General features: G+C 57.8%; 55 protein-coding genes (2 of these 55 running past the window's edge). 31 read left to right on the forward strand and 24 right to left on the reverse strand.

Translation table 11 applies throughout. The annotated features are described in order from the left end of the window. From EPE01S_RS13395 to mdcH, 7 genes are all read left to right on the forward strand, one after another. Positions 1–527 carry the 3' portion of a triphosphoribosyl-dephospho-CoA synthase gene (locus EPE01S_RS13395; RefSeq protein ID WP_062745909.1) on the forward strand. It extends 328 nt beyond the left edge of the window, so the window shows 527 of its 855 coding nt (coding positions 329–855); its start codon lies off the left edge, out of view; the stop codon is at positions 525–527. A gap of 69 nt (positions 528–596) precedes the next feature. Continuing rightward, positions 597–896 (forward strand): malonate decarboxylase acyl carrier protein, encoded by a 300-nt coding sequence (gene mdcC, locus EPE01S_RS13400; RefSeq protein WP_062745911.1) that lies wholly within the window; start codon positions 597–599, stop codon positions 894–896. Continuing rightward, a complete protein-coding gene (locus tag EPE01S_RS13405) occupies positions 889–1,725 on the forward strand; it encodes a biotin-independent malonate decarboxylase subunit beta (RefSeq protein ID WP_062745914.1) in 837 nt (278 codons plus the stop codon). The genes mdcC and EPE01S_RS13405 overlap by 8 nt, the downstream gene beginning before the upstream one ends. Further along, a complete protein-coding gene (gene mdcE / locus EPE01S_RS13410; protein WP_062745916.1) occupies positions 1,722–2,522 on the forward strand; it encodes a biotin-independent malonate decarboxylase subunit gamma in 801 nt (266 codons plus the stop codon). Before EPE01S_RS13405 ends, mdcE begins: the two co-directional genes overlap by 4 nt. A gap of 133 nt (positions 2,523–2,655) precedes the next feature. Continuing rightward, entirely contained in the window at positions 2,656–3,615 is a 960-nt protein-coding gene (locus tag EPE01S_RS13415) for an AEC family transporter (protein ID WP_062745918.1), read from the forward strand. A 1-nt stretch (position 3,616) separates the two neighbouring features. Continuing rightward, positions 3,617–4,228, forward strand: coding sequence for a malonate decarboxylase holo-ACP synthase (locus tag EPE01S_RS13420; protein ID WP_062745921.1), 612 nt, complete (start codon positions 3,617–3,619; stop codon positions 4,226–4,228). Then, positions 4,225–5,136 carry a malonate decarboxylase subunit epsilon gene (gene mdcH, locus EPE01S_RS13425; protein WP_062745924.1) on the forward strand — a complete coding sequence of 304 codons (912 nt, stop codon included), beginning with the start codon at positions 4,225–4,227 and terminating at the stop codon, positions 5,134–5,136. Before EPE01S_RS13420 ends, mdcH begins: the two co-directional genes overlap by 4 nt. Here the strand turns inward: mdcH and EPE01S_RS13430 are convergent. Then, on the reverse strand, positions 5,120–6,055 hold the full coding sequence (locus EPE01S_RS13430) for a LysR family transcriptional regulator (protein ID WP_062745926.1): 936 nt from the start codon (positions 6,053–6,055) through the stop codon (positions 5,120–5,122). The two genes, mdcH and EPE01S_RS13430, sit on opposite strands and share 17 nt — an antisense overlap. A gap of 411 nt (positions 6,056–6,466) precedes the next feature. On the opposite strand from EPE01S_RS13430, the gene EPE01S_RS13435 reads away from it, so the two are divergent. The 5 genes from EPE01S_RS13435 (at position 6,467) to EPE01S_RS13455 (ending at position 13,035) form a co-directional block, all read left to right on the forward strand. Beyond that, a complete protein-coding gene (locus tag EPE01S_RS13435; protein ID WP_062745928.1) occupies positions 6,467–7,687 on the forward strand; it encodes an oxalate decarboxylase family bicupin in 1,221 nt (406 codons plus the stop codon). A gap of 206 nt (positions 7,688–7,893) precedes the next feature. Continuing rightward, positions 7,894–8,961, forward strand: coding sequence for an ABC transporter ATP-binding protein (locus EPE01S_RS13440; protein ID WP_062745930.1), 1,068 nt, complete (start codon positions 7,894–7,896; stop codon positions 8,959–8,961). Between the two features lie 33 nt (positions 8,962–8,994). After that, entirely contained in the window at positions 8,995–9,969 is a 975-nt protein-coding gene (locus EPE01S_RS13445) for an ABC transporter substrate-binding protein (protein WP_062745932.1), read from the forward strand. A gap of 3 nt (positions 9,970–9,972) precedes the next feature. Beyond that, positions 9,973–11,712, forward strand: coding sequence for an ABC transporter permease (locus EPE01S_RS13450; RefSeq protein ID WP_062745935.1), 1,740 nt, complete (start codon positions 9,973–9,975; stop codon positions 11,710–11,712). Between the two features lie 180 nt (positions 11,713–11,892). Then, entirely contained in the window at positions 11,893–13,035 is a 1,143-nt protein-coding gene (locus EPE01S_RS13455; RefSeq protein WP_062745937.1) for a porin, read from the forward strand. A 43-nt stretch (positions 13,036–13,078) separates the two neighbouring features. On the opposite strand, the gene abgT is transcribed toward EPE01S_RS13455, so the two are convergent. The 3 genes from abgT to EPE01S_RS13470 all read right to left on the reverse strand — a co-directional run bounded on the left by abgT (position 13,079) and on the right by EPE01S_RS13470 (position 17,468). Further along, complete coding sequence (gene abgT / locus EPE01S_RS13460; RefSeq protein ID WP_062745939.1) at positions 13,079–14,602, reverse strand: p-aminobenzoyl-glutamate transporter; 1,524 nt, start codon at positions 14,600–14,602, stop codon at positions 13,079–13,081. Positions 14,603–14,703: 101 nt separating this feature from the next. Next, complete coding sequence (locus tag EPE01S_RS13465) at positions 14,704–16,152, reverse strand: M20 family metallopeptidase (RefSeq protein ID WP_062745942.1); 1,449 nt, start codon at positions 16,150–16,152, stop codon at positions 14,704–14,706. Beyond that, complete coding sequence (locus EPE01S_RS13470) at positions 16,152–17,468, reverse strand: amidohydrolase (RefSeq protein ID WP_062746103.1); 1,317 nt, start codon at positions 17,466–17,468, stop codon at positions 16,152–16,154. Before EPE01S_RS13470 ends, EPE01S_RS13465 begins: the two co-directional genes overlap by 1 nt. Before the next feature lie 131 nt (positions 17,469–17,599). Here EPE01S_RS13470 and EPE01S_RS13475 point away from each other — a divergent pair, with 131 nt between their 5' ends. The 7 genes from EPE01S_RS13475 (at position 17,600) to EPE01S_RS13505 (ending at position 25,636) form a co-directional block, all read left to right on the forward strand. Beyond that, the gene (locus EPE01S_RS13475) at positions 17,600–18,517 is read left to right on the forward strand and encodes a LysR family transcriptional regulator (protein ID WP_062745945.1); all 918 of its coding nucleotides are present in this window, start codon (positions 17,600–17,602) and stop codon (positions 18,515–18,517) included. A 102-nt stretch (positions 18,518–18,619) separates the two neighbouring features. After that, entirely contained in the window at positions 18,620–19,753 is a 1,134-nt protein-coding gene (locus EPE01S_RS13480; protein ID WP_062745947.1) for a porin, read from the forward strand. A 141-nt stretch (positions 19,754–19,894) separates the two neighbouring features. After that, positions 19,895–20,392 carry a GNAT family N-acetyltransferase gene (locus EPE01S_RS13485; RefSeq protein WP_084344204.1) on the forward strand — a complete coding sequence of 166 codons (498 nt, stop codon included), beginning with the start codon at positions 19,895–19,897 and terminating at the stop codon, positions 20,390–20,392. A gap of 135 nt (positions 20,393–20,527) precedes the next feature. Next, positions 20,528–21,655, forward strand: coding sequence for an ABC transporter substrate-binding protein (locus tag EPE01S_RS13490; protein ID WP_062745948.1), 1,128 nt, complete (start codon positions 20,528–20,530; stop codon positions 21,653–21,655). 237 nt (positions 21,656–21,892) lie between these two features. Then, positions 21,893–22,618, forward strand: coding sequence for a gluconate 2-dehydrogenase subunit 3 family protein (locus tag EPE01S_RS13495; RefSeq protein WP_062745950.1), 726 nt, complete (start codon positions 21,893–21,895; stop codon positions 22,616–22,618). Positions 22,619–22,620: 2 nt separating this feature from the next. Beyond that, positions 22,621–24,399 (forward strand): GMC family oxidoreductase, encoded by a 1,779-nt coding sequence (locus EPE01S_RS13500; RefSeq protein ID WP_062745952.1) that lies wholly within the window; start codon positions 22,621–22,623, stop codon positions 24,397–24,399. Between the two features lie 13 nt (positions 24,400–24,412). After that, positions 24,413–25,636, forward strand: coding sequence for a c-type cytochrome (locus tag EPE01S_RS13505; protein WP_062745954.1), 1,224 nt, complete (start codon positions 24,413–24,415; stop codon positions 25,634–25,636). 80 nt (positions 25,637–25,716) lie between these two features. Here the strand turns inward: EPE01S_RS13505 and ftnA are convergent, their stop codons facing one another. Beyond that, a complete protein-coding gene (gene ftnA / locus EPE01S_RS13510) occupies positions 25,717–26,226 on the reverse strand; it encodes a non-heme ferritin (RefSeq protein ID WP_062745956.1) in 510 nt (169 codons plus the stop codon). 395 nt (positions 26,227–26,621) lie between these two features. Beyond that, the gene (locus EPE01S_RS13515) at positions 26,622–27,599 is read right to left on the reverse strand and encodes a sugar-binding transcriptional regulator (RefSeq protein WP_240043811.1); all 978 of its coding nucleotides are present in this window, start codon (positions 27,597–27,599) and stop codon (positions 26,622–26,624) included. Between the two features lie 197 nt (positions 27,600–27,796). Here EPE01S_RS13515 and EPE01S_RS13520 point away from each other — a divergent pair, with 197 nt between their 5' ends. From EPE01S_RS13520 to EPE01S_RS13545, 6 genes are all read left to right on the forward strand, one after another. After that, a complete protein-coding gene (locus tag EPE01S_RS13520; RefSeq protein WP_062745958.1) occupies positions 27,797–28,726 on the forward strand; it encodes a tagatose-bisphosphate aldolase in 930 nt (309 codons plus the stop codon). Then, positions 28,719–29,321, forward strand: coding sequence for a P-loop nucleotide/nucleoside kinase family protein (locus tag EPE01S_RS13525; RefSeq protein WP_062745961.1), 603 nt, complete (start codon positions 28,719–28,721; stop codon positions 29,319–29,321). Before EPE01S_RS13520 ends, EPE01S_RS13525 begins: the two co-directional genes overlap by 8 nt. Before the next feature lie 209 nt (positions 29,322–29,530). After that, entirely contained in the window at positions 29,531–29,974 is a 444-nt protein-coding gene (locus EPE01S_RS13530) for a PTS sugar transporter subunit IIA (RefSeq protein WP_062745963.1), read from the forward strand. Positions 29,975–30,055: 81 nt separating this feature from the next. Next, complete coding sequence (locus tag EPE01S_RS13535) at positions 30,056–30,355, forward strand: PTS sugar transporter subunit IIB (protein WP_062745966.1); 300 nt, start codon at positions 30,056–30,058, stop codon at positions 30,353–30,355. A 97-nt stretch (positions 30,356–30,452) separates the two neighbouring features. Further along, positions 30,453–31,718, forward strand: a complete 1,266-nt coding sequence (locus EPE01S_RS13540) for a PTS sugar transporter subunit IIC (protein WP_062745969.1) — start codon at positions 30,453–30,455, stop codon at positions 31,716–31,718. A 17-nt stretch (positions 31,719–31,735) separates the two neighbouring features. Further along, the gene (locus tag EPE01S_RS13545) at positions 31,736–32,038 is read left to right on the forward strand and encodes a hypothetical protein (RefSeq protein WP_062745971.1); all 303 of its coding nucleotides are present in this window, start codon (positions 31,736–31,738) and stop codon (positions 32,036–32,038) included. Between the two features lie 171 nt (positions 32,039–32,209). On the opposite strand, the gene EPE01S_RS13550 is transcribed toward EPE01S_RS13545, so the two are convergent. The 5 genes from EPE01S_RS13550 to EPE01S_RS13570 form a co-directional block, all read right to left on the reverse strand. After that, entirely contained in the window at positions 32,210–33,652 is a 1,443-nt protein-coding gene (locus tag EPE01S_RS13550; protein WP_062745975.1) for a 6-phospho-beta-glucosidase, read from the reverse strand. A gap of 67 nt (positions 33,653–33,719) precedes the next feature. Then, complete coding sequence (locus EPE01S_RS13555; protein WP_062745977.1) at positions 33,720–35,147, reverse strand: glycoside hydrolase family 1 protein; 1,428 nt, start codon at positions 35,145–35,147, stop codon at positions 33,720–33,722. An 86-nt stretch (positions 35,148–35,233) separates the two neighbouring features. Next, complete coding sequence (locus EPE01S_RS13560; RefSeq protein ID WP_062745981.1) at positions 35,234–35,557, reverse strand: PTS lactose/cellobiose transporter subunit IIA; 324 nt, start codon at positions 35,555–35,557, stop codon at positions 35,234–35,236. Beyond that, entirely contained in the window at positions 35,557–36,879 is a 1,323-nt protein-coding gene (locus EPE01S_RS13565) for a PTS sugar transporter subunit IIC (protein ID WP_062745984.1), read from the reverse strand. Before EPE01S_RS13565 ends, EPE01S_RS13560 begins: the two co-directional genes overlap by 1 nt. Beyond that, positions 36,876–37,199: a PTS sugar transporter subunit IIB gene (locus tag EPE01S_RS13570; RefSeq protein WP_062745986.1), complete on the reverse strand. Its 324-nt coding sequence runs from the start codon at positions 37,197–37,199 to the stop codon at positions 36,876–36,878. Before EPE01S_RS13570 ends, EPE01S_RS13565 begins: the two co-directional genes overlap by 4 nt. A 165-nt stretch (positions 37,200–37,364) precedes the next feature. Here EPE01S_RS13570 and EPE01S_RS13575 point away from each other — a divergent pair, with 165 nt between their 5' ends. Next, positions 37,365–38,387: a LacI family DNA-binding transcriptional regulator gene (locus EPE01S_RS13575; protein WP_062745988.1), complete on the forward strand. Its 1,023-nt coding sequence runs from the start codon at positions 37,365–37,367 to the stop codon at positions 38,385–38,387. 290 nt (positions 38,388–38,677) lie between these two features. Next, complete coding sequence (wzz(fepE), locus tag EPE01S_RS13580; RefSeq protein WP_062745990.1) at positions 38,678–39,820, forward strand: LPS O-antigen length regulator Wzz(fepE); 1,143 nt, start codon at positions 38,678–38,680, stop codon at positions 39,818–39,820. Between the two features lie 45 nt (positions 39,821–39,865). Here the strand turns inward: wzz(fepE) and EPE01S_RS13585 are convergent, their stop codons facing one another. Genes EPE01S_RS13585 through EPE01S_RS13595 form a run of 3 tightly spaced genes read right to left on the reverse strand, consistent with a single transcriptional unit; the run spans position 39,866 to position 42,308 of the window. Continuing rightward, positions 39,866–41,161: a cytosine permease gene (locus tag EPE01S_RS13585; RefSeq protein WP_062745991.1), complete on the reverse strand. Its 1,296-nt coding sequence runs from the start codon at positions 41,159–41,161 to the stop codon at positions 39,866–39,868. 22 nt (positions 41,162–41,183) lie between these two features. Then, positions 41,184–41,873 (reverse strand): helix-turn-helix transcriptional regulator, encoded by a 690-nt coding sequence (locus EPE01S_RS13590; RefSeq protein ID WP_062745992.1) that lies wholly within the window; start codon positions 41,871–41,873, stop codon positions 41,184–41,186. A 24-nt stretch (positions 41,874–41,897) separates the two neighbouring features. Next, entirely contained in the window at positions 41,898–42,308 is a 411-nt protein-coding gene (locus EPE01S_RS13595; protein ID WP_062745994.1) for a GNAT family N-acetyltransferase, read from the reverse strand. Between the two features lie 517 nt (positions 42,309–42,825). Between EPE01S_RS13595 and EPE01S_RS13600 the strand changes: the two genes are divergently transcribed. Next, positions 42,826–44,277: a methyl-accepting chemotaxis protein gene (locus tag EPE01S_RS13600; protein ID WP_062745996.1), complete on the forward strand. Its 1,452-nt coding sequence runs from the start codon at positions 42,826–42,828 to the stop codon at positions 44,275–44,277. A gap of 6 nt (positions 44,278–44,283) precedes the next feature. Here the strand turns inward: EPE01S_RS13600 and EPE01S_RS13605 are convergent, their stop codons facing one another. The 3 genes from EPE01S_RS13605 to EPE01S_RS13615 form a co-directional block, all read right to left on the reverse strand. Then, entirely contained in the window at positions 44,284–44,622 is a 339-nt protein-coding gene (locus tag EPE01S_RS13605) for a hypothetical protein (RefSeq protein WP_062745999.1), read from the reverse strand. 85 nt (positions 44,623–44,707) lie between these two features. After that, positions 44,708–46,855, reverse strand: a complete 2,148-nt coding sequence (locus EPE01S_RS13610; RefSeq protein WP_062746001.1) for a putative bifunctional diguanylate cyclase/phosphodiesterase — start codon at positions 46,853–46,855, stop codon at positions 44,708–44,710. 184 nt (positions 46,856–47,039) lie between these two features. Continuing rightward, positions 47,040–47,510: an Lrp/AsnC family transcriptional regulator gene (locus EPE01S_RS13615; protein WP_062746002.1), complete on the reverse strand. Its 471-nt coding sequence runs from the start codon at positions 47,508–47,510 to the stop codon at positions 47,040–47,042. A 141-nt stretch (positions 47,511–47,651) separates the two neighbouring features. On the opposite strand from EPE01S_RS13615, the gene EPE01S_RS13620 reads away from it, so the two are divergent. Beyond that, positions 47,652–48,074, forward strand: coding sequence for a DUF2000 domain-containing protein (locus EPE01S_RS13620; protein ID WP_062746004.1), 423 nt, complete (start codon positions 47,652–47,654; stop codon positions 48,072–48,074). 9 nt (positions 48,075–48,083) lie between these two features. Continuing rightward, positions 48,084–48,536 carry an acyltransferase gene (locus EPE01S_RS13625; RefSeq protein WP_062746006.1) on the forward strand — a complete coding sequence of 151 codons (453 nt, stop codon included), beginning with the start codon at positions 48,084–48,086 and terminating at the stop codon, positions 48,534–48,536. 54 nt (positions 48,537–48,590) lie between these two features. Here EPE01S_RS13625 and fecE read toward each other — a convergent pair whose 3' ends face one another. The 7 genes from fecE to fecI form a co-directional block, all read right to left on the reverse strand. Further along, on the reverse strand, positions 48,591–49,361 hold the full coding sequence (gene fecE, locus EPE01S_RS13630; RefSeq protein WP_062746008.1) for a Fe(3+) dicitrate ABC transporter ATP-binding protein FecE: 771 nt from the start codon (positions 49,359–49,361) through the stop codon (positions 48,591–48,593). Further along, positions 49,361–50,323: a Fe(3+) dicitrate ABC transporter permease subunit FecD gene (fecD, locus tag EPE01S_RS13635; RefSeq protein ID WP_062746010.1), complete on the reverse strand. Its 963-nt coding sequence runs from the start codon at positions 50,321–50,323 to the stop codon at positions 49,361–49,363. The genes fecE and fecD overlap by 1 nt, the downstream gene beginning before the upstream one ends. Next, positions 50,320–51,312, reverse strand: coding sequence for an iron-dicitrate ABC transporter permease FecC (gene fecC, locus EPE01S_RS13640; protein WP_062746110.1), 993 nt, complete (start codon positions 51,310–51,312; stop codon positions 50,320–50,322). Before fecC ends, fecD begins: the two co-directional genes overlap by 4 nt. Beyond that, positions 51,312–52,217 (reverse strand): Fe(3+) dicitrate ABC transporter substrate-binding protein FecB, encoded by a 906-nt coding sequence (locus EPE01S_RS13645; protein WP_062746012.1) that lies wholly within the window; start codon positions 52,215–52,217, stop codon positions 51,312–51,314. The genes fecC and EPE01S_RS13645 overlap by 1 nt, the downstream gene beginning before the upstream one ends. Before the next feature lie 65 nt (positions 52,218–52,282). Further along, positions 52,283–54,640, reverse strand: a complete 2,358-nt coding sequence (gene fecA, locus EPE01S_RS13650) for a TonB-dependent Fe(3+) dicitrate receptor FecA (protein WP_062746014.1) — start codon at positions 54,638–54,640, stop codon at positions 52,283–52,285. Positions 54,641–54,753: 113 nt separating this feature from the next. Next, positions 54,754–55,725: a ferric citrate uptake sigma factor regulator FecR gene (gene fecR / locus EPE01S_RS13655; protein WP_062746016.1), complete on the reverse strand. Its 972-nt coding sequence runs from the start codon at positions 55,723–55,725 to the stop codon at positions 54,754–54,756. Position 55,726: 1 nt separating this feature from the next. Beyond that, positions 55,727–56,245, reverse strand: coding sequence for a ferric citrate uptake sigma factor FecI (gene fecI, locus EPE01S_RS13660; protein WP_062746018.1), 519 nt, complete (start codon positions 56,243–56,245; stop codon positions 55,727–55,729). Between the two features lie 50 nt (positions 56,246–56,295). Here fecI and EPE01S_RS23480 point away from each other — a divergent pair, with 50 nt between their 5' ends. Continuing rightward, positions 56,296–56,384: the beginning of a hypothetical protein gene (locus EPE01S_RS23480; protein WP_157076020.1), read on the forward strand. 130 nt of this gene lie beyond the right edge of the window; only the first 89 of its 219 coding nucleotides appear in the window; its start codon is at positions 56,296–56,298; its stop codon lies off the right edge, out of view.

The following is a 56,384-nucleotide window of genomic DNA, read 5'->3' on the forward strand; positions in this document are numbered from 1 at the left end:
GAGCGATCTGGGCGCTGGGGCTGCTGGTTTCTGCCGCGTCGATGTGTGGCGGCATGGGTAGCCTGACGCAGGTGGTCAGTACGGCAGCCCGCCTGGCACAGCTGCCGGATGAGGCTGCCCCGAAGCTGTTCAGCAATGGCCAGCGTGCCAGCTCACGCTACCGTCTGCCCGGTGCCCGTGAAGAGGCCCGGCAGGGTTTCCCTCATGTGATCACTCTGGCGTTGCCGCAGCTGTGGCAAAGCCGCCAGCAGGGCGCCGGTGTGGACGCCGCCCGGCTGGATGCGCTGATGGCCATCATGACGTCACTGAGTGATACCTGCGTACTGTCGCGGGCCGGAATGGCGGGCCTGGTGACGATGCAGCAGGGCGCACGCGCGGTGCTGGCGGCGGGCGGCGTGCAGCAGCCTGCTGGCTATCAGGCCCTTATGCAGCTTGATGCACAGATGCTGGCACTGAACGCCTCACCGGGCGGTGCGGCTGACCTGCTGTCTGCGGCGCTGTTTCTGGATCGTGTCTGTGTGGGGTAACCCGGTGCTTTGTCGGGCGAGGCCTGTCTCCGGTCTGCCCGCAGATGAAACAAATTTTACGAGGATCTTATGCAACAGATAACCTTTTCTTTTCCGGCTACACGCCACCTCAGCGGTAAAGCGCTGGCGGGCGTGGTGGGATCCGGCGATATGGAAGTGCTCTACGTCGCTGATGACAAAGACGAACTGCGCGTGGCGATCACCACCTCCGTGGATAACAGCAGCCCACGCTGGCAGGCGTTATTTGAGCGCCTGAGCAGCTTCGGGGCATTACCGTCCGGCCAGATGACCATTCACGATTTTGGTGCCACCCCGGGCGTGGCACGCATCCGCATTGAACAGGTGTTTGAGGAGGCAGCCGATGCGTAATGACAGCAGCTTTATTGAACTGAAAGCGCGTGAGCGCGCCCGCCTGCTGCTGGATGACGGCAGCTTCCGTGAACTGCTTGATCCGTTTGACGGCATGATGTCGCCGTGGCTGGGTGCGCAGGGTATTGTGCCGCAGTCTGACGACGGCATGGTGGTGGCAAAAGGCACCATCGACGGCCAGCCTGCCGTGGTGATCGCCATTGAAGGCGGTTTCCAGGGCGGCAGCATGGGCGAAGTCTCCGGCGCGAAGATGGCCGCTGCGCTGGAACTGGCGGCAGAAGATAACCGCAACGGTATCCCAACCCGCGCGGTGTTGTGCCTGGAAACGGGCGGCGTGCGCCTGCAGGAGGCCAATCTCGGGCTGGCGGCGATTGCCGATATTCACGCGGCCATCGTTGACCTGCGTCGTTACACCCCGGTGGTGGGCATTATTGCCGGTACGGTAGGGTGCTTCGGCGGGATGTCGATTGCCGCCGGGCTGTGCAGCTACCTGATTGTCACCCGGGAAGCCCGGCTGGGCCTGAATGGCCCACAGGTCATTGAACAGGAAGCGGGCATTGATGAGTATGATTCCCGCGACCGGCCGTTTATCTGGAGCATGACCGGGGGCGAAGTGCGCGCCCGCAGCGGCCTGGTGGATGCTCTCGTTGCCGATGGTCAGCAGGCGATTAAACAGGCAATGCGCGATGCGCTGGCAAAAGGCGTCCCGGCGATGCCGCGTTCGCGTCGCTATCAGCACTACCTGCCGCGCCTGGCGCAGTTTGATACCCGTCAGCAGGCCGATGCACAACAAATCACAGCGTTATTCAGTGGGGAGGATCGCAAATGAAACAGCCAACAGGACGTGGTGAAATCTGGCTTCAGCAGCTGACTGCCGGGGCGACCCGCCTGGCGGGATTATGCCCGTCAGTGCAGGTGGCTGACGGTGAGCTGAACGGCGAGGATGCCCGTTTTATTGCCGTGGTGCCTGATGCCGCTAACCATTACCCCCGCGCCGCACGGGGCGAAGTCGGGCTGCTGGAAGGCTGGACGCTGGCAAAAGTCATTAACGAAACGGTGGAGCAGGATGCGGCCAGCGCGCATAAGCGGCCAATTGTCGCGGTGATTGATGTACCGAGCCAGGCGTACGGACGCCGTGAAGAGGCTTTTGGCATTCATCAGGCGCTGGCAGCAGCAGCAGGCGCTTACGCCGAGGCGCGTCTGGCCGGGCACATCGTGATTGGGCTGATCGTCGGTAAAGCGATGTCCGGGGCTTTCCTCGCCCACGGCTACCAGGCCAACCGGCTGATCGCCTTCAACGACAGTGGCGTGCTGATCCACGCCATGGGCAAAGAGGCGGCGGCGCGCATTACCTTGCGCAGCGTTGAGGCCCTGGAAAAACTGGCACAGACCATTCCGCCGATGGCCTATGACATCAGGAACTACCACACCCTTGGGCTGCTGGAGTCGCTGCTGGATATCCGCCAGCCGGATGCCCCGGAGGCTGACGACGTGGCGCAGGTTCAGCAGGCGCTGACGGACGCTCTCGCAGCCGCCCGGCGCGATCCCGGCCTGACGTGCCGCCTGCAGGCGGAAAACCGCCGCAGTTCAAAAGCCGTCAGGGAGCGTATGCGCAGCCTCTGGTAGTGTGCACGCCAGCAATAAAGAGCCATAAGACAACCTGCCAGGTGTCGTCGGGTATGGCAGACATACCCGACGATAAACACCTGAAAAATAATAATCATCGCGCCTGTGCTCTCTTCAACTACCAGGTGATGTTATGACTTATGTAATTATTAATGCTCTTGCCCCTATCTTTGTGATTATGTTGCTGGGTTTTTACGCCGGTAAAGCCGGGATGGTGGACAATAAAAACGTCTCTTTATTGAATATTTTTGTGATGGATTTCGCCCTGCCGGCGGCGCTGTTCAGCGCCACGGTGCAGACGCCGTGGGCCGGTATTGTCCAGCAGTCGCCCTTGATTCTGGTGCTGGTGCTGGCGATGTGGATTGTCTATGCGGCGATCTATTTTATCAGCACGCGGCTGTTCCATAAGTCTCCGCAGGATGCGGCAGTGCTGACGCTCACCGTCGCCCTGCCAAACTATGCGGCGCTGGGCCTGCCGATCCTCGGCAGCGTGCTGGGTGAAGGTGCCTCGACCTCACTGTCGGTTGCCGTCTCGATTGCCTGTGGTTCAGTGCTGATGACGCCTTTCTGTCTGCTGACGCTGGAAAGGGAAAAAGCACGGGCGGCAGGGGATGGCGCGAGCGCCGGGATCGGCATGCTGCCGGTACTGATGTGGCGTTCGGTGACCAAACCGATTGTCTGGGGGCCGCTGCTGGGGGTGGTGCTGTCTGGCCTGGGGGTTTCTATGCCGGGCATGGTGCTGTCAGCCATCAAACCCTTAGGGTTAGCCGCCACCGCCGGTGCGCTGTTCCTGACCGGGGTGATCCTGTCGGCCCGCCAGCTGAAAATTAACGGCGTGGTGGTGTTGTCCAGCATCACCACCATGTTGATCCAGCCGTTTATCGCCTGGGGGCTGGTGATCGCCTTCGGCATTAGCGGTCAGGTGGCGATCACCGCGATCCTGATGGTGGCGCTGTCCGCCGGGTTCTTTGGCGTGGTATTTGGCAACCGCTTTGGCGTACAGTCACCGGATGCCGAGGCGACGCTGCTGATCAGTTCGCTGTTGTGTATCATCACGTTACCGCTGTTTATCACCCTTACCGCCGGGATGTAATATGACCATTGCGCCACATGATTTGATCTGGATCCAGACAACGGATGCCCTTGAGGGCGATCTGCCTGAGTGGGTCGCCAGCCAGTGGCGCAGCGATCTGCCGCTGGTGGTGCGTCGCGACCAGGATCAGCATGGGCGCATTCCGGTGGGCGTGCGTGGCCTGCGGCGCGATCGACGTGCCGCAGGCTGGGTGGCACCAGAGCGTATTATCCGCAGGCTGTCACCGGAGGCGCTGAGCGTGACCGAACGGCTGCTGGCCTCGCCCTTTGTTTCCCAGCAGCCGGTGCAGGCGGCGATCCAACTGGCACAGCAACGCTGGGAGTGGCCATGGGGGATCACCGGCAGCGTGGGTTACGCGCTGGCTACGGAGGTTCCGGTGCTGCACGACAGCAGCGATCTCGATCTGCTGATCCGCAGCCCTGAGCCGCTGGCGGAGCAGGCGCTGCGGCGCTGGCAGACATTTGTCAGCCAGCTGCCGTGCCGGGCCGATACGCAGGTGGAAACCCCCTGGGGCGCTTTTGCCTTAAACGAATGGTTGCGCGATGGGCAGGTACTGCTGAAAACCAACGCAGGACCACGTATGACCCCCCAGCCGTGGAGTGCAACATCATGAAAATTCTCTTCTCTTTTCCCGGCCAGGGCGCACAGCGCCCCGGTATGCTGCAACAGTTACCCGGCGGCGCGGCGCTGCTGGATGAGGCCAGTGAGATCCTGCAGCAGGATGCACGTCAGCTGGACGGTGCGACCGCACTGCAACACACCCGCGCTGTCCAGCTCTGCCTGCTGATTGCCGGCGTCGCACATGCGCGTGAACTCCGCCGGCAGGGCATTGACGCGGATATGACCTGTGGTCTGTCGATTGGCGCCTTTCCGGCAGCCGTGGTTGCCGGCGCACTGCCCTTCAGCGATGCCGTCCGTCTGGTGGCCCTGCGCGGCACGCTGATGGAAGAGGCCTACCCCGAAGGTTATGGCCTGACGGCGATTATCGGTCTGAGAGAGGCGCAGCTTGTGCCGCTGCTGGGCAGTGAGTGCTGGCTGGCCAATATTAATTCACCGCTGCAGATGGTGATTGCCGGCAGTGAGGCGGCAATGAGCGCCGTGGCCACCCGCGCCCGCGCCGCCGGAGCACAGAAAATCCACCGGCTGGCAGTCAGCGTACCCTCACACTGTGCACTGCTGGCGGAACCGGCTGCGAGACTGGCCGACGCCTTCCGTTCGGTAAGCCTGACGCGGCCGTCGTGTGCGTACCTGAGTGGCAGCACCGCCCGCGCGATGTGGCAGCCAGAGCAGATAGCCGACGATCTGGCGAACAATATGGCGCGTACCGTGCGCTGGCATGAGGCCATGGTGGCGGCCAACGAACGCGAGGTCCGGCTGGCGATTGAGATGCCGCCCGGCGCCACGCTGACCGGTCTGACGCGCGTGGCATTTTGTGGCTGTCCGGGGGAGGCGGTGTCGCTGGAACAGAGCGGCGAGCTGCTGGTGCGTCGTCTGGCAGAGCGTCTCAGGGCGGCGTCGTAGTCAGCAGGCGCTGGCGGCTGTACATACGGCCCTCAGCGACCAGCGCCAGCAGGTTCGGATCGTGTTCGCGGTTGCGCTCAAAGACAATGGCGATGTTCTGACGCATCTGATAAGGCTGTGCCAGCCTGAGCAACTGCACTGAATTTTCATACACGCGTTTCATCCTGCCCGGCAGCAGCGTATAGCCGACACCCGCCTGAACCAGACTCAGCATAGAGAAAATATCGTTAACCCGGGTGACGATGTCTGGCTCATAGCCGGCAATATTAAAGGCCTCCTGGAACCCCTGCCAGGTGGCAAAACCTTCCGCCAGTGAGACAAATTTTTCCTGACGAAAGTCACGCAGATCGGCGGGGAAACTGGTATCAAGGCCTGACGCCGCCGGGGCCGCAAGGAAAATGTCATCGTCAAACAGCGGCAGGCTCTCAAAGCGACCGTGGTCGAGATCGCCGGGGGCAACCGCAATCAGAATGGCATCCAGCGTGCCCTCTTCCAGCCGCGCCGTCAGCATCTGATTTGAACCCATGGTCAGTTCCATCTCCAGGTCCGGGCGGCGTAATTTCATGCCCATAATCAACTGTGGGATGGTTTCCAGCGTCAGTGAATAGAGGGTGCCAAGGCGTATTCTTCCCTGGCCTACGCCGGCCGTTTTTCGTGTCTCCTCCACCCCGCGTGACATCATATCCAGCGCTTCCTGACTGTATTCCCACAGGGTATGCGCCGCCGGCAACGGCACCAGATTGCGACCTTTATGAATAAACAGCGGGCAGCGCACGCTCTCTTCCAGGCTGTGCAAGGCCCGGTGTACGCTGACGCTGCTGATCCGCAGGGCATCGGCGGTGCGGGCCAGATTGCCCAGTTGCATAAAGGCGATGAAAATTTCCAGTTTACGAAAGGTAATATCCGAATCGATGTTCATAACAGCCTTTATTCAGAGGGCAGGAAGGAGGAACGATTAACCTTATTCTAGGCGGTAACCGGGCGCGCCGTATAAAGCAATCATGCGTTATCGGCTGTAACGAGGTATGTCTTCGCACGTAATGGCGTCGATAAATAATTTTAATATCTTACCGCTGTTTTGTGCCTTTCCGACGTCCTGATGGAAACAGATCGTCAACGGCGTTGAATTTATCGATTAAATGTTTGTGTTAGAGGTGTTATTAACCCTCATGTGATTAAAATCGCTGATGGATCCCTGCTTACATTTCCCTTATTTTCCGGCAGGTATTCCGCTGGAAGGGCAAAAAATCATCACCTAATCTTATCAATTGTCGGCATCGGTGTGCCGTAGGTGTTGTCCATTTTTTGACTGACATAAGGAAATTCCGCGATGAATCCTCTTTCACGTCGCCGTTTTATGGCTTTTGCCGCCGGAGGCACCGTGGCACTGGCTGCCGGTAAGGTTCACGCCCACGAACAGCCCGCTGCACGGCCTGTCAACGGGAATATGGGCGGCACGGATCCCGGCCCGCACGACCCCACCCGTGAAGCGGAAAATCCGGATATTGTGAACCCGCCATCGACCGACAGTGGCACACTGCCTAACTTACGTTTCTCCTTTAGCGACGCCCATGTGCGCAAGGGCACTGGCGGCTGGACCCGCCAGGTGACGCAGCGTGAGTTGGGGATCTCTACCACCATTGCCGGAGTGGATATGCGGCTGAACAGCGGCGGTATCCGCGAGTTGCACTGGCATAAGGAGGGAGAGTGGGCCTATATGCTTTACGGCAAAGCCCGCATTACTGCTCTGGACACCAACGGCGGCTGGTTTGTGGATGACGTCGGTGTCGGTGATTTGTGGTACTTCCCGTCTGGTATGCCGCACTCCATTCAGGGACTGGGACCGGACGGCTGCGAGTTCCTGCTGGCCTTCGACGACGGTAACTTTGATGAGGACAGCACCTTCTTACTCAGCGACTGGTTCAAACATATTCCCCCGGAGGTGCTGGCGAAAAACTTTGGTGTCCCTGCCAGCACCTTCAGCTCGCTGCCGTCACCGTCCGATGAGTATATCTTCGCCGGTCAGGTGCCGGGGGCGCTCAGTGCCGATGCGATGGCTGGCGCTAAACGTTCCACGCTGCAGTTCAGCCACCGCATGATGGCGCAAAAACCCATGACGCTGAAAGGCGGTACGGTGCGCATTACCGACTCCTCCAATTTTAAAATCGCCAAAACCGTGGCCGCTGCACTGGTAGAACTGCAGCCGGGGGCGATGCGCGAACTGCACTGGCATCCCAATAACGACGAATGGCAGTACTATCTGGAAGGGCAGGGGCGCATGGGGGTCTTTGCCTCCTCGGGCGAGGCGCGGACCTTCGATTTTCGCGCGGGGGATGTGGGCTATGTTCCCTTTGCCATGGGGCACTATATTGAAAACACCGGGGATAAGCCGCTGCGGTTTTTAGAGCTGTTTAAAAGCGATTACTATGCAGACCTGTCGCTTAATCAGTGGCTGGCCCTGACACCACCGGCGCTGGTAAAGCAGCATCTGCATCTGGATGAGGCCTTTATGAACGCGCTGAATAAAACCAAGACCCCGATCGTCGGCTAGCCTTTACGGGTCGATCAAAAAAGAAGATCGGCCCCTGCGATCCCGCCAGCTGTTTTATTTCCGGGGCAGACCTGCTGTTCCGGCTCATCCTTATCCCGGTGCGGGGCGGTCAATAACGGGTGAGGCTCCCGCCTTGTCACCTGTCTGTCATCTGCGCTCAGTATGTTTTAACCCGTTGCTGTTACCAACGGAGACGCGCCGTATCCATGTCTGAGATCCTGATCGACAACCTGTGTAAATCTTTTGGCACGCAGCCGGTGCTGCGCGACGTTTCGTTGCGCATAGAGCACGGCGAGTTTATTGCGGTTCTCGGCCCCTCCGGCTGTGGCAAAACCACGCTGCTGCGCACCCTGGCCGGTTTTGAAACGCCGGATGCCGGCACCATCGTGGTGGGGGAACGCTGCTACAGCGCCCCCGGGCAGCATCTGCCGCCGGAGCAGCGCGACCTGAGCATCGTCTTTCAGAACTATGCCCTGTGGCCACATATGTCAGTGTCAGAGAACGTGGAGTACAGCCTGAAAGTGAAAGGGATGGCGCCCAGCCTGCGACAGCAGCGCGTGGCCGCCGCCCTGCTGCAGGTAGGGCTGGCGGGAATGGCCGGACGCAAACCCGCCGATCTCTCCGGTGGTCAGCGTCAGCGTGTGGCGCTGGCCCGCTGCCTGGTCACCCGCCCGCAGCTGGTGCTGCTGGATGAGCCGCTGGCCAATCTCGATGTCCATCTGCGTGCCACGATGGAAGAGGAATTTACCCGCTTCCACCAGCACTCCGGTGCCACGCTGTTGTATATCACTCACGATCAACACGAAGCGATGGCACTGGCCGACCGGATTGTGGTGATGCAGGCCGGACGTGTGATGCAGTTCGCCAGCCCGCAGACCCTTTATCGCCAGCCTGCCTGTGAAATGGTGGCGCGGTTTATTGATGATGGCCGCGTTGTCACGGTCAGCGATGTCGAACCGGATGGCCAGGGCAGCGCCTGGGTCACCCTGTATGGCCAGCGCATCGCACTGCGAGCCAGCCTGCAGCAGGCGGTTCTGCCGTCCGGCAAAATCTGCCTCCATGCGGCTGACCTGCGTCTGGCTGAAGAACATCAAACTGGTTTCTGGGGCACCATCCAGCGGGTGATCTACCGGGGCGGCTACCGCCAGCTGGAGATCGCCCCGGAGGCCGATCCGCAGAACCGCCTGACCCTGATGCTGACCGATGAACCGCTGTGGCAGACGGGCGACCGTCTGAAGCTGGTGGCGATCGACGGCTGGGTCATTCCTGCTTAATTTTTCTTTCATTACCTTAAGGATCTCAGGGATATGCGTAGCACGATAACGGTTCTGGCTCTGCTTACTGGCTTCTCTTCCCTCACCGCTACCGCCGATAGCAGGCTGGTGGTCTATACCTCACAGGCACCGGAAATTGCCCAGCAGACCATTGATGCGTTTAAAGCCGCTAACCCCGGAATAGAGGTGCAGTGGACGCGTAACGGCACCACGCAACTGATGAACGTCCTGCGCACGGAAATGATGAGCGGCGATGTGAAAGCAGACGTTCTGCTGGTGGCCGATTCCATCAACCTCGGCGCACTGAAGAAAGAGGGCCAACTGATGGCGTATCCGCAGGCGCCGGTCAGCCATATCAGCCCGAACTTTTATGACAAGGATAAGACCTGGTTCGGTACCAAAATTATCGCCACGGTGATCGGCTATAACACGCAGAAGGCGAAACCGGTCAACAGCTGGATGGCCCTGACCGACCCGGAGAACCGCGGGCAGGTGGCGGTCCCCAGCCCGCTTTATTCCGGAGCGGCCTTGTATCATCTGCACACGGCAATCGGCACGCCGTCCATCGGCTGGACATTCTATAAAAAGCTGGCGGCCAACGGCATCACGCCGGAAGGGGGTAACGGTCCGGCACTGAAAGCGGTGGCCAGCGGGATGGCGAAGTACGGGGTGATCACCGATGCCGATCTGATCCGCGCCAAAAAACAGGGATCGCCGGTCGATCTGGTTTATCCGCAGGAAGGGGTGTCGTTTGTCACTGAACCCGTGGCGATCCTGAAAGGTGCCCACAATGTGGCGGCCGCGAAAGCTTTCGTTGACTTTATGCTGTCAGAAAAAGGTCAGCAGCTGGTCGCCCGGCAGGGTAACCGCCCGATCGACAAACGCGTTGCGGCACCGGAAGGCTTTGCGCCGTTTGACAGCATTAAGCTGCTGACGCTGGACAGCGATAAGGCGGTGGCCGACGATAAACAGGTACGCGATCAGTTCACTGAAATCTTCGGCGGATAAGACATGAGCGTGCTGCCCTCTCTGACGCGCCGTCTCCCCAGAACGCCGTGGAGCCGCTGGCCCGGCAGTGAACGCTGGGTGCTGTGGCTGCTGGCGCTGGTGATTGGGCTGCTGTCCGTCGCGCCGCTGGTGAGGCTGGTCTGGGCGGCGGTGGCACCGCAGGGCGTACCGGACATGCAGCGACTGTCCGGTCTGCTGGCAACGCCGCGTGTGCTGCGTGCCACCGGCAACACGCTGATGATTGCCCTGGCCTCGACGGCACTGGCGCTGCTGCTCGGTACCCTGGCTGCATGGCTGGTGGCGATCAGTTCTATGCGCGCAAAGTCCGCCTGGGTCTTTGCCTTTATTCTGCCGCTGATGATCCCACCGCAGGTGACTGCGCTGGCCTGGGTACAGGCGCTGTCGCCCTCCAGCCTGCTTGTGCAGTGGCTGGCGGCGCTGGGTCTGCCGGTGGACCGCGGGGGGCCACCGCCGCTCTATTCGCTGGGCGGGATTATTCTTCTCCTCGGCCTGCATAATGCACCGCTGGTGTTCCTGGCGGTACGTGCCGGGCTGCAGCGGCTGCCCGCCGAACTGGTCGAGGCAGCGCGGATCACGGGGGCCTCCCCGCTGCGCGTGCTGCTGACCGTGGTGCTGCCACTGGCACGTCCGGCTATCTTTGCCGGGGCGGCACTGTCATTTGTCGCTGCCGCCGGGAATTTTGGTATTCAGGCGATGCTGGGCATTCCGGGGCGCGTGCCGACGCTGATCACCCTGGTTTATCAGCAGCTCAACACCACCGGCCCGGGGGCGCTGCCGGATATGGCGGTACTGTCGCTGCTGCTGGCGGCGATCACCCTGGGCGGCATGCTGGTCAGCAGCCTGCTTGGCGGGCGACGCGACGTGCGCGTCAACGGCAGCACCCAGCCGTTCACCCAGTCTCTCGGCCGCTGGCGTCTGCCCGTGGAGTGCGCCAGTTGGCTGCTGATGGTGCTGATCCTGCTGCTGCCGCTGTCGGCGCTGCTGACCACCTCGCTGACCCAGGGGTTCGGCCAGACGCTGAACATGCAGTCGCTGACGCTGGTCAATTACCGCAATGCGCTGTTTGACTACCCGGCTGTCCGCCACGCGTTTCTCACCAGCCTGGGATTAACGCTGCTGGCGGTGTGCATCCTGACCGTGATGGCGCTGTTTATGGCCTGTTTCCTCAGCTGGCGACGCAGCCGGCTGGTGCGTGTACTGCACCTCTCCAGTGAGCTGGCCTTTGCGTTACCTGGCGTGGTAACGGGGATCGCCGCGCTGCTGTTCTTCCTGAAGCCGCTGCCGCTGGTGAACGTCAGCCTTTACGGTACGGTGTGGATTATCCTTGCGGCCTACCTCTCTAATTTTCTTGCGCTGGTATTGCGCCCAACCCTGGCCGGCTTTGCCCGCATTGAGCGATCACTGGACGAAGCGGCCCAACTGGCGGGGGCGGGTTTCCTGCGGCGTATGCGGGATATTGTGTTGCCACTGGTCGCCCCCTCAGCGATTGCCGGGGCGATTCTGGTGTTCCTTACCGCGCTGAATGAAATCCAGGTGTCGATATTGCTGGTGACGTCGAATACGCAGACGCTCGGCCCGACAATTGTTTTTCTGGATGAAGGCGGTTCCTCAACGCTGGCGGCGGCGGTCGGCTGCCTGATGATCCTGCTGGTGGTCGCCCTGATGCTGGTGGCGTCCTGGCTGGCGCGGCGTCATCGTGGCGTGCTGCCGTGGCAGGCGTAACCGGTGAGTCCATGACAGCGACAGTGAAATGATATAAAAATGTTTATTTAGTGTTAAATAAATGTGATGCAAATCCCACCCTGTAAACGCCGGCTGCGGTTACGCTGTTTTGGTTAAAATTTGATCAGATGTACTCTGTAAGCAGAAGAGATGATTACCCATGCTTACGGAGTCACCTCTATGACATCGCTTCAAAAAGTGGCAGGTTTGCCGCTGTATTTCCTCGCACTGAGCCTGTGGAGCTCAAAAACGACGGCAGAGATCAACGTGATCAAAAAAAACACCTTCAGCCATCCGTTACTGGCACCGCTGAGTCTGAAGATTGCCGGCAGCATTCGCCCTGAGTTTGTCTGGGATCAGACGCACAAGGATGATGTGAGACGGCGTGGTCATGACGGCGGATCACGCTTTCGCTTTACGGTCGGTTACCAGTTAACGCCGGTCGTTAGCCTTGTGGGGCGCTATCTCTGGGGCGTGGATTTTGGTCATATGCTGGGGATAAAACATCATTATGACCACACAAAAAACTGGGATATGCAGCGTCAGTTATTTAGCGGAATAAAGGTGGAGCGCTATGGCCAGCTTACCTATGGTCACCAGCACGGTGTCTACCATGATGTCATCGGGGGGAAAAGTGACCTGTGGGATAATGACGGTCATGCGGATGCCGACTGGATTGCCATCAACGGAAACTTTACCGGGGGCGATCGCCCGCGTAACTCCTTTAAGTACCGCCATTCACTGGGTAAATTCACGCTGTATGCGGATTATCTGCTGCCCCAGCATCACGCCCCGTTAGGCGGTAACCAGTATTACCAGCGTCACAGCGGTGAGGGAATGGGGGTTGATTATCAGATGCGAAAGGATCTGACACTGGGAGCGGTCTGGGATCAGACCAATGCCAGCATCAGCGACACCCGGGGGGGACGTCGGCGTTACCACCAGAATTTTAGCGGGGGTGTCGTCAGGTGGTTGCCCGGCAACTGGACGCTGGTGAGCACCGCCACCTGGTACCGGCACTATGTACCGGTTAACGGCAGGAAAAACGTTGAGCACTATTTCGCCAATCATGGCTATGGGCTGGAGAGTTTTATTGGCTATACCTTTTCGCTGGGGAAGCCGTGGCTTCACTCTATACAGCCTTATCTGGCTGCCGATACGTTACGGTTAAAAGGGAACGAAAATTTTCATGCCGACCGCCTCTACCTTGGTGCGTATGTGAAGGTGGCCTACGGTGTATCTTTTTTTCTTGAACATACCTTTACCTCAACCAGCGATAATCAGCCGGACACCACATGGCTGACCTTTTATTATGATTTTTAAGCGTTCAGGCGGGGGCCCCCCCTGGAAAGGAGCCCCCTCAGGATTACGGCATGGACGGATAGACGCCGGGACCAATCGGCAGACCCAGTGCGTACCATGCCAGCAGCAGCAAAATCCACACGGCAAAAAACACCAGGGGGTAAGGCATAATCAAGGTGTAATACGTCCCGAGCTGGGCATCTTTGCGGTAGCGCTGCAGAAAGCCGAGGAACAGCGGCAGAAACGGTGACATGGGTGATAGCGGCAAAACGGCCGAGTCGGCAATGCGGAAAATCATCTGGGCGAAGGCCGGATGAAAGCCGAGCAGCATAAACATCGGGACGAAAATCGGGGCGAGAATCGACCAGATGGCCGAACCGCTGGCAATAAACATACAGAGGAACGCGGACAGGAACATCAGCCCGATAAACGCCGGGGCTCCGGTCATCGCCATCTGCTCCAGCAGGTCGGTCAGCCCCACCGCCATAAACGTCCCCATATTGCTCCAGTTAAACATCGCCACAAACTGGGCCAGCGGGAACACCATGACGATAAATCCGGCCATACTTTTCATCGGTTCAATCAGCAGGGCGGGAATATCATCGGGCCGTTTGATTTGCTTCGTCGCCACGCCCCAGGTGATGGACACCACAAAGAAAAACAAAATAATCAGCGGGACGATGCCCTTAATAAACGGCGACGGGATAATCGACCCGCTGGCCGGATCGCGCAGCATGGCCCCCTCCGGTACCACCATCAGCGCCACCAGACCGATAAAAATCAGCGCCGAAAGCCCGCTCATCAGCAGGCCACGGTTCTGCAGGGGGGTCAGACTGGCCAGCTTCTCTTCGCTGTTACCCTGCCAGGCGGGCAGACGCGGCTCCACGAATTTATCGGTGAGCAGCCCCCCGGCAACGGTCAGCACGATCACTGAGCTGGCCATAAAGAACCAGTTATCCACTACGCTGACGTGAACCGTATCGCTGACTGCTTTGGCCGCCTCGCTGCTGATCCCGGAGAGCAGCACATCGGTCGTGACGATCAGCAGGTTGGCGGTAAAACCGGAGGCGACGCCGGCAATCGCCGCCAGCAGCCCGGCAACCGGATGGCGGCCAACGGCGATAAACATCAGCGCCCCCAGCGGCGGCATCACCACCAGCGCAGCATCGGAGGAGATGTGGCTGAAGAAGGCGATAAACAGCACCATATAGCTGGCATAGCGGGCGCTGACAAAGGAGGCCATCTTGTTCATCAGCGCCTGCAGCAGCCCGGTACGCTCTGCCAGCCCGGCCCCGATCATCAGCGCGAGGATCGAACCCAGCGGAGCAAAGCCGCTGAAGTTCTTGATAATATTCGGCAGGATCCACTGGATGCCCGCCACACTCAGCAGGTTTTTAACCTCCACCATTTTGCCGCTGGCCGGGTTTTTCACCGCCACACCGAACCAGGAGAGCAGTGCGGTCGATACCATCAGCACCACAATCAGATAGACGAATAACAGAAACGGATTAGGCACCTTGTTGCCGATGCGTTCAATCCAGTAAAAGATCCTTCCCGGGCTTTTGTTCGCTGCCGTTGTCTCGCTCATTGGTATTCACCCTATGCCTTGTCGTCGTTATGTCGTTGTTTGCGTTTTGTTTTTTTAACGGGGCCGGGATCGAGCCAGGCCTCCGGTTCTGTCGGGTATCGCTACGCCAGCGGCGTGGGTATGACTCCTGCCGGGATCGGGCAGCGATAGGGCTGCTCCGCACGCTGGCGGCGGAACTCCTGCCTGGCCTCTGCCAGCAGGCTGGTCTCGCTGAACAACGCCAGCGCGGTTGCGGCCAGGGTCTTGCCTGCAAGACACATGCCTTTGTGTGCGACGGAGGTGCGGCCCTGGGCCACCAGTTGCCAGCTGTGCAACGGCGTGCCGAAGGCAAAGCAGGGCGTGAAGCACTGTGCGGTCGGGGCCACCCAACTGACATCACCGACGTCAGTCGAGCCGTACAGCACCTCTTCACTGGCGCAGTAAGGTGCCACACTGTCCATCAGCACGCGATCGCCCAGCGCGGCGGCCCACTCGCCGCCCGCCGATCCCCCGGTTCGCGCGGCGTTCAGCCGGGCATTGCGCAGATCGTCGGCGCTCAGCGTCTGGCGGATCCCGGCGGCAAACTGGCGTTCTTCCGCGCTGTAATCAGGCGGGCCAAAGTGGCAGAGACGGGCATACATCAGCTTTTCCAGCGCGCGGTTGGGCTGATAGTTGGAGCAGGCTTTCTCAAAGCGTACGCTCATCTCCGTCCCGGTCATCAGGGCGGCCCCCCGGGCGATATCGGTCACCCGCTGGTAAATATCCTGGAGTTGATCGAGCTGCGGGGCGCGCACCAGATAGAGCACCTCCGCCTCTGCCTGCACCACATTGGGGGAACTGCCCCCGCTGTTGGTCACTGCATAGTGCAGCCGGGCGTCGGGAATAATGTGCTCGCGCAGGAAGTTCGCGCCGGTATTCATCAGGGTCACTGCATCCAACGCGCTGCGCCCGAGGTGGGGCGCGTTGGCCGCGTGGGACGCCACGCCGCTGAAATGAAATGCCGCCTGAATATTGGCCAGTGTGGCGGTATTAAACATGCCGCTGAAGCCCTCCGGGTGCCAGGTCAGTGCGGCATCGACGTCGTCAAACAGTCCTTCGCGGACCATAAAGGTTTTCCCGGAGCCGCCCTCTTCGCCGGGGCAGCCGTAAAAGCGAATCGTGCCCGGGGTGCCGTTCAGTTGCAGCCACGCTTTGACCGCACAGGCGGCGGCCAGCGCGGCGGTACCCAGCAGATTGTGGCCGCAGCCATGTCCGTTGCCGTCTGCCACCAGCGGGGCGCGCGTGCTGCACTCCGCCTGCTGGCTCAGTCCCGCCAGGGCGTCATACTCGCCCAGCAGGGCGATCACCGGCTGGCCACTGCCGTAGCTGGCGATAAAGGCGGTATCGATACCTCCCGCTGCCCGTTCAATGTGGAACCCTTCCTGCTCCAGCGCAGTGGAGAGCAACCCGGCGGCGAAGGTTTCGGTAAAGCGCGTTTCAGGCCGATCCCAGATGGCGTCGCTTAACGCACTGAACCGCGCCTGATGCCGGTCGATGTAGTCCGCAACAAAGTCATTTATTTCCGTGTTCATCACGCCTCCGGCTGGAATTCAGCAATATGCAGAGCAATCAGGGCGAGGGTTTTCACCGCCACGGCCATCACCTGCTCATTGAAGTCGAATTTTTCGTTGTGATGCCCGGCGCTCAGGTCGGTGCCGAAAATGATGTAAGAGGCCTGGCCACCGTGCTGTTTCACCCGTTCCATCATGTAAGTGGCATCTTCCGAACCGGCCGCCATACCGCGCGTGTCGACCAGCGAGGTCAGTTCCGGGATGTGCTGCGCCTGATGGCGGATGTAACGCACCCAGGGGGCGGTCGGCTGGCTGCTGCGTGCTGCGCCCATCAGCGTGACCTGATGCTCAACGCCGTACATCGCGGCAGCACCGGCAAGGGTTTGCAGCGCGCGCTGATAGATAAAGTCATTAATTTCATTCGTCGCTCCGCGCGTTTCCACCTTCATCGTGGCACGATCCGCGACCACGTTGCGCCCGGTGCCTGCCTGCAATACGCCGACGTTGACGCGTGCGCTGCCGCCGCTGTGCTGGGTCAGCGTATGCAGCGCCAGCGTCGCCTGCGCGGCCGCCAGCAGGGCGTTGCTGCCTTCTTCCGGACGTGCCCCTGCATGGGCAGCGTTGCCACGGAAACTGACATCGAGCTTGGTGGTCGCCATAAAGTTATCGCTTCCGCACACCAGTTCCCCGGCCGGTACGCCGGTGCCAATGTGAATAGCGGTAAAGAAATCGACGTCATCGACCACGCCCGCTTCCACCATCGACTTCGCCCCGCGCGTGCCTTCCTCGGCGGGCTGGAAGATCAGCTTGATGGTGCCGATCAGCTCCGTTTCAAACTGCTTCAGCACCTGAGCCAGCCCCAGACCAATGGTGGTGTGGCCGTCGTGGCCGCAGGCGTGCATCATGCCCGGGTTCGCAGAAGCAAAGCCTTCAGCATAAGGGCGGTGCTCCCGGGTCTGGTTTTCAATGACGTCCAGCGCATCCATATCGACGCGGAACGCCATCACCGGGCCGGGGCGTCCGGTTGCCAGCGTGGCAACAATGGCACAGAATCCGCCGGAGAAGTGCGGAAGCCATGCCGGCAGCGCACCCTGTTCCAGCGCCCGCTGCTCGTGAAATGCCAGCACCTCGGGCGTGGGTAACCCCATTCGCGCCCCGGCCTTCACCACGTCTTTACCTAACGTGAGCTGATAGCCTAAGCGATGCAGTTCAGCAGCCACCAGCGTAGCGGTGCGGAACTCCAGCCAGCCCGATTCAGCGTACTTATGCAGATCGCGGCGCTGTTCCTGCAGACGGGGGGCAATCTCTTTCACAAACTCAGCAATAGCCTGGTGCATGGGGTCATCCTTCTGGTTAAGCATCGTTATTTCCGGGTGATTTCTTTCTGTTCTACACAATGGAATCCCCCGGCAGAAGATGACAATATCTTGTGACTGATAATCGCTGGTTATCACCAACAGGAGATCCGATGCCCGCATCCATCAAACTGCACCAGCTACGTGCTTTTGTCGACGTCGCCCGCCACGGCAGTATTCGCGCCGCCAGCCGTGCCGCAGGGTTGTCTCAGCCCGCGCTGACTAAATCGATTCAGGAGCTGGAAGACGTCCTTGGCGCAAGGCTGTTCGTTCGCCGCAGTCAGGGGGTGGCTCTGACCGAAATCGGTGATAACTTTTTCCAACATGCGAGCCTGATCATAGAAGAGCTGCGCGTCGCGCAGGAGGATATTCAGCAGCGGTTAGGGCTGGCGGGCGGCACGGTCAATATTGGCGTCGGGGGCAGCATTGCACGCACCCTGATGCCCCCGGTGATCACCCAGTTCCGACGCCAGTTTCCGAACGTGAAGATCCGTATTGTCGAGGGGCAGCTGGTGTCGATGATCCCTGAACTGCGCCAGGGCGAACTGGACTTTACGATCAATACCTCCTACCCCGGCCATCTCGACAGCGAGCTGAGTTATGAACGGCTGATGGAGCGTGAATATCAGGTGGTCGTGCGTAAGGGGCATCCCTGCGAACACGTCACTTCGCTGGCGGAACTGCAGCACTGTGACTGGACCATGCCAACACCGCGCGGCAGCTACTATCGTCTGTTGCATGACCTGTTACATGATATGGGCATGGCCCCGGCAATCAGCGTCACCTGTGAAACGTTTATGGCCTGCACCAGCCTGATTGCGCAGAGTGATTTTGTCAGCATTCTCTCCAGCGATGTCATCGGTGACCCGATCCTGGGCAATCAGCTGGTGGCGCTGAACATTAAGGAACCGTTGCCCCATGCCACGTTTTATTTAATTCAACGTAAGGACACCACGCTGACACCAATGGGGGCAGAACTGGCACGTTTGTTTCGTATTTACTGCGGTAAAAATTCCGCCAGGGGAGGTTAAAAAGCACGAATACCGTGCCAAAAGCGCACAAGGTGAAAAAAGCGAGGTGAACAGAACAGGGTATTCAGTGGGTCTGACAGACAAGCTCTAAGGAGCAGACTGATGTTATCTCACTCATCGTTTAGCGGAATATTTATCCGCTTTAGTGTACTGGCCCTGCTTTCGCCCGCCGCTCAGGCAGACGTGAATCTGCTGAAAAAGAATACCTTTCAGGATCCTGTTCTCGCTCCGCTCAGCCTGAAAATGAGCGGTAGCGTCCGGCCCGAGTTTATCTGGAACCGGGGCCCGGATAACCATGGTGGACACGATGGCGGTTCACGTTTTCGCTTCAGCGCTGATTACCTGCTCAGGCCGGGAACATCCATCATTGGCTTCTATTCGCTGGGTCTGGATACCGCCCACGCATTAGGATTGAAGCACCATTATGATCATCAGGCTGACTGGTCAAGCCAGCGTAAAATGTATGGCGGCATCCAGGACGACCGTTTCGGTACGCTGACCTTTGGCCATCAGTACGGTGTTTACTACGATACCATCGGCGTGAAAAGCGATGTCTGGGATAACGATGCTTTCGCCGGGCCTAACGGCAGTGGCATCAGTAAAAATGTCGATGGCGGTGATCGTCCGCGTAACAGCATGAAGTACACCACGACCCTGGGTGCCTATACCCTGTATGCTGACTGGTTGCTGCCGCAGGATGATATTGTGCTGGATGATGATCAGTACTACCGGCGTAAACACGGCTCCGGGCTGGGCCTGGATTATCAGGCGGCCAAAGCGCTGGTGCTCAGCGCCAGCTGGAACCAGACGAATGCCGTGGTGAAAAACAGCGGTGGTGCACAGCGAAGTTATCGCCAGCAGTTTTCAGGTGTTGCCGCTACCTGGCAACCGGGAAACTGGTATTTAGTCAGTACTGCGACCTGGACCCATAACTTTGTTCCGGCAAAAAAACAGCAGCGTACGGAACACTATTTTGCCGGCAGTGGCTACGGGCTGGAAGCGTTTGCCGGGTATACCTTTCCCATCAACAAACCCTGGCTGGCATCGATCCAGCCTTATGCGGCTGCCGATACCCTGCGGCTGCGCGGCAGTGGCGATTATCATGCTAACCATGAGTATCTGGGCGTTGTAACGCAGCTGGCCTACGGTTTCTCTGTTTATCTGGAACACACCTTCACGGCCACCTCTGATCATGATCCGGACCAGACCTGGCTGTCGATTTACTATGATTTCTAAGCGGCGGCAGTGAGCGGATAGGAAAAGAGCCAGCGAGAATTTCATCTTTAAGCTGATGATTATTCATTCGCCAAAGCGGGAATAAAAGCGATAGATTGAACCCACCAGTAACACCGTATGTTAATCCCAGCGGAGCCAGAGATGATGCCTACCGAGCTTGTGACTATTCAGCGTTACCGGGCAACGTATCAGCCGGGTGTGGTACAGCTAATCCTGCCGATCCAGAATCAAGAGTTCGGCATTGCGATCACCGCAGAGCAGCAGCCAGATCTGAGTGAGATTGAAAAATTTTATCAGCAGGGGAACGGGGATTTCTGGCTGGCGCAGATTGATGACCGGGTCGTCGGATGTATCGGTCTGAAGGATATCGGCCAGCAGCAAACGGCCCTGCGCAAAATGTTTGTGGCTGCCCCATACCGTGGCCGGGAGTGGGGGGTGGCTTCTGCGCTGCTCAATACGCTGATGATGCACGCCCGCGATCGCGGTGTGATGGAGATCTTTCTGGGGACGACAGCAAAATTTCTGGCGGCCCACCGTTTTTATGAAAAAAATGGCTTTGTCGATATTCCGCCCGGCGACCTGCCTGCACGCTTCCCGTTAATGGCCGTAGATACAAAGTTCTACCGGTTCTCCTTCTGAGAGGAATGTCTGAGCCCATCAGTGCGGCTCAGGCAAAATTTTCTGACACATCTTGTAATGACCTCCCTGCCGTCGTAGCATTCCTGCGCAATTCTGAGATTGAGAATAATAATTATTTCCTTTGTGGAGAGTGCGATGACGTTCTGGGGTAAAGCAGTGATTCTGATGGGGAGCTTAATGATCTCCTCCAGCCTGATGGCGGCACCGTTTGTGGTGGAAGACGTCAGCGGCCGTAAAGTGGAAATCAAATCTGAGGTGAAGCGGGTGATCCTCGGGGAAGGGCGGCAGATCTATCTGCTGGCCGCTTTTGACACCGACGCGCCGTTCCAGCGTGTGGTGGGCTGGCGCGACGATCTGCCGAAAGCCGATTTCGACAGCTATCAGATTTACGCCAAAAAATACCCGTCAATCACCGCTCTGCCGACCTTCGGCGGTGCCAAAGATGGCACGTTTAACGTTGAGCAGGCCCTGACCCTGAAGCCCGATCTGGTGCTGATGAACCTGGAGTCAAAAGCAGCCACCGATGAGTCTAAGCTCACGGAAAAGCTCGCCAAACTGGGTATTCCCGTGGTGTTTATCGACTTCCGTGAAAAGCCGTTTGAGAATGCGGTGAAAAGTATCCGCATTATGGGACAGCTGGTGGGCAAACCCGCGCGTGCGGAAGAGATCATCGCTTTCCGCCAGCAGCAGATTGATATTGTGACTGAGCGACTGAAAAACTATCAGGGCCCGCGTCCGAAGGTGATGCTTGATCGCGCCGGGGGGTATACCGAAGAGTGCTGTATGTCATTCGGTGACGAGAATTTCGGCCGGATGGTCGAAGTGGCCGGTGGGACCAATATTGCCAAAGGGCTGATCCCAGGCACATTCGGCACGCTGAACCCGGAGCAGATTATCGCTTCGCGCCCGGACGTGGTGATCGTCACCGGGGCTAACTGGAAAAACTACAATACCGCTGGCGGCTGGGTGGGCGTCGGTCCGGGGGCCGATCTTACCCTGGCAACGCAGCGTTTAACTGCGCTGATGGCGCGCCCGGCGTTCCGCACCCTGCCGGTGGCGACCAACGGCAATGCTCATGCCATCTGGCATCAGTTCTACGACAGCCCGTACCAGTTTGTCGCCATTCAGATGATCGCCAAATGGCTGCATCCCGATCTGTTTAGCGATATCGACCCGGACGCGACCTTCCGTGAATTCCATCAGCGTTTCCTGCCGGTGACCTACCAGCCAGGTTACTGGGTGACGTTAAAAGCGGCGCCGTAGTCGTTGATGAAAGGGTGCGATCCGCACCCTTTGATAATTCCGATAGAATTGAACCGGCTGAATCGGTTATCCAGGAAGATTCCTTCTTTTTTCTCATATCCCTTAACAGTTTTCCCCCTCCGTCATTTTTCTTTTTTCTGAGCAGTCGCCTATGTTATCCCCCGCAAAACGCATGGTTTTCTGCTGATGCACTGGCCCCAGTCCGGGGTGGCTCTGACTGTTCACTGGAAGAATACAATGGCAAATCATGATGAGGTCGCCCGTGGAAGGCGACGTTTTCTACAGCAATCTGTGGCGCTGATCCCGCTGGCTGCGGTGGCCACTCGCGGCATCGCGCCGTCCGCTGCATTCGCGTCGGCTACCCCTGCCCGCGGCGTCTCTGCTGAAGCGGTTCCCCTGTGGTTTAACCCGGGCGAATGGCGCTTTATTGTTGCGGCCTGCGCCCGTCTGATCCCCGAAGACGACCTCGGCCCCGGGGCCGTCAGTGAAGGCGTCCCGGTGTTTATTGACCGGCAGATGGAGCAGCCTTACGGCTACGGCCAGCTCTGGTATATGCAGCCGCCGTTTGCAGAGGCGATCCCGGAGCTGGGCTATCAGTCATCGCTGGTGCCGCGTGAAACCTACCGTCGCGGGATTGCTGCGGTCGATCGCTACTGTCAGCAGCAGTATCATGCGGAATTCGCTGACCTGACGGCAGCACAGCAGGATGAGGTGCTCACCGGGCTGGAAGCGGGACGCATCAATGATGAACAGGTACCCGGTGCCTTATTCTTTACCCAACTGCTGGAAAATACCAAAGAGGGGTATTTTGCCGACCCGCAGCACGGCGGCAATCAGACGCTGGCCAGCTGGACGCTGATTGGCTTCCCCGGAGCGCGTGCCGATTACCAGGACCAAATGGACCATCCCGGCCAGCGCTATCCGCTGCCTCCGGTGAGCATTTCCGGCCGCAGGGGAGCATGACAATGAGCCGCTTAAAACACCCTTCGGTTGACGTACTGATTATCGGTTTCGGCTGGACCGGCGCGCTGATGGCGCGTGAACTGGCAGAAACCGGGCTGAATATCCTGGCGCTGGAGCGGGGAGAAAATCGTGATACCTGGCCTGATTTTGCCTATCCGCGTATTACCGACGAGCTGACGTACGGCATTCGCCTGAAGCTGTTCCAGAACGCCGCACGTGAAACGGTAACGGTACGCCATACCGCTGCCGACCGCGCCATGCCCTACCGGCGCTTTGGCTCATTCCTGCCCGGTAACGGCGTGGGCGGTGCGGGCGTACACTGGAACGGTATGCTGTGGCGACCGCTGGAGGCCGACCTGAAACTGCGCAGTACCGTGACGGAACGCTACGGCGCCGGCGTTATCCCTGCGGATATGACGCTGCAGGATTATCCCGTCAGCTATGACGAGCTGGAGCCTTTCTTTGAAAAGTTCGAGAAAATCTGTGGCGCGGCAGGGATGGCCGGCAATATTGACGGTCTGCATATGGCCGGAGGCAACCCGTTTGAAGCCCCGCGCCGCGCTCCTTATCCGACAAAGCCGCTGAAACAGCAGTACGGCGGACAGCTCTTTGCGCGGGCGGCAGAAAATCTGGGATACAGCCCGTTTCCCATTCCGGCGGCGAACTGTACCGGGCCCTGGAAGAATCCCTATGGCGTGCAGCTTGGCGTATGTAACTACTGCGGATTTTGCGAGCGCTTTGGCTGTTTTAACGGTTCAAAAGCGTCACCGCAGTCAACGGTGCTGCCTTCACTGCGTCAGTTTCCTAACTTTTCCCTGCGTACCCAGTCACAGGTGATACGCATCAACACCGACCCCAGCGGCAAAAGGGCCACCGGGGTGATCTGGGTGGATCCGCAGGGACAGGAGCATGAGCAGCCTGCGGAGCTGGTGATCCTCAGCGCTTTCCAGTTGCATAATGTCCGGCTGATGCTGCTGTCGGGCATCGGCAAACCCTACCATGCGCAGAGTGGAGAAGGGGTCGTTGGTCGTAACTACGCCTACCAGATGAACGGCAGCCTCAACCTGTTCTTTGGGGAAAAGCATCACTTTAATCCGTTTGCCGCCACCGGGGTGACGGGCACGTTTATTGATGATTTTAATGCTGAAAATTTTGATCACACCGGGCTGGGTTTTATTGGTGGGGCCACCCTTGGCGCAGCCACCAGCGGCGGGCGGCCGATCCAGCAAATGACGCTGCCTGAGGCCTCACCGCAGTGGGGATCGGGCTGGAAAAAGAGCATCCGCCAGCACTATTTGCACACCATGAGCATCGGATCGTCCGGGTCGGTTATGCCTTACCGGCAGTGTTATCTTGACCTTGACCCGACATACCGCGACGTCCACGGCCAGCCGCTGCTGCGTATGACGTTTGACTGGCAGCCCAATGAGCTGAAGATGACGCAGTTTATGCAGGGTAAGGCGGAGCAGATCGCCCGGGAGATGGGCGCGCCGCACGTGGAGTCGGGCTTTATGAAACCGGGCGATCGCTACGACGTGCGGCCCTATCAGTCCACCCATACGACGGGCGGGACGGTAATGGGGGATAACCCGAAAACCAGCGTGGTGAATAAGTATTTACAGAGCTGGGATGTGCACAACCTGTTTGTCCTCGGGGCGTCGGTCTTTCCGCAAAATCTGGCCTACAACCCCACCGGGATTGTCTGTGCCACGGCGCTGTGGGCGGCGCATGCCATCCGCACCGATTATCTCGCCCAGCCCGGACCGCTGGTACAGGCCTGACAGGGAGTCAGTGATGAATATCCGACACTATGGTTTGTGTGTGCTGCTGGTGGCCGCCAGCGGAAGCCGTGCCGCTGCCCCTGACAGTCTCAGTACGGGGCATTACCTGGCGCTGGCCTCGGACTGCGCGGCCTGCCATACCGCTGAAAAAGGCCAGCCTTTTGCCGGCGGGCTGAAAATGCAGACGCCCATCGGGGCGCTCTATTCAACCAATATCACTCCGGATGCCCGGACGGGGATTGGCGACTACAGCTACGAGGATTTCGCCCGTGCCCTGCGCGAAGGAAAGGCCCGTGACGGGCGGAACCTGTATCCGGCGATGCCTTATACGGCGTTCAGCAAGTTTGATGACCCGCAGATGCACGCGCTGTACGACTATTTCACCCACGAGGTTCCTGCCGTGCGGCAGGAGAACCGCAAGAGCGATATTCCCTGGCCGCTGAACATCCGCTGGCCGCTCGGGGTGTGGAACCTGCTGTTTCACGATGACACGCGCTATCTTAACGATCCGCTGCACAGCGGTCAGTGGAATCGCGGGGCATGGCTGGTGCTGGGGCCGGGACACTGCGGCAGCTGTCATACGCCGCGCGGTTTCGCCCTGCAGGAAAAAGGGCAGGATCACCACGACAGCGCGTATCTCACCGGAGGGACGCTAAACGGCTGGCAGGCACCCGACCTGAGGGGCAACAATGTTCGTGGACTGGGAGGCTGGTCGCAGCAGGATATTGTGACGTTTCTGAAAACCGGGCAGAACGACCGCACCATGGCGTTTGGCCCGATGACGGATGTGGTCGAAAAAAGTACGCAGTATCTGACGCTGGCCGATCTCAATGCCATCGCCGTGTTTCTGAAGAGTCTGCCCGCCGGCACGTACTCTACCGAGCTGGCCAGTGAAGATTATGCCGATCTGAATTCCCCGGGCGCGGCGCTGTATAGCGATAACTGTGCGGCATGCCACCGCAGCGACGGGCGGGGTTATGCCCGTACCTTCCCTGCGCTGGCGGGCAACGCAGCGCTACAGGGAAACGATCCGTCATCACTGATTTCGATGATTTTGCACGGCGGCAGGGCACCGGTCACCCGACAGGCGCTGACCGGAACGAGAATGCCGGACTTTGGCTGGCGGCTGACGGATCAACAGGTCGCGGCAATAAGCAACTTTGTGCGCAACAGCTGGGGAAATCAGGCCAGTGAGGTGACGCCGGAGCAGGTGAAGGACGTGCGGGGAGGGGAGTAAAAGGGCGGCAACACAGAACGTAAATTTATCAGCACGGGGCGACCGGAAGACAGGTCGCCCCAGCAGCGGAACCGCAGCGATTAAGCCTGGTGCGTACCTGGCTCACTCAGTTTCTGCAGGTCTTTATCCACGAAGAACAGTGCCTGACCGCTGTTACCCACCAGCGCCAGTTTGTCCAGCACAGATTTGAACAGTTTCTCTTCTTCATGCTGCTCAGACACATACCACTGCAGGAAGTTAAAGGTGGAGTAATCCTGGGTGGTCATGGCGGCATGTGCCAGCTCATTGATTTTTTTGGTGATCAACTGCTCGTGCTGATAGGCCTGCTCCAGCACTTCGTGCAGGGAGTTAAAGGTGACCGGCGGCGCGTCGATAGTCCCCAGCACCGGCATAGCACCGGTATCACTCAGGTAGTTGAACAGACGCTGCATGTGCTGCATCTCTTCTGTGGAATGCTCACGCATAAACGCGGCAGCCCCTTCAAACCCTTTGTCATTGCACCATGCGCTCATCTGCAGGTACAGGTTGGCAGAGTAGAATTCCAGATTCAGCTGATCGTTCAACTGAGCGGTCATTTCATTCGTCAGCATGGTGACTCCTTAACATTATATTTTTAGCGAGATTTCTACTCGCAATAATTCGCGTTGCAGAGACACGGTAAATGTATCTGGAACGTAAATCATAACGAGTAAAAGAGGTGATTTCTGCGCATTATGCACCCAGACTGATAAAATAAAAACCGTTTTATATAGCATTGGCTAATTTATTTATACATCGCTAAAGGTCTGATTGGTAAGTGATAATCATTCCATGATGAATCTGAATTGTTCTGGTTTTTAAATAGTTATGATAACTGTTCTTATTTATATCAAGGCGGGATATAAAGACGTAATGAGAATTAATCAGCTTTAGGTTCTTTCTGATAACGTATTCATTTTTCGTCAATTAGCTGTCTTTGTCAGTCAGACAAAGACAGCCTGCACATTTATTGAGGATCGCTGACCAGACGGTCGAGAATGGCCTGAGCGGTTTTAATATCGGTAACCAGAGCATTAATCATCCCCGAGCGGACGGCCCCGATAATGCCGGCGGCTTTTTCCGGCGTGGCTGCCACACCAATGCAAAGAGGCGTCTGGCGCAGCTGGTCAGGTGAGGCGGCGATCATCCGCTGTTCCCCTTCCCAGTGCAGGACTTCTCCCTGTTCCGTGACGTAATGGCGCAACACATCACCTGCCGCATGGCTGAGGGCCTGCTCACCCGGCGTGGCGGTGGAAACTTCGCTGGCGTGGGGGGCATGATGTGTCAGGCCGACGCCGACAATCGCCACATCCAGCTTGTCCCACAGAGAGGTAATTTGCTGCACGCCCGGGTCGCAGAGAAAGGCATCACGCAGCACCGGCGACGAAATATAGGGCGCATGGAGAAAGTGGGGCGTCCCCTCCATCTGTTCTGCGGCCTGGCGCACAAATTCATTAATCTGAAAATGCGCAGCCGCCTGCTGCATGCCGCCGTTCAGCGCCACGGTCAGGACGCCCGGCAGACGCGGCAGTCCGGATAACGTGACTTCACGCACCGCACGTCCCCAGCCGATGCCCACCACCGAGCCGCTGACCAGATCGGCCTGCTGCAACAGCGAAGCCAGCGGCGCAGTCAGTGCGCTAAGAACGCTGGCGGGCGGCGACTCTACCACCGCAGCCGTTTTTAACCCCAGCCGGGCAATCAGATCCGCCGTGATCTCCTCAGGCGACGTCAGCTCAATCACCTCTATGCGCACAATGCCCGCAGCACGGGCTTTAGTCAGCAGACGCGAAATAGTGGCGGTGGATACCCCCAGCTTTTTCGCGATATCGACCTGCGACATATCGGACTGATAGTGCAGCTTCGCCACCATATGCATCATCGCCCGCGTGGTGGCGGGATCTTGTAAAAGAGGCTCTTTCAGGGTTGTAATTCCTTTCTGCAATGTATTACACTCATTTCATCGGTTGGAGAATTATTGCGCAACACCAGAAAAATTGCAACGTGCACAGGTGGCTGAAACCCCTGACAGGACTGGAGATTCACCCGCATCAGCCCGGCGTCGTGCACTCAGGCTAAAGGTAACTTTCGGGTCGTCGGTGACGGCTTTTTACCTGGTATCACTACAACGGAGCACATCTCATGTCACACATGTCCACTTCTGAACTGCGCGGTTATCAGCAAATTTGCGGCAGCAATGGCGCGATGCTGGTGATTGCCTGCGACCAGCGCGGTGCAATGCGTACCCTGTTAAGCGCCGATCCTGAACAGCAAAAATCCATCTCCGAGCAGCAGCTCGGCGGTATCAAAGCGGACATAACCCGCTATCTTGCCAGTCAGGCCTCCTGCGTGCTGGTGGATGCCGTCTGCGCGGTGCCGGACCTGGTGGATGACGGCATCATTGCCCGTGATACCGCCCTGCTGATCGGTCTGGATGCCTCCGGCTTTGACACCACGCCGGAGGGCTACCGGCATTCGCGTCTTGTTGAGGGCATCAGCGCCCGCCGCGTGCGCGAACTGGGCGGTAACGGGGGTAAAATTATGGTCTATTTACGTGCCGATCGCCCGGATGCCAATCAACATAACCTCGATATCCTGCGTCACTGCATTGAAGACTTTGCCCGTGAAGACCTGCTGCTGGTGGTGGAGTTTCTGACTTATCCACTCCCTGATGAAACAGATGAAGCCTATAAAAGCCGGGTGCCATCACTGATTTATGAGGGAACAAAACTGTCGCTGGCACTGGGAGCCAAAGTGCTGAAGATCCCGTATCCGGGGTCGGCTAAAGCCTGTGCCGATATCACGGCGCTTGCCGGTGATGTGCCGTGGGCCGTACTCTCTGCGGGTGTGGATCACAGCACCTTCCTGAAGCAGGTGGCGGATGCGATGAGCAACGGGGCTTCCGGCGTGATTGCCGGGCGGGCATTATGGAAAGACTGCATCTCGCTGGATCGCCGCGTCACCCGCGAAAAACTGGAAACCCTGGCGATCCCGCGACTACGCGAAATCCAGGCCGTTATCGGTCAGTATTTTCACCCCGGTGCCACAGAGGAAAAAGCCCGCCATGCCTGAGTCGTTCGTTTTGCCGCATTCCGTTCCACAGCCCGGGGGTAAAGGCCTGGTGATGGTGAACGGCGTACCCGCGTCGGGAAAAAGCCATATTGCCACCCGCCTGGCGACGGAAACCGGCTGGCCGCTGCTGACGCTGGATCAGATCAAAGAGCCGTTTATGCGTCAGATCGACGGGATCGATCGCCCGATGAACCGTAAGCTGGGCATTGCGGCTTATCAGGTCATCTGGTCGATTATTGCCGCCGCCCCGGCGGGCCATACCTTTATCGTCGATGCGTGGTTTGGCTTCCAGCCCAAAGCGGATCTGGCCGCTTTTATTCAGGCGGTAGGGATCGAACGTGTCGCGGAAGTCTGGTGTCAGATCCCCGGTGAGATGGCGGCACAGCGCTACAGCAGCCGGCTGGGCTCACGGTTACCGGGCCACCCGGGAGCGGAGTATGTGGCAGAACTGCAACAGCTGGCCGATTGCGCCGAGCCGATGCAACTGGGGCCGGTGTGGGTAGCCGATCAGCGGTGCGAGACTGACTTCACCCAATTGGTTCACTGGCTGCAGAAGAATATCGATCAGGTTGAGTTTCTACATTCACAGGGCTAACAATAACCAGGATTAATCCTGAATGTTGGCGGCCTATTTAATAGAGAGTGTAACCACTGGTTTAATTCGCCAGCGGATAACTATGGCTGTTAATATAATTAACTGATAATAAGTTATTTATTATTAAATAAGTCAACCCGATCACATTTTTATCTTTCTGCAAAAAGTATAGTGAATTAATGTTTGGGGTAATTAAAAGGCGACGAGGTATGTTAACCGACTGGATTAACCACAGTAATCTGACACTGTTAACGCATACTGATAACTGGCGAAAGGCGGTGGAGATTGCACTGCAACCGATGATCGATAATGGTGCCGTACAGCCCCGATACCTTAATGCTATTTATGATATGCATGAACAGATTGGCCCCTATTATGTGCTGGGTGAGGGTATTGCCATGCCTCATGCCCGACCAGAAGAAGGGGTGAATCATACGGCACTCTCGCTGTTAATTGTTTCCGAAGGCGTGAGTTTTGGCAGTGAAGATAATGACCCAGTGTATGTCATATTTGCCCTGGCCGCTGTCGACAGCCACTCACATATTGAAATGATCGCCAGCCTGTCTCAGCTTTTTTGTGAGGACAATGTGGTTGAACAGTTAAGGCAGGCACGGGATAAACCCGCGGTAATGAAGATTCTTCAACAGTTTTAAACCGCAACAGGGCAGGGATGCCCGTCATCATACCCGCAGTCAGTGGTCGCGGACTTACAGACACTTAATAAGGTATGCCTGATGAAAAAATTATCTATTCTGGCCGTATGCGGTGCCGGGCTTGGCAGCAGTTTTGCCTGCGAAATGAGTATTGAAGCGGCCCTGAAAGATCTGGGTGTGGATGCTGAATTATCACACTGTGATATTTCCAGTGCAACCTCCTCCCGTGCGGATATTATCATGACCGGAGAAAACTTCCGTTCACAGTTTCAGCATTACACAATCAATTCTACTATTATTTACCTTAAGCGCCTGGTAGATAAAAATGAAATAAAATTAAAACTAGAACCAATCCTGAAAGAGAAAGGCTATCTTATTTAATTTCCTTTTTAATCTAAACCTACATCCCTTTATTGTTAGCGCGATGTAATGTCGTATTAACAGAAAGGGTATCTGTGCCCAAAAACAGGGGAGTATTATGTCTTTCCTTACTTTTATTGTCCATGATGTGCTGGGGCAGGCGTCAATTCTTATTTCATTGATAGCCATGATCGGTCTGATCGCCCTGAAAAAAAGCCCGGGTCAGGTCATTACCGGCACATTAAAAACGTTACTGGGTTTTTTAGTCCTGCTCTCCGGTGCCAGTATTATTGTTGCCACCCTGACCTTCCTGGGCGATATCTTCCAGAAAGGCTTTAATATGCGGGGTGTTGTCACCGATGTTGGCTCTATTGCCGGTATCGCGCAGCAGACGCTGGGGCGCGAAACGGCATTGATTATGGTGGTCGCCTTTGTGGTTAACATCCTTATCGCCCGGCTGACGCGGTATAAGTACATCTTTCTGACCGGGCAGGCCTCCCTGTGGATGGCGACGGTGTGCTCGGTGATCGGCTATATGGGCGGGCTGCGCGGCGTGGAACTGATCCTGCTCGGCGGGGGGATCGCTGGCGTGATGGCGGTGCTGATGCCGGCAATTGCCCAGCCGATCGTGCGTAAGATCACCGGTGGGGATGATATTGCCCTTGGCCACTTCTGTACGATTGGCTATATGGTGCAGGCCGGGGTGGCGAAAGTCACCGGAGATGTCAGCAAGAGTACCGAAGATGTGGAGCTGCCGCAGGCGCTGTCATTCCTGCAGGATACCTATCTTTCGATGATGGTGGTGATGATCCCGATCTATCTGATTCCGGCGATTGCCGCTGGCCCGGAAGTGGTGGCGGCGTCATCTAACGGCGTCAATTATCTGGTCTACAGCTTCCTGCAGGCGATCCAGTTTGTAGTAGGGGTGTATGTGCTGCTGGCAGGGGTGCGCCTGCTGCTGGCTGAAATTGTTCCGGCGTTTCGCGGTATTGCGCTGCGCATTGTTCCGGATGCGGTTCCGGCCCTCGACTGCCCGGTGCTGTTTCCCTATGCACCGAATGCGGTGATTATCGGCTTTATTTCCACCACGGCCGGAGCGGTGATCGGGATGTTTCTGTTCCCGTGGGTGGGGCTGGCGATGATCCTGCCGGGGATGCTGACGAACTTCTTTGCTGGTGGCACCGCCGGGATCTTTGCTAACGCAGTCGGCGGGCGACGCGGAGCCATTATAGGCGGTGTGTTCCACGGGTTGTTTATTACGCTGCTGCCCGCCCTCCTCCTGCCGCTGCTTGGTCAGTACGGTTTCCAGAATGTCACCTTCAGCGACTCGGATGTGATCGGGGTCGGGCTGGTGTTCGGCCATATCCTTAACTTCTTTCACTAACTGATTCAGGAGGCTTTATGGATGCGATTGATAAGATCTTACAACAGGCATTACCGGCTAAAGCCTGTGCCGAGGCGTTGAATGAGCTGGGTAAGCAATTTATGGCACAGGAGGACAGCGACAGCGCCATTCAGTGCTGGGAGGAGAGTATGTCGCGCTACGGCAAACCGGGTTTTGCCCAGGCACAACTGATGAAAGCTTACAACGCCAAACGCCGCGCCTGTTCGCAGGCGGGTGACGGTCAGGGCGTGGAGCGCTACTCGGAAAAAATCGACGGACTGATGCAGCAGAGTAAGGACGCGATCCGCTACGGGTTTTGAAAGGCGATGCTGGCGGTGGTGCCGCTGAACCGCATCGGTACGCCTGACTGCGTGCTGAACCTGACGGGATGCTGCTGGCCGGACTGTGATGGGATCTGCAGCGGTCAGCAGGTGAGACAGGGGCGTTACCGGGGGGACCTTCTTTTTCGGTCGCCCCGGTTTTAAACCCTGTTACAGATCTGCGCCGTTGCTGGTAATCACCTGCTTATACCAGTTGAAGCTTTTCTTTTTCGAACGGGCCATCGTGCCGGTGCCGTCGTCGTTTTTATCCACGTGAATAAAGCCGTAACGTTTGTTGTACTGGCCGGTGGTGAACGATACGCAGTCCAGGCAGCCCCACGGGGTGTACCCCATCAGATCCACGCCATCTTCCAGTACCGCAATTTTCATCTGCTCGATATGGGCTTTCAAATAGGCGATGCGGTAGTCATCATTGATCTGGCCGTCGGCTTCAACGGTGTCGTAGGCACCAAAGCCGTTTTCAACGATAAACATCGGCTTCTGATAGCGTTCCCAGAAGGCATTCAGCGTATAACGCAGGCCTACCGGGTCAATCTGCCAGCCCCAGTCGGACGCTTTGACATGCGGGTTCGGACGGCTGCCCGGGAAGCCTTCGATATGGCGTCCGTCGTCGCTGTCTTTGGCCGAGAACTGCACCGCATTACTCATGTAGTAGCTGAAGCCCAGGTAGTCAGCACAGCCGTCGCGCAGGTCCTGCTCATCCCCGGGCTGCATCTCAATCTGGTAGCCTTTACGTTCCCACTCTTTCAGGATGTAGGAGGGGTAGTAGCCGCGCAGATGCACGTCACCGAACAGGTAGCGCTCACGCATCGACTCCTGCGCAAACATCACATCGTCCGGGTGGCATGACCACGGGTAGAGCGGGACGATGGCCAGCATACAGCCGATCTGCAGGTCAGGATTAATCTGGTGGCCCAGCTTCACCACCTGCGCACTGGCCACAAACTGGTGATGCAGCACCTGATACATCGCCTGCTCGGGTTGTTCATGCTCGTTAAAAATCACCCCGGAGTTACAGTAGCCAAACAGCGGGTAGCGCCAGTTACGCTGATTGTTGATCTCGTTAAAGGTCATCCAGTATTTCACTTTATGCTGATAGCGTTTCAGCACCACTTCGCTGTAGCGCACAAAGAAGTCCACCACTTTGCGGTTCAGCCAGCCGCCGTACTCTTTCACCAGATGCACCGGCATCTCGAAGTGGGACAGGGTGATCACCGGCTCGATACCGTGCTTCAGCAGTTCGTCAAACAGGTCATCATAGAACTTCAGCCCTTCTTCATTAGGCTCCTGTTCGTCACCTTTAGGGAAAATGCGTGTCCAGGCGATCGACGTACGGAAACACTTAAAGCCCATCTCGGCAAACAGCGCGATGTCTTCTTTATAACGATGGTAAAAATCCACCGCCAGGTGGTTAGGGTAGTGGTGCGCCGGATCAATACCGTCGGTGATCACCCGGTCAACGCCGTGCGCACCGCCGGACAGGACATCGACAATACAGGGACCCTTACCGCCCTGATCCCAGCCGCCTTCCACCTGGTGTGCTGCGACCGCGCCGCCCCATAAAAAATCTTTTGGTAATTGCTGCTCTGACATAATCTGTCCTTTCTGGTGAGATTAACAACGTCTGTAAAAAAACCGCGCCGCAGGGGCACGGTGAGAATTAATAATCGATCGCTTTATCTAAGTTGGCGCCGTTGGTGTTGATCACCCGCTGATACCAGCTGAAGCTTTTCTTACGGTAACGAGCCAGATCTTTCAGATCGTGTTCGTCACGGTTGACGTAGATAAAACCATAACGCTTGCTGATCCCCTGATGGGTGCTGACCAGATCGATCGCCGACCACGGACAGTAACCGAAGATCTCCACGCCATCGCTGATGGCTAACTGCAGTTGCGCCAGATGATCGCTGAGGTAAGCAATGCGATAGTCATCATAGATCTTATTGCCCGCCGCCAGCTCGTCGAACGCCCCCAGGCCGTTTTCGGTGACAATCAGCGGCAGGTGGTAACGGTCGTAGATCTCACGTGCGGTAATGCGGAAGCCAACGGGGTCAACGTACCAGTTAAACTGGTTTTTCTTCAGGTGCGGGTTATTGGTGCCGACGTACACGCTTTTATCAATGCCCGCCATCTGCTGGTCCACTTTCTGCATTCCTTCCCCTTCGCTGCCCAGTTCGGCGGCGACGGTGGCAGAGGCATAGTAGTTAAAGGCAATAAAGTCCGGCTTCGCCTGTTTCAGCAGCGTCATATCGCCCTCGGTGATGGTGGGCAGCCAGCCTTTTTCCTGCATAAAGCGCCAGGCGATGGTGTTGTAACGGCCATAGCAGGCGAGGTCGAGGTACAGCCAGTTGCGAATCGAGGTAAAGTTATTGGCTGCCAGCATGTCTTCCGGCTTGGCACTGGCCGGATAAACGCAGGAAATATTCGGGGCCGGGCCGATTTTTGCCGCCGGCAGCATCTCGTGGCAGGCGATCATCGCCCGCGCCTGGGCCAGCATCATATGGTGATTCTGTTGATACAGGGTCTTATGCGGATCAGGCGTTCCCTCCGGTAGCGTACCGATGACGTCCCCTTTAAGGATCATCATGTTCTGCTCATTGATGGTCAGCCAGTATTTCACCCGGTCGCCAAACAGCGCGAAGCAGGTACGGGCAAAATGTTCAAAGGCGGTAATCGTGGCCGGATCTGACCAGCCGCCTTTCACCTGAAGCGCCCACGGCAGGTCAAAGTGATACAGCGTGACCAGCGGCTCAATCCCCTTATCGGTCAGGGCGGTGATCAGCTGCTGATAGAACTCAACGCCTTTAGCATTAATTTCCCCGGTTCCCTGCGGAAACAGCCGGCTCCAGGAGATCGACAGGCGGTAGGTTTTCAGGCCCAGTTCAGCGAACAGTGCCACATCCTCAGCGAAGCGATGGTAGTGATCGCTGGTGACGGTAAAATCAGTCAGGCGCGGATCAAAACGGGCTTTATCAATGACCGACGGCCCTTTACCGTCCTGGTCTGAAGCGCCTTCAACCTGATAGGCCGAGGTCGACGCTCCCCATAAAAATCCGTCAGGGAAGGGCGTAAGCTCACGATATTGCATCCTGTTCTCCTTGCGTTTTGGACGGGGCAGGCGTGCCTGACTCCCGGGGGACGAAATTGTCTGTCACGGGCTGGCGGAATAAAGGGTCAGCCCTTTTGTTTCAGTGCCTGGACTTCGCGATGCAGAAGGATGATCTCTTCGGCCAGTTCGCGGCACAGCATGGCGTTCATCAGATGGTCCTGCGCATGCACCAGAATCAGGTTGACCGGCACCTTACCCACCCCCTCGTCAGCACCGATCAGTGCCGTCTGGATTTTATGCGCCGCCTTTGCGGCGGCCCCTGCGGCAGCCAGTTGGGCATCCGCTTCCTGCCAGTCATAACTGCGTGCAGCGCGCAGCGCCTGCATGGAGCATGAGCGGGCTTCACCGGCATGAATGATCAGCTCCATCACCGTTGTTTCCATATCCATTATCGGTTCTCCACGGCGTTCAGTTCGGCTTCTGCCGGAGTGGGTTTTTCCTGTTTTAACAGCTCGCGTTCGTACATTTTGAAGAAGGGATAGTAAATCAGCGTCGAGACCACAATCAGCACGCCGACCAGAATCACCGCACGGAAGTCCCAGCCGGTGGACCAGGCGGCACCAATCGGGCCGGGGGTCGTCCACGGGGCCAGCGACACCACGTGGTTCACCAGATCGGTACGCGTCGCCACCCAGGCAATGATCGCATTGACCAGTGGGGCGGTGATAAAGGGAATAAACAGCAGCGGGTTCATCACTACCGGGGAACCAAAGATAATCGGCTCGTTAATGTTAAACATGCTGGGAACCAGGCCCAGCTTACCGATAGAACGAAGATGTGCTGAACGGCTGCGCAGATACAGGAACACCAGCCCCATGGTGGAGCCAGACCCACCAACGACAATAAAGAACTGCCAGAAGGGTTCGATAAAGATCTGCGTAATCGGTTCACCGGCATTCAGCGCCTGCTGGTTAATCCCAAGATTGGTCAGCCAGAAGGCCTGCAATATGCCGCCAACGATCACCGCGCCGTGGATACCGGCAAACCACAGCAGGTGGCAGAGCAGCACGGCAATCAGCACCGCAGGCAGTGAGTCAGACGCCGAGATGATTGGCTTGAAGAGCGCCATAATCGCCTGCGGTAACAGCATGCCGAACTGATCCTGCACCAGCAGGCTGAGTGGGAACAGCGTCAGGAAAATCGCCAGAATCGGGATCAGCAGGTCAAACGACTGGCGGATTTTGGGGGGAACCTGCTCCGGCAGCTTAAAGCCAATATGGTGTTTCTGCAGGAAGTGCATCAGTTCGGTGGAATAGAGGCTGACGATAATCGCCGTAAAGATGCCTTCTCCGCCCAGCGATCCCACCGGCAGGGCACCGTTGCTCTGGGGGGACGCCACTAACAGGAATGACATCAGCGACAGACAGGCAGCCATAAAGCCATTCATCTTATAGCTGATTGCCAGGTTATAGGCGATGGCGGCGGCGATATACACCGCCATGATGCCCATGGTCATGTTGTACGGCATCATGATCTGCGCGGAATGACGCTCGACCATCCCCAGCCACCAGCGGGCAAAGGCCCACTGGCTGTCGGCACCAAACGGCGGATGGGCGAACAGCAGCATAAACGAACCCACAATCAGGAACGGCATCGAGGAGATAAACCCGTCTTTGATTGCCACCACGTGGCGCTGGCTGGACAGCCTTGCCGCGATGGGGCTGATCCGGTTCTCTATCACGCCGAACAGAGACTCGCTGAAGCGACTCATTGCTGGGGCCCGCCGTTCTGGATCATCGCCAGCGCTTCCGTGAGGATCTTTTCACCGTTCATCATGCCGTAATCCATGGTATTGATGACCGCAATAGGCTTATTCAGCTCATCAGCCAGCGGCTTAAAATCCACCAGCTTATATTTAATTTGTGGGCCCAGCAGACAGCAATCGTAGTCGGCTATTCGCTCATTAAACTCATCCAGACCGACGGCATTAATCTCTACAGCAATCCCTTTTTCTTTAGCGGATTTTTCCATCCGCTGGACGACCATACTGGTAGACATACCTGCAGCACAACAGAGTAAGATTTTATTCATGGTTGTTCTCCGGTCTGGGTTTCCTTAATAAATAGCCGAAAGGAACCCGTTTCTGCAACCGGTTTCATATTCATTAATTTGTTCTGTGAGCAGGATCGCAAAGGTATGGGAGTACGATAAAACAGGCTATTATGACCACAAGAGTTTCGCTTTCAGGATGCCACAATGATTACCATGCTGGACGTTGCAAAAAAGGCGGGCGTATCAAAAGCGACTGTATCCCGGGTGCTGGCGGGAAACAGTTACGTCAGCAAGAGCACGCAGGAAAGAGTTTTTAAAGCCATTGAAGAGACCGGTTATCGGCCGAATTTACTCGCGCGTAACCTGGCGACCAGCAAATCGCAAAATATTGGGCTGGTGGTGACGAATACGCTGTATAACGGCCCCTATTTTAGCGAGCTGTTATTCCAGGCGGCAACGTTAACGGAACAGCATGGCAGACAGCTGCTGCTGGCAGACGGCAAACATGACGCCCGTCAGGAGCGTCAGGCTATTGAGTTTTTACTCGATCTGCGCTGTGATGCGATTATTATTTATCCGCGTTTTCTCAATACCATCGAACTTGACGAGATTATTGAAAAAACCCATAAACCCATTATCGTCGTCAATCGTCAGCTGGAAAAACACCCCGAACACTGTGTGATCGCGGCGCATGAGCAGAACACGTTTGATGCCGTCAATTATCTGGTTTCCCGGGGCCATCGTGATATCGCCTTTATTTCCGGCTCACCCGATTCACCGACCGGTAACAGCCGCCTGAACGGCTATACGCAGGCCCTGCGGGCGCATCATATTGCCTTTAATGCCCAGCGTCTGGCGCAGGGAAGCTGGTCATTACAGAGTGGCTATGAGGCGGGGCTGGCGCTGCTGGAGCAGGGCGCTGAATTTACCGCGCTGGTGGCCAGCAACGATGACATGGCGATTGGTGCGGCTAAGGCGCTGTCTGCCGCCGGTAAGCGTATTCCGCAGGATGTTTCCCTGCTCAGTTTCGATGATATTCCCATGGCCGCGTTTTTTGTTCCGCCGCTGACTACCGTCCATGTGCCGGTCGGGGAGATGATTATGCATACGCTGGAGAAACTGGTAATGATGCTGGATGGCAAGCCTGCAGAGCCCTTGCCGGCGTTTAACGGTCAGCTGATCGTACGTGATTCCGTGGTGGCCGGCCCCTATCTGGGACGCACCTGACCTCCTCCGGGCCGGGACTGGATGGGGTTGAACAGGCTGTTTGCCTGTCTGAAAAATATCCCCGTCATACAGAGGTTCTGACTGAACCTTAATAACACAGGGTTATTATTGGGTTAAATAATATTTCCCCGGACAGGTATTTCATCCCCGCATTTGTATTGATTTGACGTGAAAATGACATGATAATACGCGGGCAAAAATCTCTGTTAATTCACTGAACGTTGTATGGAAATACGATGCATTTATGCTATCGGTTTTCCTGTACCCGGTCGCCTTAAAGGAATGGAATCATGAGTGACATCAAAATGGATGATATTTCATCTGCACGCCCTGGTAATCAGGCACTGAAGCCTTATGTGCATCAGGACGATGAACTCGATCTGCTGGGGTTACTGAGTATTCTGCTTAACCGTAAGTTTTTCGTGATTGCGATTACCGGACTGGCCGTGCTGGCCGGGGCGGGCATGAGTTATCTGATTCCGCAGCGCTGGACCAGTTCCGCCGTGCTGGTGCCCGCAGAGGCACCACAGTTGCGTAGTATGGAAAAAATCCTGACCGAACTGAACGTACTGGATATTAAAACGGATATCACCCCTGACTCGCTGCTGTCTGATTTTATGCGTAACTTTGATTCGCGCAGCCTGCGCGAGAAATATCTGGTTAATACCACTTATTTTAAAGAGCTGGCAAAAGACAAAGCAGATACACCGGATACACGTAACCGGCTGGTGAATGCCATTTTGCAGGGAAATATCGATTCGCACAGCTCCGTGCAAGATAAAGATGCCGCGAAAAAAGAGTATCGCTACTACGAAATTAAATACACTGCCGAAAACCCCGTTGCCGCCCGCGATCTGCTGGAGGGGTACATTAATTATGTTTCGGATGTGGTGCAGAGTGAGTTACATCAGCGCATCAACTACCAGATTGATATGCTGAAAGGCAAAGCCATCGGACAATATAATCTGGATGTCAGCCGTGCCGAAAACGCCCACCGAATCAAACTGGAACGTTTGCAATACGCGCTGCAGATTGCTAACTCCGCCGGGCTGAAGCAGCCGTCGTGGAGCAATGGCCGTACCATTCAGGATGACCCGGACTTTTCAGTGACCCTGGGCGCGGATGGCCTGGCGCGCAAACTTCAGATTGAGCAGGCGATCTCCGATCCTGCCCGGCTGAGTGCCGACTTACAGAACCGCCGGCTGTATATTGAAAAACTGAACGCGGTGAAAATTAATGAGCTGCACGTTGAGCCGTTCAAATACATGCGTGCGCCCTATGAGCCTATCCAGCGTGATGCGCCAAAACGGTCGCTGATTGTTCTGCTGTTTGGTCTGGCAGGCCTCATCGCCAGCTGCAGCTACGTGCTGCTGAACCATGCGATGAAAAATCGCAGTCAGCCTGTTGATCTCCTGCCGAAACGCCTGAACTAAGCGGCTATCCGGGCAGCGCATAGCGCTGCTGCCCGGCTCACCTGTTTACACGGCCGGAGTGACTGCCCGCTTGCGCAGTGCCAGGCACAGCACATAATAAATGACGCACGAAACCAGCAGCGAATTGATTGTTGGCACCCCCCATTCGGTCACCAGGCCAATCACACTGCCAATCAGCGTGGCGATAATCGCCGTCCAGCCAATCACCGGCGTTTCGCTTTCATTCGGTAATTTTCCCTCAGCCCGGCTTCTGTCCAGCACGGCACGATGGGAACGCAGCAGCAGGTAATCAACCAGCATAATGCCGAGGATCGGCGGGAATACCACGCCCAGTACGGTGAGGAAATCGACGAAGCGGTCAAGGATGCCCAGTACTGAAAGCAGCGTACCTAACACACCAATGGCCAGCGTGGTGTGACGATATTGCAGCTTCCTGCCACTGATACCTTCCACGGCGTTAATCACCCCCAGGGAAGAGGAGTAGAGGTTAAGATCGTTCACGCGCAGCGTGGAGAGGATCACCACCAGCAGTCCGACGCCGCCCGCCACCTGTGACATGATGGTCACCACATCGGCGGTTTGCAGCGTACGGGCAATCATGATCGCCAGGCCGTTAACGATAAACTCACCGGCAATAATGGTCAGCAGCGTCACGCCAGCGACATGCTTAGACGATCGGGAATAGCGCGTCAGATCCGGCGTCATCAGGCTGGCCACAATCGCGCCGCCCACCACCATGGTGATTGCTGCACTGATGGTCAGCGGGCTGCCCGTCGGTGGCAGATCAATAATCTGTTGCAGGGTATGCCCGGACAATGTCTGGAAAGATATAAAACCGACCAGGCAGATAAACAGTGGTACCGCGATACGCGCCGTGACGCGCAGCGCTTTGAAACCGAAGGTCACCAGCACGGTCAGCAGCAGACCGGAAAGCGTAGCGGCCAGCGGGAAGCCCAGTACGCCACCGAGGGCGAAATTCAGCGATTTGGCAAAGATGGCATTCTGAATGCCAAACCAGCCCAGCAGGCTGACGGCTACCACCAGCCCAATCAGGACGGAACCAATCCGACCGAAGCCACACCAGCGGGCCAGCAGACTGCCTGAGATCCCTTCTTTCATCCCGGCGTAGCCCAGACCGAAGGTAACAATACCAAAAATCACGCTCCCGGCCAGGATGGCCAGAAAGGCCGAGGCGAGACTCATGGAGTCGCCCAGCACCGCGCCCAGCATAAACTGGTCAAGTGCGGTCAGCATGCCCATGTGGACAACGGCAACGCTTAAAAAAGAGACGCGTTTATTCTCAGGCACGCGACTGAGTGGGTAATCTTCAATACGAATCAAGTTGAGTTTCCTTCGCAAAAAATTAAATAAACTGGATGCCCTTTTCGATCAGACGATCCGGTATAAAATTATCTAACCCAGCCTGGCGACAATATTCTTCAAACTGGCTCAGTGTATGCACCCCGGCCTTCTGATAGATGTTATAGATGCGGTTTTCTACCGTGCGGTGGCTGAGGTTATAAATCCGGGCAATCTCCTTCGTTGATAAGCGTTGCAGCATCAGAAACAGCGTATCCAGTTCGGAACGGGTAAACAGGTTATTGCTGACTTCGGTGGTCAGTACCCCGGGTTTTTGCTGTGTGATGTACTTCAGGGGGGACATGGTATCCAGCAGTTTCGCATTCCAGGCGATGCCAATGAATTCACCGGCTGCATCATGCAGGGGGATCTTCTCGCTCACGTAGGGCGTTAAGCTTTTCTGGCCGAACCAGTAATGGGTTTCAATCACCGCTACGCGTCCGTTGGAGGCCAGTGTCCGGCGATCGTGCTCGATCAGCGCCTCTTCACACTCGGCCCAGGAGGCAGGAAAGTCGCTGTCCAGCTGGCCTTCAATATTGAATTTCTGCGGCGTATTGGTGTAAAGATACGCCGCTTTATTCATATAAAGATGGCGGGATTCAGGATCTTTAATGCCCCAGGGTTCGGATAAGTGTTCCATCATGGCAATCAGTGCGCTGAAGTCTGACCGTGCTTTATCATCCGGCAATTCCATTTTCCCCCCTGAGGACTGTCTCTGTTAAATCTTTTTCGCCAGGTAGTGACGGGTATGCAGGTGTGCATAATCGCCAAGCTCACCATAGTCCGTATAGCCTAACTTCTCGTAAAACCCTTTTGCCTGGAAATCGAAGGTGTCCACGTAAGCCATATGACAGCCACGCTGTCTGGCTTCTTCTTCTGCCGCCAGCATCAGATCGCGGCCCACACCCTGGCCCCGGCAGGCGTCGCTGACCCACAGATACTGGACTTCCAGCCCACCCCACCAGGTTCTTGCAACCAGGCCTGCCGTAATCTGCTGATTTTCATCACGCTGGGTCAGGAAAAGCGGGTGGATATCCACGGGTGTCGTTTTCGCATTGTGCTGCCACAGGCTGTCGATGACGAACGCCTCATCGGCGGCAGATGGACGATCGGTAACGGTAATTTTCATTGGCCTCATGCTCTCATTATTCGAATAATAATTAATAAGATTACTTGTACATTACCAATGCGTAATTATCATTTTAATTCGTCGGTGACAAGAGTGTTTTCCCCCCTTACTCCGGCGTGGAAAAACGCTTATGGTATGCATCACGGACGGCACTGCTCTGCAGACACGACTAATATCCTGTCGTCCTTCCAATTTGGCAAGGCAATCTTTAGCCTCACCAGGGAAAATTACACAGCACGCCTCTTTTTCAGCGACCAAAACAGCGGCGGATGAAAAAGCGATAAATAAAGAAGTCTGATGCTGATGAAGGTTGTCACTTCAGTAAATCTTTTCAAAGTATCTGTTTTAACAAAAAAGCCGCTCACTGAGCGGCTTTTTTTACAGCCCGCTTTCCCGTCCGATCCCCTCCTGCCGTTCCTGCCGACTCCGACATGTTAAAAACCAGTAAAGTTTGTAATGGTTTCTGCCGTTAATACTGTTTTAAGGATGCTTACTCTATATTGACAGGGAGACCAGTATGATCGACGCATCGTTAACGCCGGCCACTGCCGGGAAGAATGAGATTCTTTCTCTGGAGAAAATCTGGCGGCAGGCTGACTTTCTGATGCTTTTCCTGTCATGGGGAATGTGGGGCATCGCCTGCATAGTGGGATGGCTGATGGGGTCATTCCTGCTGGCATTGACCGTTGGTGGGGCGCTGGCCATCATTGCCACCCTGATCCGTTTTGCCGGGCCTGGGCGTCTCTTTACCCGGCTGTGGTTTGCCTTTACCCTGCTCGCTTTCTCTGCCCTGTTAATTCAGCTGAGGAAAGGCGAGGTTGAGTACCACTTCTTTATCTTTGTTCTTCTTTCTGCCTTACTGGCCTATCGCGATTATCGTCCACTGCTGATGGGGGCGGCTACTGCTGCCGTTCACCACACCCTGTTTAACTACTTACAGGAAAATGACCTTTACGGCATCGTCTGCTTTACGCATCCCGGCTTTCATATGGTGGTGTTTCACGCCATTTTTGTTGTAGCGCAGACAGCGATCCTGATCTTTATCGCCCACCGCATGGCGGCGGATGCCCGGGCAGCCTGTGAGGTGGCAAAACTGGCCGCGTGGATCAATCGTGAGCCAGGTCGTCTGACCCTGGCGCAGGCAGATAGCCGCAGCAAAACCGTGTTTGCCCGCACCTTCAGCAGTACGCTGGGCACCATGCGCGGTACCCTGAATCAGGTGAGTGAAGGGGTCAGCACCCTGCGCGAGGAGTCGGACAGTATTCTGCAGCGTAACGCTGCGCTTTCGCAGCGAACCGACGAGCAGGCCCGCGCACTGGCGGTGGCCACCGGGGCGATGGAGCAGATGAGCACCGCGGCGGCAATCACCAGCGAAAAGACCCATGCGGCACAGCAGCTGGTGCAGGGGGCAAACCGGGTGGCACTGCACGGCGGGGAAAGTATTGCCTCTGCGGTCAGTTCGATGGCGCAGATAGAGCAGGAGTCGCAGCGTATCAATGTCATCCTTGAACTGATTGACAGCATTGCATTCCAGACCAATATTCTGTCGCTGAACGCCTCGGTCGAAGCCGCAAATGCCGGTCAGCACGGAAAGGGCTTTGCCGTGGTGGCGTCAGAAGTGCGTATCCTGGCCGGACGGTGCGAAAATGCGGCGAAAGATATCCGGCACCTTATCTCCACCTCTGTTGAACGTACCCGGAGCGGAACCGAACAGGTCGCTGCGGCGGGCGAAACCATGCAGGAAATAATTCATACCATTAACGGTCTCAACGATCTGGTACGCGAGCTGGCCGGGATGAATGACCAGCAGCTCAGTCGTATTACGCAGATGAAGGAGAGTGTGGAGAGCATCGATCTCAGCGTGCAGCATAACCAGCAGCACGTTGCCGAAACACTGGAAGTGGCACAGCAGCAGCAGCGCCAGGCAGAAGCGGTACAGCAGGCGATCGCGGTGTTCCGCTTCACCTGATAGCCCTCAGCGCCCGGCGGCAGCCATCACCTGAATACAGCTGTCGATGTCTCTGGCCGCCGTGGCCTGTTGATCGGCACTCAGTGCCTGATATTTCTCAATCGACGCCCGGCCAGACCGGTCGTCATAGCTGATCTGTTTGATCGAATAAGCGCTGTTTTCGTTAATGATGACGGTACGGATTTTATTGACGAAATCCCGATCGCTGGTGGGCGCACCGAGGGCGATGACCGCCGCGCAGGCTGCGGCATCATAATGAGGATCGGGCGCCGGACTGCGGAACATAAACCACCACAGGGCCAGGGCGGCAACAGCCAGCATCAACAGCGGGAACAGCTTTTTCATGACCACAACTCAAATTCACCCGGGGTGGGCTATCAACAGGGGCGCATTATACGGAGAAATTCTCCTGTAGCGACCGAAAACACCCTCATGCGTTTGCGCATTCAGGGGACATCTTTTTGAGCAGGGCATGGAGCTGGTCAGCCGGCTGCGGTTTACTAAGCAGAAATCCCTGTAACCTGTCGCAGCCCGCTGAGGCCAGCATCAGCCTCTGTTCCTCGGTTTCCACGCCTTCGGCGGTGACGGTAATGCCCAGGCTGTGACCCAGATTAATCACCGACTCCACGATGGTGGCAGAATTTTCCCTGACGCCCAGCGACTGTGTGAAGGCGCGGTCAATTTTAATAGTGTCTACCGGAAACTGCACCAGATAGCTCAGGCTGGAGTAGCCGGTGCCAAAATCATCCAGTGCAATGCAGAATCCTGCTGCACGCAGCGTTTTAATCGTTTTCAACGCCTCCTGCTCATTTTCCAGCAGCACGCCTTCGGTGATCTCCAGTTCGATCTGCCGCGGATTAATGGCATGGCGCGCCATGATCGCCATCAGGTGGTCAACAAAACCCGGGGCGAGAAACTGCAGGGGAGACACATTCACCGCAACGATAAGCCGGGGGCAGGTGATGGCCAGCAGACACGCCTGCTCCAGCACCCACTCCCCCAGCGGTATAATCAGTCCGGTTTCTTCGGCAACCGGCACAAATTCTGCCGGAGAAATCGCGCCGAGCTGGGGATGATGCCAGCGGAGCAGGGCCTCAACAGCAATCAGTTTTGTGCCGCTGATATCCATAATGGGTTGATACCACTGCATCAGATCGCCGCTATTTGCCAGCGCCAGACGTAGCTCCTGCGCCAGCCGCTGGCGCTTTTGCAGGGCCTCATCCATGGCCGGAGCAAACAGACAGTAGCGGCCGCGCCCTTCGGCTTTGGCCGCATACAGTGAAATATCCGCTTTGCGCATCAGCTCCAGCCGATCCCTGCTGTGGCGCGGCGACAGCGCCACGCCGATGCTGACATCCACCCAGAGCGTATGGCCACGCAGCGTCATCGGTTCGGCCAGACGGGCAATAATCTGCTGACATAAATCGGCGACCTGCTGTTCATTTTCAATCTCGCTGACCATGACCACAAACTCATCCCCGCCCAGGCGTCCGACGGCATTCCTGACGGGTAGCAGCGCCGACAGCCGCTGGCCGACCTCGACAATCAGGTCGTCTCCCGTAGGGTGGCCGTAGGTGTCGTTGATCATTTTAAAGCGATCGAGGTCGAGCAGCAGCAGCGCCAGCGTGTGGTTTTTCCCCGGTCGCGAGGACAGCCTTTCACTGAGTTGTTCTTCAATCCAGGCGCGGTTAGGCAGACCGGTTAACACATCATGGCGCGCCAGATGGCGGGCGTGAGCTTCACTGGCGGCCAGGCGGTGCATTGAGCTGGAAAGCTTGAGTGAGGCGTGCCACAGACGGCGCGTCATAATAATGCACATCAGTGAAATACTGAGAATGGCCATCGCAATCAGCGGGCCTGTCACCATCAGCATCTGGCTGCCGGGGCGCATGGGGATCCACGAGACGCTGCTGACCGGGATCCCTGCTGCTGACGTGAGAAGGAATCCTGCGCTGTTATTCCGATCGGGGTCATTGGGGGTAAAACGAAAATGGCTGACGACGCCGCGATGCTCAAGGAAGTCGATAAAGCTGTGATGGAGGTAGCGGATAAACACCAGCGTTTTGCCGGAGTTATCGGGAAGGCCACCGATCGCCACTTCCGCCACCCGGCCGCGCAGACGGATGAAGTCCCGCGTCATCTCTGTCTTGCCTGACGGCAGAAGAACATGATCCAGCGACAGTGCGATGGCGGCAAAACCGGAGGGGGAAACCGGTTTGCCTTGCTGCCAGCTGACCAGCGGACGCTGCTGGTTATCCAGCAGATAGATTTCGTTGTCCCCGGCAAGGTTAAAAAGCCAACGGCCAAACTCAGTGGGTTTTTGAATCTGATCGATTAGATCCGGTCTTTTCAAGAGTCCTTTATGCTGGAGCGCATAATCATCCAGGTGCTGGGCAAGAATGTTTTGAATCACCTGCTGCTGTTTTTCTTCTGCTTTTGCATTGCTTTGTGCTGTCACCCACCATGCGGTAAGGCCGCATCCAAACAGGGAAAAAAGCACTACCGCCACCACCGGTACGACCACATTACGCCTGAATTCACGACGTAATTCAGCAACCGTGCTGTATTCGATTTTCATTGACCTTCCAGGATGAACGCGTCGCAACCTCAGGAAACCACTGGACCTGTAAAGCGCAAACATTACCGCATTGTCTATTATTGGCAAAGTTAAAGAGGTTAGAAAATCTCTGTTTATCTGAATTCGTGGGGGCAACCTGACAGTCTGGCCGGGCGGTTGACGGTATAAATCTGACCGTTGACCCCTATCTGTGCTTTACCGGATAGCTGGCCAGTGGCTTGATCTCTTTCAGTACAAACATACTCTGCATCTCTTTGATTCCCGGCAGACGCCGGATCACGGCCATCGCGAAATCGGCATAGGCATCGAGGTCGCGTGCGACCACCTGCAGCAAAAAGTCTGCATCGCCGCCGATGCTGTAACAGGCCACCACATCTTCCAGCGCTGTCACTTCCTGCTCAAACTTGCGGGCTTCAGCCTCACTGTGGCTGTCGATCGCTACGCGTACAAAGACCATCACCCCCAGTCCGATTTTTTTGCGGTTGAGCACCGCGCGGTAGCCCTGAATGACTTCGTCTTCTTCCAGTTTGCGCACTCTGCGCCAGCAGGGCGAGGCCGACATACCGATGTCGTCGGCCAGCGTCTGGTTGGTCATTCGCGCATCGTCCTGCAGCAGCGCGAGAATTTTCATATCAACAGCGCTTAAGGTCGTCATGTCAGATCCTTTCCATTTAGTGATTTATTAAGGTTTATTCTGCCCTTTTTTTGCGGTTTAACAACGGATTCAGACAATATTTTCCTGCCAGGCCGGGCGATAATAAGGGCTGTATTCGTTGACTTCCCTGAGGAATTTTTGATGAGATTTGACGCCAGTCAGCACCGATGTACGATTATTATCGACAGCCAGCTCAGCCCCGGGCTGGCCATGAATGCCGCCAGTGTGATCGGTATCAGCTTTGGCCGCACGGTTGAAAACCTTGTCGGACCGGATCTGCACAGCCTTGATGCGGTCAGTTATCCCGGGGTGATTTATGCCCCGTTGCCGGTTCTGCGGGCGGAGAGCAGCTATGTTCAGCAACTGCTGGCGATAGCCGGGCAGGACGATGAGATCGTCGCCATGCCGTTCAGCGCCCTGGCACAGTCCTGCCGGACTTATGAGGAATATAGCGAACGAATTTCTGCCGTCCCCAGCCCACAGATTGCGCTGGTGGCGATTGGCCTGCTCGGCCCGAAAAAGAAAATTACTCAACTGACGGGAAATCTGGCGCTGTATAAATAGAGGGTGAGGATGAAAATTATTAACAGTGAAATTCGTGATGTGACATCGGGTCAAAATGTTCGGGTGATGACGCCAGCTAACCTGTATGAGTGTGAGTTGCACGACGATGTTTTTATCGGCCCGTTTGTCGAAATCCAGAAAGGATGCGTCATCGGTCGTGGCAGTCGTATCCAGTCGCATACGTTTCTTTGTGAAAACGTGACGCTGGGCGAGCACTGTTTTATCGGACATAACGTCACCTTTGCCAACGATCTGTTCCACAGCGGGAAGCCCGATGCCGATGCGCAGAACTGGATCACTATCACGCTGGGCGACGGTGTGACCGTGGGCAGTGGCGCCACCATCCTGACGGAAACGGTGTGCAGCGGGGCGGTGATCGGCGCCGGGAGCGTGGTGATCAGGCCGGCGACCGTAAAGGGGATCTATGCCGGCAACCCGGCCAGGTTGATCAGGACGTTATGAGCGTTTCGGGCCGGGCGAGGAGAAAACCGGCCCCTGCGCCTGAGCGGAACGCCGTCAGCGCACCACGCACATCGGGCGCCCTGAGGCCGGTTCGGGGTAAATCTGTGCCTCAATATTGAAGACTTTCCGCAGCAGCACCGGTGTCATCACCTGTTCCGGCGTCCCGCTGGCCACAATCTGTCCACCAGACATCAGCACCAGATGGTCGCAGTAGCGGCTGGCCTGATTCAGATCGTGCAGCACGGCGACCACGGTTTTTCCCTGCTGTTGCTGGCGGCGCAACAGGGCCATCAGCTCCACCTGGTGGTGTATATCGAGCCAGGTGGTCGGTTCATCCAGTAACAGCAGGGGCGTGTCCTGTGCCAGCATCATGGCAATAAAGACCCGCTGACGCTGGCCTCCTGACAGCTCGGTGACATTTTTCCCGGCCAGATGGGCTATTTGTGCATCGTCCATCGCCGTGGCGATCAGCCTGCGGTCAGCCGCCGACGGGCGGCCAAACAGGTTCTGCCACGGGCTACGGCCGTAGCCGACCAGTTCCTGCACGGTCACCCCTTCCGGCGCAATGTGCTGCTGGGGTAACAGGGCCAGCGACTGCCCGAGCTGGCGGGCGCTGAAGCTGTTCAGCGGCTGACCATTCAGACGGACTTCTCCTGAGCCTGGCCGCAACAGCCGCGAAAAGCAGCGTAACAGGGTGGATTTTCCGCATCCGTTCGGGCCGAGCAGAGCGGTAACGTTAGCCGCCGGCAGCATCAGCGAAATATCATGCAGGACAGGCGTGCTGCCATAGCCGGCGTGAAGCCGTTCAGCGGCAATCTGCGTCATCAGCGGGTCCTCATTAACAGCCAGAAAAAGTAGGGGGCACCAATAATGGCGGTCAGCACCCCGGCGGGCAGTTCAAGCGGCGGGTGCAGCGTGCGTGCCAGCAGGTCGGCCAGCAGCAGCAGCAGTGCGCCGACCAGCATTGAGGCCGGTAGCAGCCAGTGGTGGCGTCCGCCGATCAGCCGGCGGGTAAGATGCGGGGCCACCAGACCGATAAAGCTTAAGGGGCCACACAGCGCAACGCTGACCGCCGCCAGTGCGACGGCCAGCAGCAGGGCGCGGTGTGGGGTTGCGGGCAGGGCCACCCCGAGAGTGTGGGCCTGCTCCTCACCCAGCGCCAGCAGATCGAGATCGCGGCACAGCAGCAGACTGAGAGGGATCAGCAGCAACAGCCACGGCAGGGCCACCCAGACAAACGGCCAGCCACGCCCCCACAGGCTGCCGGTGAGCCACAGCAGCGCCTGGTTTATCTCCAGCGGACGTGACAGCATCAGATAGTCGGTGACGCTGGCATAGAGCGCGGTCAGCGCCACACCCAGCAGCGCCAGCCTTAACGGGGTGCTGTGGCCGGCCAGCCTTCGCAGCAGTACAAAGGCCAGCAGACCCCCCGCAAACGCCAGCAGCGGCAGCCACAGCACCGGCAGGGCCGGGAACAGCATCAGTGCGCTCACGGAGCACAGCCCGGCGGCGTGGTTCACGCCCAGAATTTCCGGCGAGGCCAGCGGATTGCGGATCACGCCCTGCACCAGCACGCCGGAAACCGCGAGCGCCGCACCGACCAGCAGCGCCAGCAGGGTGCGGGGCAGGCGATACTCCATCAGGGCGAAGTGGCGACTGTCGGCAGGATCCAGTGCCTGGCGCAGGGCGCTGAAGCTTAAAGTTTCACTGCCGTAGCGCAGGGACAGCACCAGGGCCAGCAGGACCAGCGCCAGCAGCAGGGAGAGCATCAGACGTGGCGATCTCATGTGCGCCTCCGCACCAGCCAGACAAAGAAGGGGGCCCCGATCAGCGCCAGCACCGCGCCGGCGGGCAGTTCGGCCGGATACGTCAGGCCGCGTGCCAGCAGATCAGCGGCCAGCATCAGCAGGGCGCCCAGCAGCATCGCCGTCGGCAGCATCAGGCGCAGATCGTGGCCGACCCACGCCCGCGCCATATGCGGCACCAGCAGCCCGAGGAATGCCACCGGCCCGGCAACGCTGACGCAGCTGCCGACCAGCAGCACCACCACGATATTGACCAGCAGACGCAGGCGGCTGAGATTAACACCCAGCGTGCGGGCGCTGTCGTCGCTGACGCGCAGCAGATTAAGGCGGGCAGCCAGTAGCCAGGCCAGCGGGGAGAGCAGGGCCGTAAACGGAAACAGCTGCCAGAATTCACGCCAGCGCACGTGGGATACGCCGCCCGCCAGCCAGTGCAGGATGCCGTACGCGTGATCTTCGGCCAGCAGAAGCGTGGCTTTCGTCAGGGCGGCGCACAGGGCTGACACCGTCACCCCGGCCAGGATCAGGCGGCTGCGGTCACCCGCCTGCTGCCAGCCTCTGCCCAGCAGCATCACCAGCCCCCAGCTCACCCCGCCGCCGCAGGCCGCCAGCAGCGCGATACTGTATCCGGCGACCCAGGCAGGGTTATACGCGCTGGCCAGAACCATGGCCAGTGAGGCACCAGCATTAATACCCAGCAGGGAAGGGGACGCCAGCGGGTTACGCGTCAGGGTCTGCAACAGGCTGCCCGCCAGCGCCAGGCTGGCCCCGAGCAGCATCGCGACCAGGCTGCGCGGCAGACGCAGGTTAAGCACCAGCGCCTGCGGCAGCGAAGGGGGGCCTCCGGGAAACAGGGCGCTCAGCGCCTGCCACGGGCTGACGGGCACCGGTGACCAGCAGAACAGCGACAGCCAGAACGTCAGGAACAGTGCCAGCAGCGGCAGGCCCCACGCCAGCAGCGGGGTCTGGCGCATCATTGCGCAACGGGAACCGGACGGTGATGGAGAAGGGCGACCAGGTCGCTGGCGATATGTTCCGCCGCAAACAGCCCGCGCATCCGCGCCCAGACATTGCTGTCAACCGCCACCACCTGATGGCGCTGGGCGGCTTTCAGCATCGGCCACAGTGCATCCTGCTGCCAGTCGCGCACGATGCTCTGCTGACGGTAGTGGGCGACAATCAGCCAGTCCGGATCGGTGGCCAGCAGCTGTTCCAGGTTAATGCTGATCATCGCCGCCTGGCCCACCGGCTGCGGCACTTTCATTCCCAGCGCTGCCAGCACGCTGCCGGTCCAGGACTGGCTGCTGTAGAGGTTGAACTGCTGTTCTCGCGAGGTGCCGAACACCACCGTCTGGTTTTTGGGCAGTTCGGCGGCAAAGGCCTGCATGCGCTGATGATGCAGAGTCAGGCGCTGCTGCATTTCACCGTCTTTCCCGACAGCCTTACCAATAATTGCCGCAGATTGCAGATTTTCGGCCCAGGTCTCATTGCGCGACTTTAGCATCAGCGTCGGCGCGATGCTTTTCAGCTGGCCGAGAATACCGCCGTGGCGGGCAGCGTCGGCAATAATCAGATCCGGCTTCAGCGCCGCAATCACTTCCAGGCTGGGCTGGGCACGGGTGCCCACCGATTTCCACGGCTGGATGCGCGCCCGCACCTCCGGCAGAATGCGCGTTGGATCATTGTCATCCGCCACGCCCACCGGACTGACGCCGACGGCGGCCAGCGCATCCACAAAGGACAGTTCCAGCACCACGACGCGCTGCGGCGTTTTATCCAGCGTAAAGGGACCGTTGCTGTCCTGCACGGTCACTGCCCGGGCGACAGGCACGATGACCAGCAGGGTGCTGAACAGAATAAGGATGAGTCGCGTTAGCATGTTTCCTCCGGATCACAGAAACGAAAAGCGAGCTGCCGTAACGCAGCCCGCTGGGGGACGAACGATCAGAACTTCACTGAGCCCTGCATATAAATCGTGCGCGGCTGACCGGCGTACAGGCCCTTGTTATTGTCTTCGGCGGCACGGGTAAAGTAATGATGGTCGAAGATATTTTTCACCCCGACGCCCAGATTGAGGTTGGCGAACTGCGGGCCAAAATCATAACTGGCGCGCGCGCCCCACAGCATAAAGCCGGGTATGCGGCCAAGGCTGCCGTCCGCACTCTCATCCTGCGTGTTGGCGTTGTCCGCGTACTGACCAGACTGATATTCGCTGTTGACGTTAAAGGTCCAGCTTCCACTGAGGTAATCCATCCCCAGCGTCCCCTTATGCTTCGGTGAAAACGGCACCTGATTGCCATAGTTATCTCCGGCCTGACGGATCACCGCATTCACGTAAGCATAGCTGGCGGAAACGGAGAGGTTTTCCAGCGCCGGCGAGACATCGCCCAGGTCATAGCGCAGCCGGCTTTCCAGCCCGCTGTGGCGGGTTTTTCCGCGCGAGGTCACGCTGTCATCAGTCTGGTTAGACTCATACTGGTTGCTGAAGTTAATCAGGAACAGGCCCACTTCCGCCTGCAGGGCCTGGTTATCAAAGCGGGTACCCAGTTCCCAGGTCCGCGCCTTTTCCGGCTCAATGCTGCCGCTGCTGACCGCTTTACCAATCTGGCTGTACTGCACGGTGCCGAAGGAGCCTTCAGTATTGGCATACAGGTTCCACGACTCGTTGAGGTGATACAGCACATTCAGCGCCGGGAGCGGGGCGTTATAGCCAATCTCCTGTCTGCCGTCTTTGACGTAGTCGTTCTGATACGACTGGATATGCTCATAGCGCATGCCCGGCGTCAGGGTCCAGTTACCCACGTCGATGCGGTCATCAATATACCAGGCGTGCGCCTCGGTGCCGGACTGCGTATCCCGGTCGTACGGGCTGTTGCCGGTGGGCAGTCTGCCGCTGCTGGCGGGGCTGGTGTAGCGGACTTCGTGGGTGGATTCACTGACGTAGCGGTAGCCGACGCCCACTTCATGGGCGGTTTCCCCGAGGGTGAAGCTCTGGCTGTAGCGCGGCTCCACGCCGCGCACCCAGTATTCACGCGGTGACAGCGTCAGGTTTTTCCCCTGATCGAGATAGCCGCTGCGCAGGGTGTTGGTATAGAAAGTCAGAACAGAAAACTTGTGCTGCGTGTCCGGCTGATACTGATAGCCGAGGCTGGCCAGCTGGCGGCGGCCCCAGAACTCGTCGTACGGGCGGGTGGACTGGAAACGGTCAGCGTTGTAGTCGGCGCGCGACAGACCGCCCGGCATCTGCGCCCGGCCTTCATAGTATTGCAGCAGGCTGGTGAAGGTGTGTACCTCGTTTGGCGCATAGCGGGTTTTCAGCATCACGTCGTCGATTTTGGTCGAGCTGTGTTCGCGCCAGTCGCTGCCCCGGGTGCCGGAGTAGAGCAGCGCCGCGCCGAGGCCGTTATCGGCGGTGCCGCCGATCATCAGATTGCCGCTGCCTTTGGGATCGTGCTGGCTGGAGGTCGGGCTCTGTAACCCTTCCATTCCGGCTTCAATGCCAAATTCTTTCGGGATGGCGCGGGTGACAAAGTTCACCACGCCGCCCACGCTCTGCGGTCCGTAGCGCACGGCACCGCCCCCGCGCACCACGTCGACGGCATCCATATTCCCGAGCGATACCGGGGCCAGCGACAGCTGCGGCTGGCCGTACGGGGCGAACGGCACCGGAATACCGTCCATCAGAATGGTTGAGCGGCTGGCCAGACGCGGGTTGAGCCCGCGAATGCCAAAGTTCATTGCCATATCATGGCTGCCCGTGCCGTTATTTTCCGGGGCGTTGACGCCGGGAATACGGTTCAGTGCTTCGCGCAGAGTGGTGGCACCGGTTTTGGTAAAATCCTCACGGCGGAGCACATCACGCGCTCCGGCATGTTCGAAGACGTCATTCTCACGGGCTTCGGCCAGCCAGTCACCGACCACGGTCAGCGTTTCTGCGGGGGCTGCCGGCACCGGCGTCACCGTCCACGCGTTGTTACCCAGCGATTTCCCCTGCAGACCGCTGCCGTTGAGCAGGGTTTGCAGACCCTCCTCTGGTGTATAGCGGCCGTTCAGCCCCGGGCTTTGTTTACCCTGCGTCAGTGACGCGTCGAGTGACAGGGTGATGCCGGCGCGGGCTGCAAACTGGTTCAGCGCGCTGTCGAGATCCGTGGCGGCAATCTGATAGGCCTGGGGCGTGGCCGCTGCTGCGGCGGCAAAAGGTGCCGCCAGCAGGGCGGCAGGGATCAGCGCGCAGTGAAGCGCGGCAGCCAGAGGTGTTGCCTGGTAAAAAGCGTACTGAATGCGGGGGCTGGGTTCAGACATGACCGTCTCCGAAAAAAATCATTTTTATGTGGTGTACTACAGGAGTCGGATGAGCCGCGCAAAAGGGACAATCGAAATGAAAATATTTCTTATTTTTATTCAGTGTCAGGGGGTCAGGCGGCGCTGACCCTGACCCAGTAACGGCTGCGGGTATGAATGGCGATCGGTAACGTCTGCGCCAGCACCCGCAGTAGCTGGTCGGTATCGCGCAGCGGAAAGGTGCCGCTGACGCGCAGATCGGCGGCGCTGGGGTCGCAGCTCAGTATCCCGTGGCGATAGCGTGCCACCTCGGCAAGCACCTCCGACAGGCGGCGATTGCTGACCGTTAACAGGCCCTGCGTCCAGCTGATATCGCCAGGCGTTAATGCGCGGACGGGGTCAAAGACCCGGTCGGTAAAGCGCAGCGTCTGGCCTGCCTGCACGCGGATTTTCTGCTGAGGGGCGGCGTTAAGCGTGACTTCGACCGCATGCTTTTCTACGGTCAGCTGCGTCTGATGCTCCCACTGACGTACGCTGAATGCCGTGCCCAGCGCGCGCAGGCTGCCCTGGCGGGTGATGACCCGAAACGGACGCTGCTGCGCGTCCCTCGCCGTGCTAATGGCGATCTCACCCTGTGCCAGATGCAGCACACGCTGCTGCGGGCTGAAAGCCACGCTCACGGCGCTGGCGGTATTGAGCTGTAGCTGTGAGCCATCGTCCAGCCGCACCTGACGCTGTTCGCCGGTGCCGGTGTGGTAATCGGACCGCAGACCGACGCCGAGCGGGGACTGCCACAGCTGCCAGCTGGTGCCACCGACGCCCAGCAGTACCAGCAGCGATTTCAGCACCCGGCGACGGGTCAGGTGCGCGCTCTGCTGCGCCTGATGCAGCGTCTGATAGCTGAGATGGCCCGGGATATTTTTCAGCTGGCCCTGCAGGGATTCCACGCGCTGCCAGGCCCAGCGGTGGTCTTCATGCTGCTGATACCATGCCTGCCATTTTGCGCTCTGCTGCGGGGTGATCTCCCCGGCGCACAGGGTGGCGAACCAGTGCGCCGCCATTTTCAGCGCCAGCTTCTGCCGGTCACTGACCGGTTCATGCCTCATGTCAGCCCAGCCCCAGCCGGAACAGCAGGCAGTGTTCCGTGGCTCTGGCCATGTATTTTTTCACTGAACTGACGGAGACGTTCAGCTGGCCGGCAATCTGCGCATAGGTCAGCCCTTCCAGCTGCGACAGCAGAAACGCCTGGCGCACTTTTGCGCCGAGTCCGTCGAGCATCGCATCAATTTCCTGCAGCGTTTCCAGCAGCTCATGCTGAAGTTCGGGGGAGGGCACCTGCGCTTCCGGCAGCTGTTCCAGCATCTCCAGCCAGGCGCGCTCCAGCGCATTGCGGCGGAAAAAGTCGACCATCACGCGCCGGGCGACGGTGCAGAGGAACGATTTCGGCTCGCGGATATCCTGGGCGCTGCCCCCGAGCAGCACCCGAACAAAGGTATCCTGAGCCAGATCGTCCGCATCGCAGCTGGAGCCCAGCTTGTGCTGCAGCCAGTGGCGCAGCCAGCGGTGATGCGTCTGATACAGGGTGTTAAAAGCGTTGGCAGCCAGCGGCGCCGTCAGCGTTGACATAAGAAGTTACATCGCCCGGCAAAAAAATGACGCTGAGAGGATAATTGATAATGGTTATCATTACAATGGTGGCAATTTGTGCGGTGCCCGGCGGCGGGGGGGGCGCGTGGTCACTGCCCGGGCAGCGGAACAACGGGGC

Origin of the sequence: Erwinia persicina NBRC 102418 (genome assembly GCF_001571305.1) — a bacterium.
Lineage (GTDB): Bacteria > Pseudomonadota > Gammaproteobacteria > Enterobacterales > Enterobacteriaceae > Erwinia > Erwinia persicina.

Bases quoted from the DNA above. Each gene is read 5' to 3' on its own strand.
- mdcC (WP_062745911.1), top strand. From the start codon at position 597: ATGCAACAGATAACCTTTTCTTTTCCGGCTACACGCCACCTCAGCGGT.
- EPE01S_RS13405 (WP_062745914.1), top strand. From the start codon at position 889: ATGCGTAATGACAGCAGCTTTATTGAACTGAAAGCGCGTGAGCGCGCC.
- mdcE (WP_062745916.1), top strand. From the start codon at position 1,722: ATGAAACAGCCAACAGGACGTGGTGAAATCTGGCTTCAGCAGCTGACT.
- EPE01S_RS13415 (WP_062745918.1), top strand. From the start codon at position 2,656: ATGACTTATGTAATTATTAATGCTCTTGCCCCTATCTTTGTGATTATG.
- EPE01S_RS13420 (WP_062745921.1), top strand. From the start codon at position 3,617: ATGACCATTGCGCCACATGATTTGATCTGGATCCAGACAACGGATGCC.
- mdcH (WP_062745924.1), top strand. From the start codon at position 4,225: ATGAAAATTCTCTTCTCTTTTCCCGGCCAGGGCGCACAGCGCCCCGGT.
- EPE01S_RS13430 (WP_062745926.1), bottom strand. From the start codon at position 6,055: ATGAACATCGATTCGGATATTACCTTTCGTAAACTGGAAATTTTCATC.
- EPE01S_RS13435 (WP_062745928.1), top strand. From the start codon at position 6,467: ATGAATCCTCTTTCACGTCGCCGTTTTATGGCTTTTGCCGCCGGAGGC.
- EPE01S_RS13440 (WP_062745930.1), top strand. From the start codon at position 7,894: ATGTCTGAGATCCTGATCGACAACCTGTGTAAATCTTTTGGCACGCAG.
- EPE01S_RS13445 (WP_062745932.1), top strand. From the start codon at position 8,995: ATGCGTAGCACGATAACGGTTCTGGCTCTGCTTACTGGCTTCTCTTCC.
- EPE01S_RS13450 (WP_062745935.1), top strand. From the start codon at position 9,973: ATGAGCGTGCTGCCCTCTCTGACGCGCCGTCTCCCCAGAACGCCGTGG.
- EPE01S_RS13455 (WP_062745937.1), top strand. From the start codon at position 11,893: ATGACATCGCTTCAAAAAGTGGCAGGTTTGCCGCTGTATTTCCTCGCA.
- abgT (WP_062745939.1), bottom strand. From the start codon at position 14,602: ATGAGCGAGACAACGGCAGCGAACAAAAGCCCGGGAAGGATCTTTTAC.
- EPE01S_RS13465 (WP_062745942.1), bottom strand. From the start codon at position 16,152: ATGAACACGGAAATAAATGACTTTGTTGCGGACTACATCGACCGGCAT.
- EPE01S_RS13470 (WP_062746103.1), bottom strand. From the start codon at position 17,468: ATGCACCAGGCTATTGCTGAGTTTGTGAAAGAGATTGCCCCCCGTCTG.
- EPE01S_RS13475 (WP_062745945.1), top strand. From the start codon at position 17,600: ATGCCCGCATCCATCAAACTGCACCAGCTACGTGCTTTTGTCGACGTC.
- EPE01S_RS13480 (WP_062745947.1), top strand. From the start codon at position 18,620: ATGTTATCTCACTCATCGTTTAGCGGAATATTTATCCGCTTTAGTGTA.
- EPE01S_RS13485 (WP_084344204.1), top strand. From the start codon at position 19,895: ATGATGCCTACCGAGCTTGTGACTATTCAGCGTTACCGGGCAACGTAT.
- EPE01S_RS13490 (WP_062745948.1), top strand. From the start codon at position 20,528: ATGACGTTCTGGGGTAAAGCAGTGATTCTGATGGGGAGCTTAATGATC.
- EPE01S_RS13495 (WP_062745950.1), top strand. From the start codon at position 21,893: ATGGCAAATCATGATGAGGTCGCCCGTGGAAGGCGACGTTTTCTACAG.
- EPE01S_RS13500 (WP_062745952.1), top strand. From the start codon at position 22,621: ATGAGCCGCTTAAAACACCCTTCGGTTGACGTACTGATTATCGGTTTC.
- EPE01S_RS13505 (WP_062745954.1), top strand. From the start codon at position 24,413: ATGAATATCCGACACTATGGTTTGTGTGTGCTGCTGGTGGCCGCCAGC.
- ftnA (WP_062745956.1), bottom strand. From the start codon at position 26,226: ATGCTGACGAATGAAATGACCGCTCAGTTGAACGATCAGCTGAATCTG.
- EPE01S_RS13520 (WP_062745958.1), top strand. From the start codon at position 27,797: ATGTCACACATGTCCACTTCTGAACTGCGCGGTTATCAGCAAATTTGC.
- EPE01S_RS13525 (WP_062745961.1), top strand. From the start codon at position 28,719: ATGCCTGAGTCGTTCGTTTTGCCGCATTCCGTTCCACAGCCCGGGGGT.
- EPE01S_RS13530 (WP_062745963.1), top strand. From the start codon at position 29,531: ATGTTAACCGACTGGATTAACCACAGTAATCTGACACTGTTAACGCAT.
- EPE01S_RS13535 (WP_062745966.1), top strand. From the start codon at position 30,056: ATGAAAAAATTATCTATTCTGGCCGTATGCGGTGCCGGGCTTGGCAGC.
- EPE01S_RS13540 (WP_062745969.1), top strand. From the start codon at position 30,453: ATGTCTTTCCTTACTTTTATTGTCCATGATGTGCTGGGGCAGGCGTCA.
- EPE01S_RS13545 (WP_062745971.1), top strand. From the start codon at position 31,736: ATGGATGCGATTGATAAGATCTTACAACAGGCATTACCGGCTAAAGCC.
- EPE01S_RS13550 (WP_062745975.1), bottom strand. From the start codon at position 33,652: ATGTCAGAGCAGCAATTACCAAAAGATTTTTTATGGGGCGGCGCGGTC.
- EPE01S_RS13555 (WP_062745977.1), bottom strand. From the start codon at position 35,147: ATGCAATATCGTGAGCTTACGCCCTTCCCTGACGGATTTTTATGGGGA.
- EPE01S_RS13560 (WP_062745981.1), bottom strand. From the start codon at position 35,557: ATGGATATGGAAACAACGGTGATGGAGCTGATCATTCATGCCGGTGAA.
- EPE01S_RS13565 (WP_062745984.1), bottom strand. From the start codon at position 36,879: ATGAGTCGCTTCAGCGAGTCTCTGTTCGGCGTGATAGAGAACCGGATC.
- EPE01S_RS13570 (WP_062745986.1), bottom strand. From the start codon at position 37,199: ATGAATAAAATCTTACTCTGTTGTGCTGCAGGTATGTCTACCAGTATG.
- EPE01S_RS13575 (WP_062745988.1), top strand. From the start codon at position 37,365: ATGATTACCATGCTGGACGTTGCAAAAAAGGCGGGCGTATCAAAAGCG.
- EPE01S_RS13590 (WP_062745992.1), bottom strand. From the start codon at position 41,873: ATGGAATTGCCGGATGATAAAGCACGGTCAGACTTCAGCGCACTGATT.
- EPE01S_RS13595 (WP_062745994.1), bottom strand. From the start codon at position 42,308: ATGAAAATTACCGTTACCGATCGTCCATCTGCCGCCGATGAGGCGTTC.
- EPE01S_RS13600 (WP_062745996.1), top strand. From the start codon at position 42,826: ATGATCGACGCATCGTTAACGCCGGCCACTGCCGGGAAGAATGAGATT.
- EPE01S_RS13605 (WP_062745999.1), bottom strand. From the start codon at position 44,622: ATGAAAAAGCTGTTCCCGCTGTTGATGCTGGCTGTTGCCGCCCTGGCC.
- EPE01S_RS13610 (WP_062746001.1), bottom strand. From the start codon at position 46,855: ATGAAAATCGAATACAGCACGGTTGCTGAATTACGTCGTGAATTCAGG.
- EPE01S_RS13615 (WP_062746002.1), bottom strand. From the start codon at position 47,510: ATGACGACCTTAAGCGCTGTTGATATGAAAATTCTCGCGCTGCTGCAG.
- EPE01S_RS13620 (WP_062746004.1), top strand. From the start codon at position 47,652: ATGAGATTTGACGCCAGTCAGCACCGATGTACGATTATTATCGACAGC.
- EPE01S_RS13625 (WP_062746006.1), top strand. From the start codon at position 48,084: ATGAAAATTATTAACAGTGAAATTCGTGATGTGACATCGGGTCAAAAT.
- fecE (WP_062746008.1), bottom strand. From the start codon at position 49,361: ATGACGCAGATTGCCGCTGAACGGCTTCACGCCGGCTATGGCAGCACG.
- fecD (WP_062746010.1), bottom strand. From the start codon at position 50,323: ATGAGATCGCCACGTCTGATGCTCTCCCTGCTGCTGGCGCTGGTCCTG.
- fecC (WP_062746110.1), bottom strand. From the start codon at position 51,312: ATGCGCCAGACCCCGCTGCTGGCGTGGGGCCTGCCGCTGCTGGCACTG.
- EPE01S_RS13645 (WP_062746012.1), bottom strand. From the start codon at position 52,217: ATGCTAACGCGACTCATCCTTATTCTGTTCAGCACCCTGCTGGTCATC.
- fecA (WP_062746014.1), bottom strand. From the start codon at position 54,640: ATGTCTGAACCCAGCCCCCGCATTCAGTACGCTTTTTACCAGGCAACA.
- fecR (WP_062746016.1), bottom strand. From the start codon at position 55,725: ATGAGGCATGAACCGGTCAGTGACCGGCAGAAGCTGGCGCTGAAAATG.
- fecI (WP_062746018.1), bottom strand. From the start codon at position 56,245: ATGTCAACGCTGACGGCGCCGCTGGCTGCCAACGCTTTTAACACCCTG.